The sequence below is a fragment of the Ruegeria sp. CK1 genome, assembly GCF_056536545.1.
Map to the genome: position 1 here is coordinate 55,890 of NZ_JBQFPX010000004.1, position 56,443 is coordinate 112,332.

The following is a 56,443-nucleotide window of genomic DNA, read 5'->3' on the forward strand; positions in this document are numbered from 1 at the left end:
GGAACAGCGGATGTAATCCCGGATTTAAAAGAAGTGCGCGAAGCGCAGCTCGATTAAGAACCGGCGAAGGGCGCGTCGCTGCCCCAGAGCTGCTTTACTCGGGCATCACGTCCGCAGGCCTTGCGATAAGCTTTGTATGCATTCGCCTGTTTCTTGGGGCCAAAACGGGTAAGAACCAGCTTGGTGCCTTTGTAGTAATCCTGATGGTATGCTTCAGCCGGATAGAATGCACCTTGCTGCAGGATCGGCGTGACAATCTGTTGACCCAAAGCGTTCTGGGCATTGGTTTTAGCGCGCTCTGCGACGGCCCGATCCCCAGCGTCAGAGACAAAAATAGCCGTCCTATAACTGTTGCCGCGATCACAGAACTGGCCGCCTGCATCCGTTGGGTCGACGGAACGGAAGAACATATTCAGCAAGGTTTCACGAGAAACACGCGTAGGGTCAAAGGTGATCTGCACGGCTTCATAGTGCCCGGTGCCGCCTTTGGTGACCTGACTGTATGTTGGGTTGGCGGCTTTGCCGCCAGTATACCCCGATACGGCCCCGATCACCCCTGGTACAGATTCGAAATCGGATTCGACGCACCAGAAACAGCCCCCGGCCACCGTCAAAGTCTCGGTCCCCGCAGCAGGTGCGGGCGCGGCGCGCAACAGGGCGGCGAGGGCAATCAGCATGAAAAGAAGAGTCGGTTTGACGAAATCGAGATAGGTCGTCCGGGTCATGGCAGGTCTCCTTTCAGGATCAGGCTGCCCTGACTTGGGTGTCGGCGCAATCCGCTGACATGATTTGTCACGCGGTGGTGAGACGAGTTTATCGTCTTAGCCGAGCAACTGACCCAGTTTCATTGCCACACCCATATTGCCCGAGATCTTAAGCTTGCCCATTGCCACCCCGGTCATCGGATTTAGTTTTCCCGTCAGCAATCTGGTCAGGTTCTCACGCGAGATACGGATGGTGCAGTCCGTCTCACGATCTTCGGTCGAGGCAGTGTTGTCAGCCAGAACAATCACGCCATCCGCGCCACAATCGAATTTCAGCGAACCGTCAAAGCCCTTGCCATTCAGACCCTTCTGAATTCCATCGGCGATGTCCTGAAGCATCTTTGTCCCCTTCACAATTTACGTATGCGTAAAGAAAATGGGGGTTCTTGTGCAAGGGTGACCCGACTGGACCCTACAGTCACGGTATCTGCAGGATTTGCAGAGTCCGCTCACAGGGTTGCCCGCCATAAAAGGCATCAAGAACAGCCTGAAATTCTTGTGGTGCTCCGGGAACGGATGAAAACAACGTCATCGAGGATCGCAGCTTCTTTGCGTCAATCCCGCCCAGAATATCGCTGGCATCGCGACCTTTGTGCCGCAACATCAACGCTGCAACCTTGGTCAGGCGCTGGCGGAGGTCTGGATGATTCAGATAGGCTGTGGCCTCATCCAAATCTTCGATCCCGTAAAGCTGTGCCATGTGGGACCGGCCAAGTTCGGCCAATTGCGGAAATACAAACCACATCCAGTGGCTGGTTTTCTGCCCTTGTTCCAATTCGCGCAGGACGTCGGACCAAACCGCGTCCTGCGCTTCGATGAACAGATCGAGTTCGTCGTTGATATCGTCGTCGTCGATCACTTGGACAGACGCTTGTCGCGCGCGGCCAGCAATTTCAGCCGCAGTGCGTTCAGCTGGATAAAGCCTGCCGCGTCGGTTTGATCGTAAGCGCCGGCGTCTTCCTCAAAGGTCACATGCGCCTCAGAGTAAAGCGAATGATCCGACCAGCGGCCTACGGTCGAGGCCAGACCCTTATAAAGCTTCACTCGGACGGTGCCGGTGACATGCTCTTGCGATTTGTCGATGGAGGCTTGCAGCATTTCCCGCTCGGGACTGTACCAGAAGCCGTTATAGATCATCTCAGCGTATTGCGGCATCAGCTGGTCTTTCAGGTGCATCGCACCACGGTCCATGGTGATAGACTCGATCCCACGATGTGCTTCCAGCATGATGGTACCGCCGGGCGTTTCATAGATGCCGCGCGATTTCATGCCCACGAACCGGCCTTCGACCAGGTCCAGACGGCCAATACCGTGCTTGCCGCCATATTCGTTTAGCTTGGTCAGGATTGTGGCCGGGCTCATCGCCTCGCCATTGATGCTGACTGGATCGCCTTTTTCGAAACCGATCTCGATGAATTCCGGCTCGTTCGGAGCGTCCTCGGGGTGGACGGTGCGCTGATAGACATAGTCGGGCGCCTCATCTGCGGGGTCTTCCAGTACCTTACCCTCGGACGAGGTGTGCAGCAGGTTGGCATCGACCGAGAAGGGTGCCTCGCCACGTTTGTCCTTGGCAATCGGGATTTGGTTCGCTTCGGCAAACTCCAGCAGCTTGGTACGGCTGGTCAGGTCCCACTCACGCCACGGTGCGATCACTTTGATGTCGGGGTTCAGCGCATAAGCCGCCAGTTCAAAGCGGACCTGATCATTGCCCTTGCCGGTCGCGCCGTGGGCCACGGCATCAGCGCCGGTTTCCTTGGCGATTTCAACCAGACGCTTCGAGATCAGCGGACGCGCGATAGAGGTGCCCAGCAGGTACAGCCCCTCATACTGTGCGTTGGCGCGGAACATCGGGAAGACGAAATCGCGGACGAACTCCTCGCGGATGTCCTCGATATAGATGTTCTCGGGCTTGATTCCCAGCAACTCAGCCTTCTTGCGGGCGGGTTCCAGTTCCTCACCCTGACCCAGGTCGGCGGTGAAGGTTACGACCTCACAACCATACTCGGTCTGCAACCATTTCAGAATGATCGAGGTATCAAGGCCACCGGAATAGGCCAGAACAACTTTCTTGGGCGCGGACATCTGACTTCCCCTTATGCGTAGAACGCTTGGCCCCTAACGGGTTTTGTGAACGGGGGCAAGTTATCCGCGTTGACGGAACACCAGAATTGGGGTGAAACGGTTAGATAGAAAACAAATTTTGGTTGAGAGGGCAGTTTTTGGATGTTGGGTTCGCTAATTTTTGGACATTCAGTTAGGATGGTTACGCGAAATCTGAAAGAAGCACTTCAGATTTCGTTGGTACCTGCTCTGATCGGAGGAGCGGTCGTTATTGCCCTAACTTATGTATTTGGTGTTTCGTTTGAGGACCTCATCAGCGAGACGAATGGGTTACCTGAAGGGGTTTCGCCTGTCTCTTTTCTTGGTTTTATCCTGTGTTTTGCAACCACTATTTTTGCAACCATGCTTTGGATCGTTGTGTCATGGCACCGGTTTGTGTTGCTTGAAGAATATCCAACAGGATTTATTCCTGCGTTCAGATCGGATCGAGTCCTGGCGTATTTTGGACGGCTGTTGTTGCTGATGCTTATAGGGTCAGTTGCAGCGATTCCAGGGGTAGTCGTAGTTGGCTTGATTGCGCAAGCCTCTCCCATCGTGGGGATTTTTGCTTGGCTTGTGTTGATTGTTTTTTTAACGGTCGCGTTCTATCGCGTTTCTCCAATTTTGCCGAGTGCAGCGGTTGGAAATTCACTCAAACTATCAGAGGCTTGGAAAGCCACCTCCGGTGCTAACGGAGCAATTTTAATGGTGGTTGTCCTGTTGATACTTCTTCAAGTCGTATTGCAGTTTTTAGCTATCTTATTGGTTTTCATACCCTTTATAGGCCCTTTGGTTGTTGTTTTTGCATCGATGTTAATCGTGCCATTGATCAACGTAAGTGTATTAACCACGATCTATGGTGTTTTCATTGAAAAGCGGGAACTCCCCTGACCCACGTACACATATGTATTCCTTGCCCTTGTCGCATTGATGCGGCAGTGAAACCAACATGACTGATTTCATGACCCGCGCCCGCGCTGCCGAACAGGCTATGCGCACTGTGTTTCCGCCTACGCCACTGCAGCGGAACGCACATCTGTCTGACCGTTTTGGCGCTGATATTTGGCTCAAGCGAGAAGACCTCAGCCCGGTTCGGTCGTATAAAATCCGTGGCGCGTTCAACGCCATGCGCAAACAGCAGGGGCAGGAGTTATTCGTCTGCGCCAGCGCAGGTAACCACGCGCAAGGCGTGGCTTATATGTGCAAGCATCTAGACGTGCGCGGTGTGATCTTCATGCCGGTGACGACGCCACAGCAGAAAATCCAGAAGACCCGCATCTTTGGTGGCGACAATATCGAGGTTCACCTGACCGGCGACTATTTCGACGACACACTTGCCGCTGCGCAGGCGTGGTGTGCGCAGCAGGGCGGTCACTTCTTGTCTCCGTTCGACGATGAAGATGTGATCGAAGGTCAGGCGTCCTTGGCGGTCGAGATTGAGGCACAGCTTGGCGGTCTACCTGATCACGTGATCCTGCCGGTGGGCGGTGGCGGCATGTCCTCGGGTGTAGCGACGTGGTTTGGGGACCGGACACATTGCCTGTTTGTTGAACCTAAAGGCGGGGCCTGCCTGCACGCTGCCATGGCGGCGGGGCACCCGGTGGCTTTGGATCATGTAGACAACTTTGTCGACGGCGCAGCGGTTGGGAAGATCGGCGCGAAACCTTTTGAACTGCTCAAGGACCGTCATTTGTCGGACGTGCTGGTTTTGCCCGAAGACCGCATCTGCACCACCATGATCGAAATGCTGAATGTCGAAGGCGTCGTGTTGGAACCGGCGGGTGCTTTGGCGATTGAGGCGGTTTCTGACGTCCAAAGTTTTATTCGTGGCAAGACCGTGGTCTGCGTCACGTCGGGCGGCAATTTCGATTTTGAACGCCTGCCTGAGGTCAAGGAACGTGCGCAGCGTTATTCAGGTGTAAAGAAATACTTTATCCTGCGCCTGCCGCAGCGCCCCGGCGCATTGAAGGAATTTTTGGGTATTCTCGGCCCCGAGGACGACATCGCCCGGTTTGAGTATATGAAGAAATCCGCGCGCAACTTCGGTTCGGTGTTGATCGGTATTGAGACACGCAAGCCCGAAAACTTTGCCCGCTTGTTCGCACATCTGGACGAGGCCGGGTTTACATATACTGACATCACCGAAGACGAAACGCTGGCGCAGTTCGTGATCTAGATCAGGTTCGCGTCTTTCTCGATTAAGAAAACCGCTTTGGAATCATCATAAACCTGCAGGATGGCTGGTAGATCGACTTCACCTGCCTTTCCTTCCGCCGCTATGCGTTCACCGTCCTGACAGAGCTTGGAGAACTGGTCGAACCCAAAGCTCAGAGCGCATCCCTTGAGGAAATGCATATTTTGCTCGAACTCGAGGCGGTTTGTGTCCTTATTCAACCGGTCGATGGTTTCCTGCACCTCGTCCAGAAAAATCAATATCACCTCGTCAAACTCGTTGGTTCCTACTTCGTCCCGCAGTTGCCTGACCCTTGACCAGTCGATCATGTTCGGAATCTCCACATTAATCGCGACCCATTCTGAGTAACCGGAAGTCGGTAAAGAGCAGGTTAAGTAATCAGAAAAGGTTGATTTCACGTGATGTTAAGCCAGCGCACGCTAAGGTCACCGCGTTCAGTAAAGAGCAGAGGGTTCAGGTGGCGGAAAGCAGTCGGGCAGAGATTAGAACGAAGCTGGATTTTGGAGCGATCCAAAAGGTACTGGTTGTCGATGACAGCCGCCTGCAACGGCGGATTTTGGTGGCCTCGCTGAAAAAGTGGGGGTTCAATGTGCTAGAGGCCGACAGCGGCGACATGGCTATCGAGCTGTGCTCGGATGGCCCGCCGGATCTGGTACTGAGTGACTGGATCATGCCGGGAATGAGTGGGCTGGAATTCTGCCGTGCCTTTCGTGCGTTAGAAAGTGACCAATACAGCTATTTTATTTTGCTGACTTCAAAAAGCGAAAAGCAGGAAGTTGCCCGAGGACTGGACGCAGGGGCTGATGATTTCCTGATCAAGCCGCTTGAAGCTGATGAGCTTCGCGCGCGCATTTCAGCCGGTGCCCGTATTCTGGATATGCAGCGTGAGTTGTCCGAGAAAAACCGAATGATCGAATCCGCGCTTAAGGACCTGCGCGTGGCGCATGATGCCATCGACAAGGATTTAATTCAGGCCCAAAAAATACAACAATCTCTGGTACCTGAATTGTCGCGTGAGTTCGGAAAATCCAAGGTCAGTATGTTATTGAAACCTTGTGGTCATATCGGTGGTGATCTGGTGGGGATGTTCTCGCCAGGCGTTAATCGCTTGGGGTTCTACAGCATTGATGTGTCGGGTCATGGAATTACTTCGGCGATGATGACAGCGCGTTTAGGTGGGTACCTGTCTAGCAACCACTTTGATCAAAACGTTGCGATGGACAAACGGTTCGACAAATTCTACGCGCTGTTGCCACCCGAACAGGTGGCCGAAGTACTCAATTCGCGTCTGATGGCGGATGCGGGAGTAGAAGAATATTTCACTATGGCTTACGCGATTGTCGACCTGCGCAATGGTCATCTGAAAATGGTGCAGGCCGGGCATCCGCACCCGCTAGTCTTGCGCCGCGACGGCAGCACCGAGTTTCTGGGTGAGGGCGGTTTGCCTATCGGGTTGTTGCCCGATGTCTCGTTCCATCAGATCGAAACGTACCTTAAGCCGGGGGATAAGTTGCTACTGTATTCGGACGGTTTTACCGAATGCGGGATGGCCGACGGCGGGTTGCTAGAAGAAGAGGGTTTACGCCAGATGGTCGTCGAGTGCGCGCCGGACCGTAGTGGGACTGAATTTCTTGACGACTTGTTTTGGCGCCTGACCCAAGCCATGACCCCCGGCAGTGGTATGGACGACGATGTGTCAGCAGTGTTCTTTGAGTTTAATGGAAACTAAAGACAGTTCAGGTGCCGATTGGCAAAGTGACGATCGCCGGCATTGCCCAACATCTGCACCGCGTCCGAGGTTTCCATCCACAAGGCCTCGTGAAAGGCTTCTCGGGGCGGTCCCATTCGGCGAACCGGGCGAGCACTGTAGATCATGCAGATCTTTTCGGCCCAAAGGTCATATTCGGGCATGTAGGTGAACCGCCGAAACGTGCCGATTCGACGGGGCGCGGCGATCAACCATCCAGTTTCCTCGAACACTTCACGGTGCAGAGCGGTGATCGGGGACTCTCCTGGGTCGATGCCACCGCCAGGCAACTGCAATTCCGGGTTCAATCCATCGTCATACCAGGTCACCAGCAGGTCTTTACCCTGTGGCAGTAGGGCATAAACACCCGGTCTGCGTGTATATGTACGTCCCGTTTCCGGGGTTTCACCAAACCGCCTGATCATGTATGGCCCCTTACAACCCAATCTGTACGACCTATATGGTGCCGGTATGCCAACCCGTGGCGTGTAAGGAAACCCCATGTCTCTTGGAACAAAAATCGCGTGGGACGATACCGTCCTACCCTTTCAACTTGATGTATCGGACATGCGAGGCCGCGTGGCCCGGCTGGACGGTGTGCTCGACGGCATCCTGAAACAGCATGACTATCCAGAAAAGGTCGAGGCTCTGGTAGCCGAGATGGCCCTTCTGACCGCGTTGATCGGCCAGACGGTGTCGCTGCGGTGGAAATTGTCTTTGCAAGTTCAGTCCAAAGGTCCGGTGCGCATGATTGCCACCGATTACTACGCCCCGACCGCAGAGGGTGAGCCTGCTCGCATACGCGCTTATGCCAGCTTTGACAGGGATCGTTTGACCGACGGCAGGCCGTTCGATCAGGTGGGTGAGGGCTATTTCGCCATCATGATCGACCAAGGCGAAGGCACGCAACCTTATCAGGGGATCACACCGTTGGCCGGTGAGTCGATCTCTGCCTGCGCCGAGGCGTATTTTGCGCAATCCGAGCAGTTGCCGACCCGGTTCTCACTCAGTTTTGGCAAATCCACTGAGCCAGGTGTTGGAGAGCACTGGCGTGCAGGTGGTATCATGTTGCAGCACATGCCCAAGGCCTCGTCATTTGTCGCAACCAGCGACGGTGAGGGCCAGATTCTGACTGCCGAGGATCTGGTTGACGGTGAAGAAGGCGAAAATTGGGGTCGCGTCAACATTCTGTTGGATACAGTTGATGATCTGGAACTGATCGGTCCGTCTTTGGCACCGACCGATCTGCTGGTCCGCTTGTTCCACGAGGAAAGCCCCCGAGTCTTTGACGCTCAGTCTGTGCAGTTCGGCTGTACTTGCTCGGAAGATCGGGTGCGGCAAAGCCTGTCGATCTACTCGGCCAAGGACATCGAAAAGATGACCACGCCCGAAGGTAAGGTCACCGCCGATTGCCAGTTCTGCGGCGCCCATTATGTGCTGGAACCGAGTTCGGTCGGTTTTGATGCGGACGACGCCTGATCCAACTGAACAGCTGCGGGCGGCGCTGCGCCGCCCCGGCCACGGGTCGAGCGATTTCGACCTGAATCCGGAAACTGTTCTGCCCCAGGGGCGAAAGCTGCGCCCAGCAGGGGTGTTGGTGGCAATCTCACTGGCGGGTGACACACCTCGATTGATCCTGACGAAACGGTCCTCGGCGCTAAAGCACCATCCGGGCCAGATTGCTTTTCCTGGCGGAAAGCAGGATGAAGGCGACATTGACGTGACCGCGACCGCCCTTCGTGAGGCGCAAGAGGAAATCGGTTTACCGCCCGAAATGCCCGAGGTTCTGGGGCATCTGGCCACCCACGAAACGGTGACCTCTTTTACAGTGACACCAGTCGTTGCAATTCTGCGAGAACCCTTCCAATTGATCCCTGAGCCGGGTGAAGTGGATGAAGTTTTCTCGGTGCCGCTTGCACATGTGCTCAATCCCGCAAATTATTTTGTTGAATCGCGCCGTTGGCGTGGTCAGAAACGGTATTATTTCACGGTGCCTTTCGGCCCCTACTATATTTGGGGGGCGACGGCCCGGATGTTGCGTGGACTGGCAGCGCAGGTGAATGAATGACGCGAATATCTGAGGCTTGGGTTTCCGACCCAGCCACACAAAAAGTCTGTGCGGCTCTGACGGACGCCGGTGCGCAGGCTCTCTTTGTCGGCGGATGTGTACGCAACGCGCTGCTGGGCGTATCGGTTTCGGATATCGACATAGCCACGGATGCCCGCCCCGAGCGAGTCATGGAATTGGCGCAGACAGCGGGGCTTAAGGCAATTCCCACAGGAATTGATCATGGCACGATTACTGTTGTCAGCGACGGTACCCCGCATGAGATTACTACTTTTCGCCGCGACGTTGAAACCGATGGCCGTCGCGCGATCGTAGCCTTCTCGGACAAGGTTGAAGAAGACGCAGCGCGTCGCGATTTTACAATGAACGCGATCTATGCGCAGCCCGACGGAACGGTTCTGGACCCGCTTAATGGGCTACCTGATCTTCAAGCGCGGCAGGTGCGATTCATCGGCACCGCAGAAAACCGTATTCGCGAAGATTACCTGCGCTCGTTGCGGTATTTCCGGTTCCACGCTTGGTATGGCGACCCCGAGGCTGGGTTTGACCCAGATGCTCTGGCGGCGATTTCGGCAAATCTGGAAGGGTTAGAGGGACTTTCCCGCGAAAGGGTTGGGGCAGAACTTCTGAAATTGCTGGCTGCGCCGGATCCCGCACCGTCAATTGCGGCGATGCGCCAGACGGGCGTACTTGCGCATCTGTTGCCGGGTGCCGAGGATCGCGCGCTTGCGCCTCTGGTTGCTTTGGAAGAACAAGCTGGCGCCGAGCCCGATTCGATCCGCCGCCTGGCTGCAATTGCAACGCCTGAAATCGCCAAAACTCTGCGTCTGAGCAAAGCGCAGTTGCAACGCCTGACCCGAATGCGCGACGAGGCCTTGGGCACGGCCAGCGTCCCCGAGCTGGGCTTTCGCTATGGGGAAGAGGGTGGAATGCATGAAACCCTATTGCGCTGCGCTTTCCTTGAACAACCCTGGAGCGAAACCCTGCGCAACGCTCTGCACACAGGTGCCGAGGCTGACTTTCCGATTCAAGCCACTGACCTTATCCCCGAATTCACAGGTCCGGCGCTGGGCAAAAAACTAGCCGAACTTGAGGCACGTTGGATTGCATCCGGTTTCACGCTGAACCGCGACGACCTGCTGGGCGGGTAATTCGAAGTCTCAAAAGGGGATGACAAATCATTTTCTTTATGGTTACTTGCGGCTGTCACATGAACGGAGGGATGCGAATGTATTACGGGATCTGGTTCGGCTAAAGCCGGAACACTCTGACCCGTAGGGGTGGTGTTCTGGCGCCATCTTTCTTCGCATGACCTGTTATCTGCTCAATCGGAGCACTCTCCATGTTTCGCTATTTCGAAAACCTTGTTGACCCTTTTGCTGACTATACCGAGACCGATACACCGCCAACGCGGCTGTGGCCTTTCATGCTGGATTACTCTCAGCCATTCCTTCGGGTGTTTTTCTGGGCTGGGTTGATTTCTGTCGTCGTCGCTGCGGTTGAGGTCGGCCTGATCTACTACATGGGTCGGGTTGTTGATCTGCTGTCCGGCCCCCCCGCAGAGGTCTGGCAGGCGCATGGCACTGAATTGATCCTGATGGCGGTCTTTGTGCTGCTTCTGCGCCCGATGTTGCATGTGGTCGACGTGTTGCTGTTGAACAATACGATCCTGCCAAATTTTGGCACCATCATTCGCTGGCGTGCGCATAAGCACGTGCTGCGGCAGTCGGTGGGTTGGTTCGAGAATGACTTTGCGGGCCGCATCGCCAACCGGATCATGCAGACGCCCCCAGCTGCTGGTGAGGCAGTGTTTCAGGTATTCGATGCGATTTCTTTTTCGCTGGCTTATCTGATCGGCGCGGCGATCTTGCTGATGGCAGCAGATCCACGACTGCTGCTGCCGTTGCTAATCTGGTTCGCGCTTTATGCACTACTGGTGCGCTGGACGGTGGCGCGGGTTGGTCCCGCGTCCAAAGCGGCGTCTGATGCGCGCTCGGCTGTGACGGGGCGGGTGGTGGATAGCTACACCAACATCCACTCAGTCAAGATGTTTGCCCATGACGAACAAGAGCTGGACTATGCCCGCGAAGCCATTCAGGAAACGCGCCGCACTTTTCAGACAGAGATGCGTATCTTCACCATCATGGATGCCGTTCTGGTCACGCTGAACGGTCTGCTGATTGTTGGTGTGGTTGGTTGGGCAATTGCCTTGTGGATGCAGGGCAGCGCTTCTGTCGGTGTGGTTGCGGCGGCAACTGCCTTGACCCTGCGGCTAAACGCTATGACCGGATGGATCATGTGGGCACTGACCAGTTTCTTCCGTCAGCTTGGTGTCGTGGCCGAGGGGATGGAGACGATTGCGCAACCGATCGACTTGCTGGATGCGCCGGATGCGAAGTTGTTGCAGTTGACCAATGGCCAGATCGAAATTCGGGACCTATCGCATCACTATGGCCGAAAAACTGGTGGGCTCGACCACATCAGCTTAACCATTCATCCCGGCGAAAAGATCGGTCTGATCGGGCGTTCCGGAGCGGGTAAATCGACCTTGGTTAAGCTACTTTTGCGGTTTTATGACGTGGAACAAGGTGCGATCCTGATTGATGACCAGAACATCGCGAAGGTCACCCAGGACAGTTTGCGAAGTCATATCGGCATGGTGCAGCAAGACAGCGCGCTTTTGCATCGGTCTGTACGCGACAACATCCTTTATGGTCGTCCTGAAGCAACCGAAGACCAGATGATCGCCGCCGCCAAACAGGCAGAGGCGCATGAGTTCATCCTTGATCTGCAAGATCCACAAGGGCGTACAGGATATGACGCGCATGTGGGGGAGCGGGGTGTAAAGCTCAGCGGTGGTCAACGGCAGCGGGTGACACTGGCACGGGTGATCCTCAAAGACGCACCGATCCTGCTGTTGGACGAAGCGACATCCGCCCTAGATTCCGAAGTCGAAGCGTCAATTCAGGAAACTCTTTACGGCATGATGCAAGGTAAAACCGTGATCGCCATTGCCCACAGGCTCAGTACAATTGCGCAGATGGACCGCATTCTGGTGATGGACGGCGGCCGGATCGTGGAACAGGGAGGGCATTCCGAACTTCTTGCGCAGGGTGGGCTCTACGCCAAGTTCTGGGCGCGGCAATCTGGTGGTTTCCTGAACCCAGAGGCTGCAGAATGAAGATTGCCGACCTGATCAATCCGTTCAAAAACACTGAAACGCCCCCGCCGCAAACGCTGGGGGCGTTTATTCGCTGGGCCCTTTCGGGCGCGTGGCCGATGATCTTTGTCGCGGCCTTTTTCTCGGCCTCGGCAGGCGCGATGGAGGCCGGGACAGCCTGGATGCTGGGCCTTGTGATTGATCTGGCAACGCAGGGCGGTCCCGAGGGGTTTCTGTCCGGCAACAATCTGTGGATGATCCTTGGTGTGGTGGCGTTTTTTATGCTGCTGCGGCCGGTATTGTTTGGCTTGTCGGCTTTTTCCAACAACTACGTTGTTATGCCCAATATCCCGCCTCTGGTTCTGGCCAAGTTGAACCGTTGGACGCTGGGCCAGTCGGTGACGTACTTCGACGATGATTTCGCCGGGCGGATTGCGCAGAAACAGATGCAAACTTCCAACGCGCTGGCTTCGGTCGTGTCCGAAACGATTAGCGCAATTGTCTTTGCATTGGCCTCACTTGTGGGCTCTTTGCTATTGTTAGGGTCTATTCACCCATTGGTGATGCTGCCCTTTGCAGCTTGGTTGGTGGTGTATTTCCTTCTGATCCGCTGGTACTTACCGCGAATTCGTGTGCGATCCGCAGCGCGGGCTGGCGCGCGGGCGATGGTGTCGGGTCAGGTGGTTGATACGATCACCAACATCAAAACCGTCAAACTATTCGCTCATTCCGCGTTCGAGGATCAAGCCGCGCGCAACTCGATGATCGACTTGCGTGAAAAGATGCTGGCCTTCGGTGCTCTTTCCGCCAGTTTCCGCTTTATCCTGATGGTGCTGGCCGGTGTGCTTCCGGTATTGCTGCTGGGCGCGACGCTGCTGCTGTGGCGAAATGGAACCGCGACAGCCGGGGATATCGTTGCGGCGGGTGCGATCTCGATCCGAATTGCGCAAATGACCGGTTGGGTGAGTTTCACTCTGATGGGGCTTTATGCCAATGTCGGCGAAGTTGAAAATGGCATGAATACTCTGGCCAAGCGCTACAGGGTCGAGGACGCGAAGGACGCCAAGGGTCTGACCGTGACTGAAGGGCAGATAGATTTTGACCGTGTCAGCTTTGCCTATGGTCGCGACGTGGGCGGTGTGTCTGACGTTACTATGACTGTGCACTCAGGTGAGAAACTGGGGATCGTAGGAGCCTCGGGTGCGGGAAAGTCAACCTTGGTTTCGCTGCTGCTCAGACTCTATGACGGCGAAAAAGGAACCATAGCCATTGACGGTCAGGATGTGGCGCGGGTGACGCAAGACAGTTTGCGAAGCCAGATTGGAATGGTTACTCAGGAAACTGCGATGTTCAACCGGTCGGCGCGCGAGAACATTCTGTATGGCCGCCCGGATGCCTCAGAAAAAGAGTTAGTCGCCGCCGCCAAAAAGGCCGAAGCGCACGATTTCATCCTTGGCCTGCAGGACGCCCATGGGCGCAAGGGTTACGATGCGCATCTTGGTGAAAGAGGTGTGAAGCTCAGCGGTGGACAGCGGCAGCGGATTGCCTTGGCACGCGCCATTCTGAAAGACGCACCGATTCTGGTTTTGGACGAGGCGACCTCGGCATTGGATTCTGAGGTTGAGGCATCGATCCAAACCGCGCTGCACCGCGTGATGCAGGGCAAAACCGTGCTTGCGATTGCGCATCGGCTGTCGACACTCAGCGAGATGGATCGGATCGTCGTACTGGACGAGGGGCGCATCGTCGAATCCGGTACCCACAGCACATTGCTGAAGGAAGGCGGGCTATATGCGCGGTTCTGGCATCGTCAATCGGGTGGGTTCATTCAGGCAGAAGCCGCCGAATAACGCGTAAAGCAAGCTAGGGGGTTTTGTTGTACGCAAAGCCTCGGTATCAGGCGGCTTATGACGCAACAGTTCACCATTAACCGATTAGGCCATCAGGGCGATGGCATTGCCGATGGCCCCGTTTATGCGCCACGCACCCTGCCAGGTGAGGTGGTCAGCGGTGTTCTGGATGGTCAGGTCCTGACCGATATTCGGGTTGAAACGCCCTCGGATCAGCGGGTTAAGCCACCGTGCCGTCATTACAAGGCATGCGGCGGCTGCCAATTGCAACATGCCGCAGACGCTTTTGTTGCTGACTGGAAGGTTGAGATCGTGCGCAGCGCACTTTCCGCGCAGGGATTAGAGGCGCACATGCGTCCGATCCACACCTCGCCAGAAAGGTCGCGCCGTCGTGCGACCATTGCTGTGCGTCGGACCAAAAAGGGCACGTTGGCTGGTTTCCATGGCCACGCGTCGGACACGATCACCGAAATCCCTGATTGTCATCTTCTGGACCCCGCTCTGATTGCCGCCATACCGGTGGCTCAAGCGCTGGCTGTACTGGGCGGCAGCCGGAAAGGAGTATTGGCCGCAACGCTGACCCTGTCCGAAGGTGGGCTGGATGTGGCTGTTAAAGGGGGTAAACCGCTGGACGGGCCGCTGGAGCTGGCTTTGGCTCAGGTGACCGAGAAACATGGCCTTGCCCGACTTAGTTGGGATGGAGAGGTGATTGCCATGCGCCAACCTCCGGTGCAGCACTTTGGCATGGCGGGTGTGGTTCCGCCTCCAGGTGCGTTCTTGCAGGCCACGAAAGATGGTGAGCAGGCTCTATTAAAGGCAGTTTTGCAAGCGATAGAGGGTTCAAAGAGGGTCATTGACCTATTTGCGGGCAGCGGAACATTCTCGCTACCAATCGCTCAAATGGCCGAGGTTCATGCCGTCGAAGGTGAGGCTGCGATGACCCAAGCGCTGGATCAGGGCTGGCGCAAATCACAGGGGCTTAAACGGGTGTCAGTTGAGGCTCGCGATCTGTTCCGCCGACCTTTGATGCCGGATGAGCTGAAATCCTATGACGCCGTTGTGTTGGACCCACCTCGTGCCGGCGCAGAGGCACAAGTGGCAGAACTTGCTCAGGTACAGCGCCCGGTGATCGCTTATGCCTCGTGCAACCCGGTCACATTCGCGCGGGACGCAAAAACACTAGTTAACGCAGGCTACACCCTTGAATGGGTACAGGTGGTGGACCAATTTCGATGGTCATCACATACAGAACTTGCCGCGCGGTTTGTAAAAGGGCTCGGAGCATGAGCACACAGGAGAATGTCCCGATGGGATTCAATCAGCGCCTTCTGGCCATCATTGAAAGCCCCGCGTTCGGCCGCTTCATCACGGCGGTCATCATTTTTAACGCGATATTGCTGGGGATGGAGACATCTCCGACCCTGATGGAAGCCGCAGGACCCCTAATTGTAACGCTGGATAGCATCTGTCTTGCCATTTTCGTGGCTGAGATCAGCATGAAGCTGGTGGCGACGGGGCGGCGCTTTTTTACAAGCGGCTGGAACATTTTCGATTTTGTCATCGTGGGCATTGCACTTGTCCCCAGTGCAGGCGGGCTGTCGGTGCTGCGGGCGCTGCGGATTTTGCGGGTACTGCGCGTCATCTCTGTTGCGCCGCGTCTGCGCCGGGTGGTCGAGGGTTTCATCTCGGCCCTGCCGGGAATGGCCAGCGTGTTCCTCCTGATGGCGATCCTGTTCTATATTGGAGCGGTGATCTCGACCAAACTGTTCTCTTACTCTTTCCCTGAGTGGTTCGGAGATCTGGGCCTTTCGGCCTATACGCTGTTCCAGATCATGACGCTGGAAAGCTGGTCCATGGGCATCGTGCGCCCAGTGATGGAGGTTTATCCCTATGCGTGGCTGTTCTTTGTACCTTTCATCATGGTTACCACCTTTGCGGTTGTGAACCTTTTGGTTGGTTTGATCGTTAACTCGATGCAGGATGCGCACCATGCCGAGGACGAGGTGAAGACTGATGCCTATCGTGATGAGGTATTGGAAAGGCTTGAGAACATTGAACGAAAACTGTCCGAACAGCAGCACAGCAAAAAGTGATTTCAGTTTTTGAGATTTTTGGCATAATGCTAAAAAAAAATGAGCAGTAGCAGGCAGTGAAACATGGATCGTCGAGCATTTGGATTGGGCGCTATGGCAACGCTGGGCCTTTCGGCTTGTGCGTCGGCAGGCCCGCGATTTCTAAGTTATGATGGACCCCAGGTGACCTCATTGGTTATCAATAAGGGCGCGCGGAAGATGTACCTTCTGCATCACGAAAGCATTCTAAAGGAATACAAGGTTGATCTTGGCTTTGCCCCCACCGGCACCAAGACCAAGCGTGGTGATGGCCGTACGCCCGAGGGCAGCTATTTGATCGACCGTCGCAACCCCAATAGCCGATATCACCTGTCTTTGGGTATTTCTTATCCGAACTCTCAGGACATCGCGCAGGCCGAGGCAGCTGGCGTTGATCCGGGTGGCGATATTTTCATTCACGGACAGCCGAAAAAACGGTCGGAACGGAAACGTGCCAAGAAAACGGCCGATTGGACCGCAGGTTGTATCGCTGTCAAGAATGAAGAGATGGAAGAAATCTACGCAATGGTAAACAAGGGAACGCTGATCACGCTGCGCCCTTAGGCGGTTTCCAATCTTCGAACCCGAATTGCATATAGTCGCGCTGGTAGACCTCGGTCGCCAGCGCTTCTAGTTTTGAATCATAGATGTCGCTTAGCTGGAATGGCATGTCAGGCGGGCATTGCTCCGGGTTAGGCGGGTTTTCATGTCCAAAACGGCGCGCCAGATCCGGCAGTGCCGTCGCAATTTCTGCTTCTCGCAGCAGAAGGTCAGGGACGGCGAATGTTGTGATACCGTCCAGAACCTGAGATTGGCTTGCCCATACTCCGTCGACCCGGGCTGGTGTTTGTCCGGCAAGGTTCTGACGCAGAAAGATCAGAAACGATGAAAACGCCTCATAGTGCTGTTCTACGGGGTAGTTGTCCTGGCGCAATTGACCGGGGATCGGAACCTTGAACCTGTTACGCAACATGTTTCGGATTTTCAGATATGCACCGGGTTCGGTGCTCAGGATATAGGAACAGAAGGCTGAGTGTGCTCGTGCCAAAGGATGCCGAAGTACTGAAAACTTGCGGTGTCCTTGATGGCTCTGAAGCCAGTGCCGCATTTGTTTCCGGTTCTGGTTGGCAACCAATTTTTCGGTGCTGACATTGTCCAGGTCAGCCAGCCATTGCAAAACTGTGCCTTCTATCCCGCCACGTATTGGCAGAAACATCAGCGGCGTATCGGGGCTTGCGACATAGTTTCCAACGGCCGGCCCGCGACGGGGTTCGAAATTGGGTGTCCGGTGCAAGTTGAAGCTATCGATCCCAGCCAAAGCTTGTTCGGTCTCTTCGCGATTTGTTACCTTGGCTAAAGTGGGTTCGGGATTTTGCGGTTTGATCGTGTCGTCGATCGCCGACAATCGCGACTCGACACCCAGCCATTTGGCCAACCCATTCAAAACGTCCAGGTTGTTGAGATCGTCATAAGCGACATAAAAACCGCTCTGGCCGGTTTTCTGCAATGTATTCAGTATCAGGAGTTGGAAGTCCTGTTGTTGATCCAAATACCGCTCGAATTCCAACGCGTCGAATTCGATCTGCGCTTCGCGGCGGCGTTTGACGTTCTTGAGCTGCCACTGCTTGGTTTCACGCGCGATTTTTAACGAAACATAGCTGTCCAGCGGGTTCCTGGTCAGAATGATTTTGGCGCAGCGTGGATCAGTCAAAGCAGGCTCTAACACACGCGGATCATGTCCTTGAAAGTATCGAAAGCCATTCAGCTGGCCCTCGGCCAGTTTGATCGCGTTCACCAGTTTCATCGGATTGTTGTCTCGTTCGTCCAACGTCACACCAAGTAGACTGTCGGATTTGAGCCGCCCGATGAAATGCGGGTTGAATGCTTCACCGTGACACGCGATGCCTTCCAACGCGTTCAAGTTGAATTCAAGAAGGTTCGACCCGGTGCGCATGGCGGCGAGAACAATGAAATAGTCAAATCTGGATGACATGTCGGGCTATTGAACCAGATAAGGTTTTTTGAATGGTCGAACCCGCGCGCCAAACACATCGTCCGTCGGAAAATCCCCCATTAGCAAAGGGTGCATGCCCTGATTTTTGAGGTTTTGCAGGAATTGCCCAAAACCCGTTAAATCCACCATCACCGGAGCTTTGGTCAGATGACTGGCGCGTTGGATGCCGATTTCCTCAATGACTGTCTGCAACGGCTCCATTGGAGATTCAACAAATTCCGCCAATGACCATGTTCGTACACGTGCCTTGGTCCAGACCGAATTCAGGATTTCAAGTTGTTTGGTTTCGATCTGCTGCAATCTGGCGGCCTCGTTGCGGATGTCGGCGAAATTCATGTTTGACCGAAAAAGCGGGATGGCCCAAGCCCCAGTAATGACTGAAATCTGAGCGTGCCTGTCGCGGGCCAGAAACCAGTTGATCTGTTGCGTGTCCGCGGGGCCAAATTGAAAACACTGTCTTTCGCCTCGGGTGTTCCAGATTAGGTTCGAAACAAAAGCAGTCGGATTATAATCCCGTAGAACAGCGCAATCGCTTAACGCACCATTGGTTATGGTCTCACCTTCTGAAAACTCGGCCCGCTCGGGTGCAAACAGATGCCCGTGTACGCGTGCGCCAGTAGCCATGTTCAGCCAGGGCGCGAAGTCCTCGAACAGCTCGGCGAAACCCTGAAACACCGAATAAGGGAATGAGGTGAGGCCATTTTCACTTCCGTGCCGCGGAAAACGGCTTTGCATATACAACCCATCACGACCCCGCGTCCGGCGTTCGACAGCCTTGGAGAATACCCTGTCGATTTTGCCCGGATTGGGTTCGGCTGGTCTCATGGCGATGTTCTGATCGGTCAGGAACGCTTGGTAAAGTCGGTCAGCTTGCGGCCAGATTTTACGTGCAACAAAGCAATCGGATCGACGCAACAACTGCAAGTGGTCATCATAAAAAATATGGGGCCGACCTTGATAGTCGAACTTCGACAAGGTTAGAGATCGGCTTTCTATATGCGTGGAATAGAGTCGCGCCAGCGTCTGAAAATAGCTTTCATCTGGAATCCAGACATGGCGAAAATAACGGTCGTAAACTTGGCGTTTTGGGTCCTGCAGGATGGCTGACAGTGTTTGACGGGTCAGGCACCACCATTGGCTGCCCATATGCGGGACCAGCCCATCTGGGATTTTGCGGCGCATACCGACGGCGCGCTGAAACTTAACATATGCGTCAAAGAGTTTCCGGTTTTTGCGCCAAGAAAATGGAAATCTTAAAGTAAACCGTTCCTGATCTAATCCGCCGATTGTCCAACTGACGTCGGCGGTTGTGGCGCTTTCGATGAAATCGACGCGGGGTCGATCAGAGATGTAGGCAATTAACTCATCCACCGGTCGCAAAGGCAGGCAAGCACCTGATGATAGATAGACGTGGCGCACATCTGGAAACGCTTCAAGCATAAGCTCTGCTGCGGATTGTGAAGCAGCGACAATGCCCCAGCTGCCCCAGTCGCAAGCATGGCGTTCTGAGAATCGGATCAGCGGATCATCTGCGCAGGCGGATACGAATTTGGAATAGACATGCGTCGGCACTTTGCGATCAACATGAATCACCACCGGGCAACCGGATGCAGTCCAGTGACGAGCAACTTGGTGAGCCCGGTGAAGTGCCGTGTGCACCAGCATGACAATTCCCAAGCGGTTCATGCCCAGTTTCCTTTTGACATGAGGCCGAGAATCTCAAGCTGTCGCCAGTTGATGTATTTTTCTGATTGTTCACTCCAGAACACCGGCTTGTCATCAAGACCTTCGGCGTAGGCACGGTATTCGCCCGAATGGCGATAGTGCTGTCTGCGCAGCATTTCCTCGGATGCTTTTTCACCGAGGGTACTGATCAGTTTGGCATGCAATAGCGCGCCACTGGTTTTTTCACCGCCCCATTCGTCATACACTTGGTTTAAGCCGCGTGGCAGCAACGAATGGGTTGAACTGACATACACATACCGCTTGTCCCATTTTACAAGAGGGATCTTGTTCAGTGCGGGTGCTTTCAAAGGGTTGTCGCGAAAGAACACACGCGCCCGTGGACCGCCTTGAATCCAAAGATTTTTATAGGCGGGATTCTTGGTGATCATATAGTTACCAGAATCGAACCAGCGGGCGATCTCAAAGGGATCCTGTCCCTCTTTATAGGGTTCCGCCTCTACTGAGCATCGTGGGTACATGTCGATAAGCATTGTGCCGAAACTGCGCACTGCGCAGCCGTCCAGCCAATCCGTCAGCGCACGAATGGGGCGGGTGTCGCAGAACGGATAGATGAAGAACTCATCCGGATCGACAGTCAGAACCCAATGACCGTTCGCGTATTTGCGCAGCAGGTAATTTGACCAATCCAGACCGAACGTAGCGCGTTTGTAGCTGGCACGCGCATGCCAGACCGAGGTGTCGGGTTGGCTGGACAGGTATTCACGGGTTCCGTCGTCGCTGTCGTTGTCGACAAACAGAAAATGGTCGACGCCTAGCTTTCGGTAGTAATCCAAGAAAAAGGGAAGTCGGATTTTCTCGTTCCGCAGAACACTCACCAGTAAGATATCATCGCGGCCTATATTGGCGCTGTTGTCAGAAACCGGTTTTAATTCCCGTTGTTTACGCAGGCAGCGCGCAAGACGACGCTTGCGCCGCAGTCTCATCCGGTATGAATCCAACAGGCTCACGCTGTAGCTCTGCCCTTTTTGTTACGCGAGCATGCCCGGGGCTGGACGATCCAGAGTGGTGCCGGGCAATTGCCGATTTATGCCATTTTTGCATCTTTCAAGGCAACGACTTTAGATTTCGTTAGTCACATCTGGCGCGATTCAGGCAATTTTCCCCATCAACCGCAGACGCTGCAGTTGGGCCCAACCTTCAAAGCGAACAGAATCTGAAGTCCACATAACGAGGCAATTTCCAATCGCATCATAGTAGGTTCCAAACAGGTCGGGATCGTGAAAATGCTGGCGCCGCACCTTTTCAGTTTTCGACTTGCGCACGACTTCGGGCAGGAATTTTGTATGCAGAAGCACGCCCGAGGGTGCCTCTCCATCTGGTCCGTCATAGGCCCCGTTCAGATGCCGAGGCAGGGCCGAGTGGCATGAGTTCACATAGGCGTAGCGCCGGGACCAACGCACCAGGGGTATTTTATTTAATGTAGGTGACCGGTGCGGTTGGTCGGCAAAGAACATGCGCTCGCGCGCGCCACCTTGTACCCAGAGGTTGCCCATCGGGCTTTGCCGCTGCGCCCTGTAAGGGCCAGGATCGAACCAGTTTAGAAGAACGGTCGGGTCTGTCGTGGGATCATAGACCTGTGAGCCCAACGGGTCCTTGGGATAAAGATCCAGCATCAATGCGCCAAAGGCGCTGAGACCTTGTTGTTCAAGTTTGGCAGTTAGTTCATGCAGTGATGTGCTGTCATGTTCAGGATAGATCAACAGTTCATCCGCATCGACCATCAGTGTCCAATGGCCGTGCCCATAGCGCATTTGAAGCCACGTCACCCAATCTAGCCCGTAGCGCGAAGCGCGATAGCTGGCATGGGTTTGCCACAGGGAAACGTCAGGTTGTCCGCGCAAGAATTCCACGGATCCATCATCGCTGCCGTTATCGACGATAAGGAAATGATCCACGCCCAAATCGCGATAGTGCCGGAAGAACCATGGTAACCGGTTGATTTCGTTGCGCAGCGTAGTGAACGCCAGAACATTACCCGGCCTGATTTGTTTGGTCCGATTGTTGATGCAGGACAATTGGCGACGGCTTCGGAATGACCGCCACAGCAGACGTTTTCGCTTAAGGCGCAACCGGTACTTCTGTGCCCATCCAATGGGCGGAAGGCTATCGGTTGGCAAGTTGGTCATCTGCCGCTCATTTGTTATAGGAGCCGCATTGGTGCCAGCGCCAAGCATCACCAATCATCGTCTCTAACGTTGATCTTTTGGGTGTCCAACCCAGCTCTTCTTCGGCGCGAACTGATCCTGAAACAAGTTTGGTGCAATCCCCGGCCCGGCGGGGACCTAAGGAGAACGGCACTTCGCGATTGGTAACGGTTTTGGAATGGCTGATCACTTCCATCACCGAAAAACCTGATCCGGTGCCCAAGTTGAACACGCGGCTGCCTTTGCCCTGTTCCAGCCAGTTCAATCCCAGCATATGCGCATCAACCAAATCGCACACGTGCACATAGTCGCGGATGCAGGTTCCGTCGGGCGTGTCGTAGTTCGTACCGAATACAGTCAGCCCTTCGCGTTTGCCGTCAATCGCATCCAACATCAGCGGGATCAGGTGGGTCTCGGGGCGGTGGAATTCGCCCACTTCACCGTCCGGATCGGCACCAGCCACGTTGAAATAACGGAAGATCACGTGATTCAGTCCATGCGCAGCTTCGAAATCGTGAAGAATGTCTTCGATTGCTCGTTTCGAAGCGCCATAGGCGTTCATCGGGTTCTGCGGTGTATTTTCATCCAGTACTACATTGTCATGGTCGCCGTAGGTGGCGCAGGTTGATGAAAATACAAAGTTTAAGCATCCCGCTTTAGTGGCGGCTTCGATCAGGTTCAGGGAACCGGTAACGTTATTGGTCCAGTATCTTCCGGGTTGTGACATAGCCTCGCCCACCTGGCTCAGGGAAGCGAAGTGCATAACTGCAGCGGGTTGGTACTTGGCAAAGACTTCATCCAGCCTGTCACGGTCCAGTAGGTCGCCGTGTTCGAAGGGCCCAAATTTCACTGCATCTTGCCAACCGGTGACCAAGTTGTCGTAGGTCAAGGGTGTGTACCCCGCTTGCGCCAGCGATTTGCAGGCGTGGGATCCAACATATCCTGCGCCGCCAGTTACAAGAATGTTTGTCATCTCTCGTCCAAATCAAAAATCGCGTTGATCAGGTTGGGCAATTGTGGGCGATCCCTAAACGGATTACTCTAGCCCCATCGCAGCCATCATTTCCTCAAGCTTGGGAACGTCTTGCGGGTTGTTCAATTCCCAGAACTGGCGGCCCTTGGCTTCGACTTCGACGCACAGGACCTTGCGACCGTTTTCCATAAAGCGCAGTTGCTCCAGCCCCTCTAGTTGTTCCAGCGGACCAACTGGCCACGTGGGATAAGCGGCCAACGCGTCGGGGCGGTATGCATAGACACCAACATGGTGGAAAACCGGCGTTGCGTCACTATCGGCATAAGACTGCGAGGTGAACGGCACGACCTCTTTCGAGAAATACATTGCGCTATGATCGGCGGCGAAAACAGCAGTTGTGCCGCCGACGCGCCCATGCTTACGGTCATTCAGCAGGCTGTTCAGCGCGTCACCGTCGCAGCGCAGCACTGGCGTTGCGACCCCAGCTTCGGGCGCAGCACGCAGGCCATCCACCAAATCTTCGACAAACCAATGCGGCGTCAGCGGTGCGTCGCCCTGTAAGTTTACAACGATCTCGAAACCTGCGCCGAGGTTTGCATGGGTCTCTGCGCAGCGTTCGGTACCGTTTAGGCAGTTTTCGGATGTCATGACCACGTCGGCCCCAAAACCCTCAGCCGCTTCGCGGATACGGTCGTCATCGGTGGCTACTACCACTTTGTCGACGCCAGAAACGGAACGGGCCGCGCGCCATGACCGTTCGATCAGCGTCATCGCCTTACCACTGGCGCCAGTCAATGGCACCAGCGGCTTGCCCGGATAACGGGTTGAGGCATAACGGGCGGGAATCGCGATCAGAACGGACATTAGGCTTCCTTTAGGTCAACACCCGGAGCGTAGGCGATGAAGAACGGGTTTGCATAGCCGTCCTTTCCGTAGGTCAACGGCGAATGATCGTCAAAACGGACCACCTTACCGCCTGCACCGGTCAATACCGCATGGCCAGCTGCCGTGTCCCACTCCATTGTACGACCTACGCGGGGGTAGAGGTCCGCGTCACCCGTCGCAACCAGACAGAATTTCAAAGACGAGCCTGCGCTTTTGCTATCCTTGACCTGATATTTGTTGATGTAATCTTCGGTCGCCTGATCGCGATGAGACTTCGATGCGACGATCATAAGTGCGGAATTGTCCGGTTTAGAGACTGAAATCGGCGCAGTTTCTCCGGCCTGTTCTTTGTTCAGCGCTCCGGTTTCCTCGACTGATTGACCATCTGCCTGAGTGTAGAACATCCGCCCCTTGGCTGGTGCGTAAACCACACCGCGTGTCGGAACACCGTTTTCCACCAGTGCGATATTGACGGTGAAATCACCGCGGCGGTTGATGAATTCCTTGGTTCCGTCCAGCGGGTCGACGATCAGGAAGGTATCGCCTTTCTCGGAATGCGATGCAGCCTGTTCTTCGGTCACCAGCAGAATGTCGGGAAAAGCAGCGCGCAGCCCATCCGAGATCAACGCATCTGCGGCCTCGTCCGCTTCGGTCACGGGGCTAGAGTCGGATTTGACCTTAACGTCGAAATCGTCGGAGTTGTAGATTTCCATGATCTTGTCGCCAGCTTCCAGGGCCAGTCGTCGGATAACGGGAATGAGGGCGTCGTAGGTCACAAAATTGCTCCGTTCCTGTGTTTTGTTGATCGAATGTCCTAACGGCCTTATGCTGTGCCGGTTACGGAACGGCAAGAAATTCGTGGCAGATTGCAGGCGAAAAAACGGGAAAGACGCTTCGGGTGTATTATTTCAAGCGAAACCGGACAATGCTGGGCGGTGCCTTCACGACGGCCGAGCTTATCTTCCACGCCGTTGTGCGCAGCGTAAGATCACAGCATCACAACGCGGTTCTGGCGATTATCGTCAACATCGTTCAAGTCCTGGCAATGGTGGCCGTATTTTACGTCATACTGTCGTTCCTAGGTCCGCGTGTCGCCAAAATCCGAGGAGAATTCATCCTTTTCCTTCTGTCTGGCGTGTTTTTATTCATCACGCATATCAAGTCTGCTAACGCGATTGCAGGCGTTAGTACTGGCAATAATCCAATGATGCTGCATTCACCGATGAATATGATGGTGGTGTTATTGGCGACGGCCTTTGGGATGCTTTACACGCAGGTAATGACGATCATCATCATCCTGTTTCTCTATAGCGTTGCAGTATCACCGATTGAAATTCAGGATCCCGGTGGAGCATTTGCGATGTTCATGTTGGCCTGGTTCACGGGGTGTGCGATCGGGGTGGTGTTTATGGCGCTGAGCCCGTGGTTTCCAGGGACGGTTACAATTTTAAAGAACCTTTTCAGGCGCTTGAATATGATCTTCTCGGGCAAGATGTTCGTGGGCAATGCGCTGGGGGGCGCTACTCTAGCCATGTTTGCCTGGAACCCACTGTTTCATGTCATCGACCAGTGTCGCGGTTTTATTTTTCGCAATTATTTTCCGCGCAACTCAAGCTGGGAATACGCGCTTTGGGTTGGTTTGGCTTTGCTGATGATCGGCCTGCTTGGAATCTTCTTCACGCGACAGCATGTGTCCCAAAGCTGGAGCGCGCGTCGCTAACTGGCCACGCGCAGTGTCAGGTTGATCCGGCCGCCCTTGGGCAGCAGTTTTGAAGACCCGAACCGGATGCGATCAATCCCATGGTAGGCCAACCGAGCGGGTCCGCCCATGATCACCACGTCGCCAGAGTTTAGCCAGATTGACTCGGTCTTTCCCCCGCGTGTTGGATTTCCAATGCGAAACAACGCGTCATCGCCCAATGAAATTGACAGCACCGGCCACGAAAAATCCACCTCGTCCTTGTCTTGATGCAGCCCCAATCGGGCGCCTTCCCCGTAGTAGTTTACAAGACAACAATCGGGATCGCGGTCGGGGCTCGCCAGCGCGCGCCAGATGTTCAGGATCGGAGCAGGAATGGCAGGCCATTCCGCGCCTTTCGGGTGTTGCGCCTGATATCTATAGCCCGCTTTATCGGTGACCCAGCCTAGCGATCCGGCCGAAGTCATGCGAACCGACATTTCCTTGCCCGACGGTGTCATCGGCCGAAACAATGGGGCCGCTTTCAGAATCGGGCGCAGTGCCTCAACCAACTGGGCCTGCGCTGTGCCATCCAGCCAAGCTTTTCTGATATCAAATCCGCGCACAAGCAGCCGTGCCATCCGAGATTCCCCGATCCTTGCCAAAACCTTGACGAAAAAGGCTACAGATTCCCGAAAACCTGCGTTTTACAACGCTTGCAGGCCTCTGATCCCGCCCTTATATACGCCGGGACGCGCGATGGTGTAGAGCTGTTCGCGCATATCAGATCGGGGCTGGGTGCCATAACGGGTTCGGACCTCGGACATCGCCTTGAAGAGAAAGGGATTGAACATATGGGAAAAGTAATCGGAATTGACCTTGGAACCACCAACTCGTGTGTGGCTATCATGGACGGCTCGCAGCCGAAGGTCATCGAAAACGCCGAAGGGGCGCGGACCACGCCCTCGATCGTCGCGTTCACCGAAGATGAGCGACTGGTCGGTCAGCCTGCAAAACGTCAGGCGGTCACCAACCCCGACAACACGATCTTTGGCGTTAAGCGTCTGATCGGTCGTCGTGTGGATGATGCCGAAGTCGAAAAAGATAAGAAAATGGTGCCATACGCCATCGTCGATGGCGGCAATGGCGACGCGTGGGTTGAAGCCCGCGGTGAAAAGTACTCCCCAAGCCAGATCTCGGCCTTCACTCTGGGCAAGATGAAGGAAACCGCAGAAAGCTATCTGGGTGAGGAAGTCACACAGGCAGTTATCACCGTTCCGGCATACTTCAACGACGCTCAGCGTCAGGCCACCAAAGACGCCGGTAAAATTGCCGGTCTGGAAGTGCTGCGGATCATCAACGAGCCGACAGCTGCCGCTCTGGCCTATGGTCTGGACAAGGAAGAAACCCAAACCATCGCGGTTTATGACCTTGGTGGTGGTACCTTCGACGTGACCATTCTGGAAATCGACGACGGCCTGTTCGAGGTGAAGTCGACCAACGGCGACACCTTCCTGGGTGGTGAAGACTTTGACATGCGCATCGTCAACTACCTGGCGGATGAGTTCAAAAAGGAACACGGTGTTGATCTGTCTGCCGACAAGATGGCCCTGCAGCGTCTGAAAGAAGCTGCTGAAAAAGCCAAGATCGAGCTGTCCTCGACCTCGCAAACCGAAATCAACCAGCCGTTCATCTCGATGGGTTCGAACGGTCAGCCGCTGCACATGGTCATGAAACTGACCCGTGCCAAGTTGGAGTCGCTGGTCAGCGACCTGATCAAGAAGTCGATGAAACCTTGCCAGGCCGCTCTGAAAGACGCAGGCCTGTCGGCTGGCGACGTGGACGAGGTGGTTCTGGTTGGTGGTATGACCCGGATGCCGAAAGTGATCGAAGAGGTCACCAAGTTCTTCGGCAAAGAGCCACACAAAGGTGTGAACCCGGACGAAGTTGTTGCCATGGGCGCTGCCATTCAGGCCGGTGTTCTGCAGGGCGACGTCAAAGACGTGGTTCTGCTGGACGTAACCCCGCTGTCGCTGGGCATCGAAACGCTGGGTGGCGTGTTCACCCGTCTGATCGACCGCAACACAACGATCCCGACCAAGAAGTCTCAGGTCTTCTCGACTGCCGAAGACAACCAGAACGCCGTGACCATCCGCGTGTTCCAGGGTGAGCGTGAAATGGCCTCGGACAACAAGATCCTGGGTCAGTTCAACCTCGAAGATATCCCGCCCGCACCGCGCGGCATGCCTCAGATCGAGGTGACCTTCGACATCGACGCCAACGGCATTGTCTCGGTTTCGGCCAAGGACAAAGGCACCGGCAAAGAGCAGAAGATCACCATCCAGGCCTCCGGCGGTTTGTCCGACGAGGACATCGAAAAGATGGTCAAGGACGCCGAAGAGAACGCAGAAGCCGACAAGGAACGCCGCGAGCTGGTCGACGCCAAGAACCAGGCGGAAAGCCTCATCCACTCGACCGAAAAGTCGATGGAAGAGCATGCCGACAAGGTCGATCCGACCACCATCGAAGCCATCGAGCTGGCGATTGCCGCGCTGAAAGACGAGCTGGAAACTGAAAATGCCGACAAGATCAAGTCTGGCATCCAGAACGTCACCGAAGCGGCCATGAAGCTGGGTGAGGCGATCTATAAGGCGCAGTCCGAAGAGGCTGAGGATGAACCAGCAGCAGCGGATGCAGCGCCAGGCGATGATGACATCGTCGACGCCGAATTCGAAGATCTGGATAACGACAAGCGTAACTAACGGGTAACCGGGCCAATGCGGGCCGGTCCGGTTGCCGGGCCGGCCCGATTACGTTGAGGCAGAAGGAAACACTGATGTCAAAACGCGACTACTACGATGTGCTCGGCGTGTCCAAGGGCGCATCGGCGGACGAGATCAAGAAGGGCTTTCGCAGGAAAGCCAAGGAATTGCATCCCGACCGCAACAAGGACAACCCGGACGCTGAGGCGCAGTTCAAAGAAGCGAACGAAGCCTACGACGTTCTGAAAGACGCCGATCGCAAGGCCGCTTACGACCGGTTTGGCCATGCCGCATTTGAAAACGGCATGGGCGGCGGCCGTCCCGGCGGCGGTTTTGGTCAGGGCGATTTCTCAAGCGCGTTTTCGGACGTTTTCGACGACTTGTTCGGCGATTTCATGGGGGGTCAACGCGGTGGCGGCGGCGGTCGTCGTGCGGCGCGCGGGTCTGACCTGCGTTACAACCTGCGCGTGACATTGGAAGAGGCCTATGCAGGTCTGCAGAAAACAATCAATGTGCCTGCAGCCGTGGCCTGTTCGGCCTGCGACGGATCGGGCGCAGAGGGCGGTGCGGAACCGACCACTTGCCCGACTTGTTCGGGCATGGGCAAAGTGCGTGCTCAGCAGGGTTTCTTTACCGTTGAACGTTCCTGCCCAACCTGCTCCGGCCTGGGTCAGATCATCAAGAACCCCTGTAAAGCCTGTGGTGGCGCTGGACGTGTGGAAAAAGAACGCGCTCTTTCCGTCAACATCCCTGCTGGCGTTGAAACCGGCACTCGTATCCGTTTGGCGGGCGAGGGTGAGGCTGGTATGCGCGGTGGTCCTCCGGGTGATCTTTATATCTTCGTCGAAGTGTCGGATCACAAGTTGTTCGAACGGGACAGTGTGAACCTCTACTGTCGGGTCCCTGTTAGCATGGCCAAGGCGGCGCTGGGTGGATCAATCGAGGTGCCAACCATAGATGGCGGTCGCGGGCGCGTACAAATTCCGGCTGGTAGTCAATCGGGTCGCCAGATGCGTCTGCGCGGCAAAGGCATGCCTGCGCTGCGCGGTGGCGGTGTTGGTGACATGTTCATTGAGTTAGCGGTCGAAACCCCGGTCAACCTGACCAGCCGCCAAAAAGAACTGCTGCGCGAGTTTGAAGATCTGGGTGAAGATAACCACCCGGAATCAAATAGCTTTTTCTCGTCGGTCAAATCTTTTTGGGACGGAATGAAGGGTTAATCCCTCGTCCTATAAGTGCCAAGACAGAGCCGGTCCATTAGGGCCGGCTTTTTCATTTTATAGGTCCAGTTTGCCTGTCATCCGCGCCAAAATTGGCCCTTGAATCCTCTGCCAACCCCTGAGATGTTCCGCCCAACCGTTGGGGTGCCCTATCAAAGGGCTGAGAGGCGTGAATGCGCTAACCCATCGAACCTGATCCGGGCAATACCGGCGTAGGGAACGGTCTAATACAAACAGACGTTTTCCATGCTGCGTTGCCCCTAGAAGATGGAGCAACGATATGGCGCATATTGCCCTGACAATTGCCGGCTCGGACAGTGGCGGCGGGGCTGGAATTCAGGCGGATCTCAAGGCGATGTCCGCTTTGGGTGTGTACGGCGCCAGCGTCGTAACTGCAGTGACCGCGCAGAATACCCAAGCAGTTACGGCGGTTCATGGGATACCTTTGAATGTAGTTTCTGCCCAGATTGACGCGGTTCTGACCGATCTGGATGTGAGTGCAATCAAGATCGGCATGCTGGCGACCCCGGACATTATTCAAACTGTCGCGGAAAGTGTCGCGGGATTCGAAGGTCCTATTGTGCTGGACCCGGTGATGATCGCCAAGTCGGGCGATGCACTGTTGGCGTCGGATGCGGTACAGGTTTTGCGCGACGTCTTGTTGCCCAGCGCAACTGTGCTGACACCCAATCTGCCTGAAGCGGCATGTTTGCTTGGCATTTCCGAAGCCGGCACCCCGGATCAAATGATCGAACAGGGACAGGCGCTTTGTGAGTTGGGCGCGAAAGCCGTGCTTATGAAGGGGGGGCACGGGCGTGGCGACATCTGCCACGACCTTTTGGTCGATGGCTCGGGACAAATTGCCGAGTACACAGCCCCACGACGCAGCACGCGCAACACGCACGGTACTGGTTGCACATTGTCCTCTTCAATAGCGGCAGGGTTGGCGCGGGGATTAGAATTGTCCGACGCAGTCTCGCATGCACATGACTACCTGCAAGGCGCTATTGCGTTGGCAGATGGATTAGGGATCGGGCGAGGGCATGGGCCAGTACATCATTTCCACCGGGTTTGGCCCGCATGACGGTCTGGTCGGTGATAGGTTCCGGCGTCGCCGGATTGGCCGTAGCCAGTGAGCTTGTTTCGCGTGGTGCTAAGGTTGAGGTGTTCGATCCAGGTGGTCCTCCGGGTCCACACGGATGTTCGTGGTGGGCAGGCGGTATGTTGGCCCCGTGGTGCGAGTTTGAAAATGCTGAAGAACCGGTGTTGCGACTGGGGCAGCAGGCGTTGGACTGGTGGGCTGCCAGGACCCACGTTGACCGGCGCGGAACATTGGTTGTTGCCAACCCCAGAGACCTTCCTGATTTGCGGTGGTTTTCACGTCGAACCTGTGGCTTCAGCGAAGTAGACCAAGCAAAAATCCACGATTTAGAGCCTGAACTAAATGGATTTACCAAAGGCTTGCTTTTTGCCGATGAGGCCCATTTGAACCCACGTCAGGCGCTGAGCGATCTTCATCGTAATCTAACGGCGCAGGGCGTTGTCTTTCATCGTAAACTCGCCCCAACGCGGCTGGACAATGCGATTGACTGCCGGGGTTTGCATGCGTGTGAAGTGTTACATGACCTGCGCGGGGTGAAGGGTGAAATGCTGGTGATCCGTTGCCCGGACGTGGTGTTAACCCGGCCCGTTCGCCTGCTGCACCCCCGGATGCCGCTCTACATCGTGCCGCGCGGGGATGGCGTCTACATGCTGGGTGCGACGATGATAGAAAGCGAAGACAGCAGCCGCATCACCGCGCGCTCAATGTTAGAGCTGCTCAGCGCCGCTTACGCACTGAACCCGGCGTTTGGTGAAGCCGAGGTGTTGGAGATCGGCGTCGACCTGCGTCCGGCTTTTCCCGACAACCTTCCGCGCATTCGGCGGTTAGGGCGGACAATCTACGCAAACGGCCTGTTTCGCCACGGATATCTCTTGGCGCCCGCTTTGGCGCAAGGTGTGGCTGACTTGGCGCTGGACAACAAACATTCGGAGTTAGTTGATGAAGATCGTGCTTAATGGCGCGCCTTGCGAGGCGCGTTCCGAGGTTCTTTCGGACCTGTTGGAGGAATTCGGGTTCTCTGGCCGTGTTGCGACGGCTGTAAACGAAGACTTCATACCGTCGAGCCTTCGTATCAGCCACGCATTGAACGATGGCGACCGAGTTGAGGTCCTGTCGCCGATGCAGGGGGGCTGATCGTGAGGACCTTCTACGGCACAGAACTGCCCAACCCGTTGATGTTGGGCACTGCGCAATATCCCAGCCCCGTCATTCTGGAACAGGCCTTTCGTGAAAGCAGGGCTGGCGTGGCCACTGTGTCCCTGCGGCGTGAATCGGGCGCTGGCCAGACATTTTGGCAGATGATCCGGGATCTGGGTGTGCTGGTTCTGCCCAACACCGCCGGTTGTCATACGGTGAAAGAGGCTGTTACGACCGCTCATATGGCGCGAGAGGTGTTTGGCACAAAATGGATCAAGTTGGAACTGATCGGCCACACCGACAGCCTGCAACCGGATGTGTTTCAACTGGTCGAAGCTGCGCGTATCCTAATCGAGGATGGGTTCCAAGTTTTCCCCTACACCACCGATGATCTGATTGTAGCGGAGCGGTTACTAGCGGCTGGCTGCGAGGTATTGATGCCTTGGGGCGCGCCCATAGGCTCAGGCCGTGGGCTGAACAATGAATACGCCTTGCGTTCCATGCGGGCAGAGTTCCCCGATGTGCCTTTGGTGATTGATGCGGGTATCGGCCTGCCCAGCCATGCGTCGCGGGCGATGGAGTTGGGGTTTGACGGCGTACTTCTCAACACGGCTGTGTCGCGCGCGGGCGACCCCGTGGCTATGGCGAAGGCCATGGCACTGGCCGTTGAAGCGGGGCAGTTGGGCCATCAGGCGGACCCAATCGAAGCCCGCGATATGGCCGAACCATCCACCCCGGTGATCGGAAAGGCGTTTTTGTCATGATCCTCGACAAATTCTACCCGATCTTCGATCACTCGGACTGGTTGCGCCGGATGCTGCCCTTGGGGGTAAAGCTGGTGCAGTTGCGCATCAAGGATCAGCCCGACACAGCGGTGCGTGAACAGATTATCCATTCTCAAGCGATGTGCCGCGAACACGACGCCGTATTGGTCGTGAATGACCACTGGCAGGCAGCCATCGATGCGGGCTGCGACTGGGTCCATCTAGGGCAGGAGGATTTGGATACCGCCGACCTGAAGGCAATTCGAAAAGCCGGATTAAAGTTAGGTGTCTCAACCCATGACGACGACGAACTTGAAAGGGTTCTTGCAATGAAACCGGACTATGTTGCCTTGGGTCCTGTTTATCCGACCATCCTGAAAAAGATGAAATGGGAACAGCAAGGCCTGCCGAAGGTTTCCGAATGGAAAGAACGGATTGGGGACATCCCTTTAGTCGCTATCGGTGGGATGAGCGTCGAACGCGCCCCCGGTGTGCTGCAAGCCGGCGCGGATATCGTTTCGGTTGTCACTGATATTACGCTGAACGCAAGGCCAGAAGCCCGGGTGCGTGAATGGATCGAGGTCACGCGATGACCCGCTATGCTCGCCAGACAATCTTGCCAGAAGTGGGTGCAGGTGGCCAGGCGCGCCTAGCCGCAGCCCGGGTTTTGGTAGTGGGGGCAGGGGGGTTAGCCGCGCCGGTGTTGCCGTTATTGGCAGGGGCCGGTGTGGGGTACCTGACAATTGTCGATCGGGACGTAGTCGCCCTGTCTAACCTGCATCGACAGACCTTGTTCGCAGAAGCCGACTGCGGTCGACCCAAAGCTGACGTTGCGGCTGAGCGCTGCCAAGCGTTAAACCCTGAAGTGAAGATAACCGCCCTAAAGCAGGCTGTAACAAGCGTAAATGCAGCCGATCTTGTCGCCAATTCCGATGTCATTCTTGATTGCGCCGACAGCTATGCAGCAAGCTATACACTTTCTGATACTTGCAGGGCGTTAGGTAAACCACTGATCAGCGCATCGGCATTGGGCATGTCTGGCTACGTCGGAGGGTTTTGCGGCGGTGCACCTTCGCTGCGCGCAGTGTTCCCGGATGCACCGGACAGCGGAGCAAGTTGCGACACAGCCGGCGTTTTAGGTCCGATTGTTGGAATGATCGGTGCGATGCAGGCACAGATGGCGCTTGCGCTGATAATGGGTCTTGGGCCTTCGCCTCTGGGTCAGATGGTGCGGTTTGATGGACGAACCCTTTGCAGCTCTAGCTTTCGCTTTGATGGCGCCCCTGAACCTGAGAGCTTTTTTTCTTTTGCTACCGCATCTCAGTTGGATTCCAACGATGTGATTGTTGAGTTGCGGGGCAAGGATGAGGCACAAGAACCGCTTCACCCGCACGCGCGCAGAATGTCCGTAGAGCAACTAAAAACAGAGCCTAACAAAGATAAAAAGTTGGCTCTTTGCTGCGCAACTGGCCTGCGCGCTTGGCGTGCTGCCGAACAGATTGAACCGTATTGGTCAGGCGAGATTGTTCTCGTCGCGGCCTCAACTTCGTGATTGAAAAGGAAACGCGAGATATGAGAAAGCTGATGACAGCCATCGCCCTGCTGGCCGCCGCGCCAGCCTGGGCCGAAGACAAGATGACAGTTCTGCTGGACTGGTTCATCAACCCCGACCACGGCCCGATCATTGTGGCGCAGGAAAACGGCTACTTCGCAGACGAGGGGTTGGAGGTTGAAATCATCCCGCCAGCTGACCCTTCGGCCCCGCCGCGTCTGGTTGCCGCCGGTCAGGCCGATTTGGCCGTGTCCTATCAACCGCAACTGCACCTGCAAATCCATGAAGGGTTGCCGCTCAAACGGGTTGGAACTTTGGTCGCGACGCCGCTGAACTGTCTTTTGGTGCTTGAGGATGGCCCGATCGAAACGCTGGCCGACCTCAAGGACAAGAAGGTTGGATTCTCAGTTGCAGGTGTAGAAGAGGCTGTTCTTTCAGCAATGCTGAACACGCATGACGTTGCGCTGGACGATATCGAGATGATCAACGTGAACTTTTCGCTGTCGCCGTCGTTGATGAGCGGACAGGTGGACGCCGTCATTGGCGCTTTCCGCAATTTCGAACTGAACCAGATGGATATCGAGGGTGTCGCGGGCCGTTGCTTTTATATCGAGGAAGAGGGCGTTCCGCCCTATGACGAACTGATCTATGTCGCCAATCCCGAAACCATGGATGCTGAAAAGGTTGCACGCTTTCTGGCAGCAACAGAGAAGGCGACCCAGTTCATTGTGAACAACCCCAAGAAAAGTTGGGAGATTTTTGCTGCTACTTCGCCCGAGTTGCAGGATGAATTGAATGCCCGTGCCTGGGTCGACACATTGCCCCGTTTTGCGCTGCGACCCGCAGGGTTTGACGCCGGCCGCTATGCCCGGTTTGAAGCGTTCCTGAAAGACAGCGGCATGATCGACAGCATCAATCCTGTCAGCGACATCGCAATAGACGTGACCGTGCAATGAGCGACTATGGCAATGCGTTCGCGCTGATGCGCGATGCCGCGCAGGGACCGTGGCGGGATTACACCCGCCACGCCTTTGTCGAAGGGATGAAGGACGGAACACTGCCGCGAGAGGCGTTCCTGCATTATCTGCGGCAGGACTACGTGTTCCTCATTCACTTTTCACGCGCCTGGGCTCTGGCGGTGGTGAAATCGGAAACGCATTCGGAAATGCTTACGGCCGTGGCAACAGTCAACGCTTTGGTCGCAGAAGAGATGCAGTTGCATATCGGGATCTGCGAGGCTGAAGGCATCACCGGAGAAGAGCTGTATGCAACCGAAGAGCGGGCCGAAAACTTGGCTTACACCCGCTTTGTGCTGGAAGCTGGTTATAGCGGCGATCTGCTGGACCTGCTGGTCGCGCTTGCGCCCTGCGTTATGGGCTATGGTGAGATCGGTAAACGTCTGGCTGCCGAAGCGACTTCGGAGACCTACCGCGATTGGATCAACACCTATGCGAGCCCAGATTACCAAGGCGCATGCACAGCTGTTGGAGAATTGCTGGATTCGGCTCTAACACGACGGATTGGGAGGGGTTTTACGGTCTCTCCTCGTTGGGATCGCCTGTGTCGCACATTCCGTACTGCCACCGAGCTTGAAGTCAATTTCTGGCAAATGGGCTTGACCCCATGACACCCGCGCCGGATCTGACCATCAGCGGTCAGGCGAACATCGGTGATACGCCTTTATTCGCGCAACTGACCCTGACCCTTGAGGCGGGGCAGTGGACCTGTCTGCTGGGCGGATCGGGGGTTGGTAAAACTACAGTTCTGCGCCTGATCGCCGGGCTGGAAACCGGCGCAAATTTTACAGGGAAAATCACCGCGAGCGATGGTCAGTCTGTCCCGGACCGCGTGGCATATATGGCGCAGAACGACTTACTGCTGCCTTGGGCCACTGTCGCACAGAATGTCTCGCTTGGTGCCCGACTACGTAGCGAGAAGCCCGACCTGAGCCGCCGCGATCGCCTGATCCAGCGGATGCGCTTGCAGGATCACATGACCAAAAAGCCAACCGAGCTTTCAGGTGGTCAGCGCCAACGCGTTGCGCTGGCGCGTACATTAATGGAGGACCGTCCAATTGTGCTGTTGGATGAGCCTTTCTCGGCCCTCGACGCCCGAACGCGGGCAGATATGCAGGATTTGGCGGCAGAAGCTTTGCAGGGTCGTACGGTTTTGTTGGTGACTCATGATCCGGGTGAAGCTGCGAGGTTGGGTCAGTCGATTGTCGTGATGACGCAGCGGGGTTTGACACGGTGCGAACCCCCTCATGCTGCCGCCCCACGCCATGTGGACGATCTTGAGACCTTGGAGACACAGGGCGCACTCCTGCGTTTGTTGCGGGAAGAGGCGGCATGAAATACCTTTCGGCTTTTGTTGCAACCTTATTTGCCTTGGCGGTTTGGCAAGGGATCGTTTGGATCACTGGCTTGCCAAAGTTCATTCTGCCCGGGCCTGCCCTTGTGGCCGAGACGTGGTGGCAAAACCGTTGGCTGATCGCCGAGCACACATGGATCACCGCGGTCGAAGTGGTGATAGGTCTGGCTTGCGGCACTTTGTTGGGCGTTATTACGGCGTTGCAACTTGCCAATTCGCGTGTTGCGCGGGTGTTGGTGCAGCCGATGCTGGTTTTCACGCAGGCTCTGCCCGTCTTTGCGTTGGCACCGCTTCTGACGCTTTGGCTTGGCTATGGATTGTGGTCCAAAGTCGCTATGGCGGTTCTGATCATCTACTTTCCGATCACATCCTCGTTTTTTGACGGTTTGATGCGGACACCGTCTGGCTATCTGGATCTGGCGCGTACGATGCAGGCCAACCGGCACGCGGTACTGTGGCGAATCCGGATACCGGCGGCGCTGCCTTCATTGGCGTCCGGAATGCGTTTGGCGGCAGTGTATGCGCCCATCGGGGCGGTTATCGGCGAATGGGTGGGGTCTTCGCAGGGGCTTGGATACTTGATGCTGCTGGCCAATGGCAGGGCCAAGACGGATCTGATGTTTGCCGCGATGCTGACATTGGGAGTGTTTTCGATCCTACTGCATATGGTCGTCCGTCGTGCCACTGCCCGTATGGCGGGTGAGGCGCATTAACCTTTCAGAAACTGATTCTGCGCCAGTCTTTGCGCATGACACAGGACGCCTTTGCCGAAGCCCCAATGTTGTTTGAAAGTGACGAAGCCCCGGTGACTCCGTTACCCTCTGGGCGTTTGCCGTCTTACATCAAGGATCATCGTAAACGGTTGCGAGAACGGTTCATGTCTGGCGGGTCTGCAGCGATGCCGGATTATGAGCTGCTGGAACTGGTCCTATTCCGCTCCATTCCCAGACAGGATGTAAAACCGCTGGCGCGGGCGTTGATGGATACATTTGGTGATTTCAACCGGGTCCTGACCGCGCCCGAGGACCGGCTGCGCCAGATTAAGGGCGTTGGGGATACGGTGATAACCGACTTGAAAATCCTCGAAGCCTGCGCCCATCGTATGGCGCGCGCACGGGTGTTGCAGCGGCACGTGATTTCTGGTTGGGACGCGCTGCTGGACTATTGCCACACCACGATGGCCCATCGCGAGACCGAGCAGTTCCGGGTTTTCTATCTGGATCGCAAGAACGTGCTGATTGCGGATGAAGAACAAGCCAAAGGCACGGTGGATCATGTCCCTGTGTACCCGCGCGAGGTGGCGAAACGCGCACTTGAGCTGAATGCATCAGCGCTGATTTTGGTGCATAATCACCCTTCGGGCGACCCAACCCCGTCACAATCGGATATCGAAATGACCAACCGCATTCAGGATGCCTGCTTGGCATTAGGCCTGACACTGCATGATCACCTGATCATTGGAAAATCGACTGAGGTGAGCTTTCGGTCTCAGGGATATCTCTGAAGGATCACTTCACCCAGACCTCAACGCGACGGTTAACTTTGCGTCCCCATTCGGAGTCGTCACAGGCCATGGGCATTGCTTCACCAAAGGCGTCAACTTCAAGTTCGATACTATCCGGAATTGCAGTTTCCACCGCTGCAAGCACAGCATTGCGCACCGTTTTGGCGCGCAGAAGGGCGATCTGTTTGTTGGATGCAGCAGCCCCGTCTCCGTCGCTGAAGCCGATGAACACCAGTTTGCGCGCGTCCAACGTGCCCGCTTCCAGTTGTTGGGCCAATTGTTGGATATTTGACCGGGATTGCGCATCTGGTCGAGAGGACCCAGTCTCAAATCGGACGGACACGGACAACCGGGTTAGTGGTCTTAGCGTCGCAATAAGGCGCTGAAGCTCATCCAGGCCAACTTCTGAGCCGCCTGATGCGACCGCATTTGCCAGCCGGTTCCCTTGCAGCGCGATGGGGATTGTTTCTGGTTCCTGATCGACAAACCCCGCAGCACGGATTGCCAATTGGGCATCGGCGCTTTGCGTATATGCAAGAAATTGGCGAGCAATGCGCGACAACCGATGCTCTGGCAGATAGAGGAACATCGGCGAGGTCAGAGGGTAATCTTCGGTTTTGATAGACTGCCGTGATGCCATCAGCGTGTGACCGCAGCCTCCTGTAAGGGGCAAAGCGCGCGCCGTATTGGCCTCGGCTTGGCTGGCGATGCCGATAGCGAAGGGATCATTGGCCACATTTTGTACCAGATCGCTGCTGCGGCTGTGTCGAATAGCAGTTTCGGCTATGGAGGCATCGGTAGGCACCAATAATTGCCCCTCAATCGCTTGCGCAAGACCAGACCCGGTTTCGGGCAGATACAGCGTGATCGGCGCGTCCGGCCCGCCCAATGCTGACCAATTGTCAATTTTGCCGGACAGCACCATCGCCAGATCAGCCAATGAGATATGTGGAATCGAATTATCCGATGCCACGATGGGTACCAGAGCGTCCAAGGCAACAACTCTTGATCGGCGCGCGTGGGTTAGATCGCCCAATCCGGCGGCTTGAGCGATCTCTTGTTCCTGTGGGAAGACTTCACGCAACGCCATGACGACGTCAGCTTGTCCTTCGATCAGATCTTTAAATCCGCTGCTTGTATTGCCAGCATTGACAAAGAACCGGCCCAACGGCGCATCGCGTCCCGATTGGTGCAATTCGTAGACTGCGGCCACCCCATCCGACCTGATGGCCCTGGCGGTCAGACCTTCCTTTTCAGCGAAGCCCATCAACAGGGCAGGCAGGACCCTTTCTCCCATGGCCGAGGATCCCGAAAACCGCACTTCGGCCACGAAATCGGTCAGGTTCGGGCAGGCAGGGCCATCGCAAGTGACACCTGAGCCGTCCACTGTAAGCTCGCCAAATTGTGTGTCGATGCGATAGAATTCGCCGTCATAGCCCAGCAATATGCCGGTTACCTCAACGCGGCCGTCATGAGACGTCAGTGTGATGTCTTGCGCCTGAACAGTCGAAGACAAAGTCACAAAGATGAGTGCAGCAGCCGCCGCACGGAAAAATGTCATAGGAACGTCAAGCCTGCCTGCGGTTTAGTTTGCCGCGATTGTCAGGTTTTGGAACAGATTATTCAACACCAGAAACTCACCTGTTCTGGAACAGTCCGGAAAGCTGAGTGCCAATTCGCGTGAGCGCAGTTTCTGATTGCTGTTCAACTCAAGGGACTGCACGTTTAAGTCCTGACCGCAATTTTCCGCTGTCACTTCAGCCTCGACCGTCAGCTCGATCGAACCCGATTGCTGTGATTGCTCCAATGGGAAAGAATAGACCTCGATGTTGCGTGCATCACTGAATGCGGGCTGCGCAAGGTGTACGACGTTGCCTGCGCCCTGTGCGTCAGATGTTGCTGAAACATGGCCTGTGTCGCCATAACTTGCGCCAAATTCCAAGGCGTGTATTTGAAGGTCCGTTTCACCCTGCCATTGCAGGGCGAAACGGGAATACTGGCCGATATCGGGGATGTGAGTGGTGGCAACGGTCCCCTTCTGATCTTCAAGTGAGATCAGAAAGATCGCGTATTCCGATAAGGCCGGTATGGTCAGATCCAAAACGCCATTCGCGTCTGTTATCTGCGTCACAGTCAAGCCACTGTGATGCACTTCGACGCGTTCATTGCCATGACAGGGGGCTTTGACAATCAAGCGTGCGGCAGCGCCGGGGACAGCGTGGGCTCGTGCGCCAAGGCTACAATCGCCGTGGTCCGAGGGGGTGGACTGGTCAGATTTCACTTGGCGTTGAGTTATTGGTTCTTGTTCTGTTGCACGGGCGGGGGTCGAGGAGGTCAGAACAATACTCTCCAGCCCGGGAATGGTTGAGGCTGCAGTAGCCACGCGTTCAGAACCCTGCGTGCTTTCGGGCACAGCCGGATTTTCATTCTGCATCAGGTAACCAATTGCCAGCGCGCAAGCGACAGTGCCGCCGGTGGTCACATAGTTCTTAATTACAAACAAGACACCCTCCCCAGTTGAAGGAGCGAGTCGCATATTGAATTTGAATCACGGCCAATATGTGGCCGTGAAGTGGACTCAATGTGCCTCAATTCGGGTGATGTTAGGTCAGGCGCCCGTGGCAATGTTTGAATTTCTTGCCTGACCCGCAGGGGCAGGGGTCATTTCGGGACGGGTTACCCCAGGTACTTGGGTCGTCCTCGACAAAGCCGGGGCGGGCGTCGCCTGATGCTTTGGCTTCGGCCACCGCTTCGGCTTGTCCGGCTGCTTGATCGACAGCTTTCTGCGCTTGCGCCTGTTGCGCTTGCATCTGTGCCAGCATTTCGCGCTGTTCTTCTTCGGTCAGTGGGCGAACCCGCGACAATTGCTGCGTAACGGTTTCACGCAGGCTGTCCAGCATGCCTTCGAACAGCTGGAAGCTCTCGTTTTTGTATTCGTTCAGCGGATCGCGCTGGGCGTAACCGCGGAAGCCAACGACCGAACGCAGATGCTCCAGCGTCAGAAGATGCTCGCGCCATTTGCTGTCAATGGTTTGCAGCAGCACCTGCTTTTCGATGTTTCGCATGTTTTCTGGGCCAAAGGCTGCTGCTTTCTGCGCCATCATCTCGTCAGCCGCGTTTACCAGACGTTCGCGTACCTGTTCGTCATCGACGCCTTCCTCGGCGGCCCAGTCCTGAACGGGTGCGTCGATTGTCAGCTTGTCCTTGACGGCTGCATGCAGCCCATCTGTGTCCCACTGATCGGCATAGGATTTCGGTGGCATGTGTTCGTCGATCAGATCGTCGATCACCTGTTCGCGCATATCCGAGACAATCTCGGACAGGTCATTCGCCGACATGATCTCGCGCCGTTGGCTGAACACCACTTTCCGTTGGTCGTTCATAACGTCGTCGAATTTCAGAACGTTTTTGCGCATGTCGAAGTTGCGGCCTTCGACTTTAGACTGCGCCCGTTCCAGCGACTTGTTCACCCAAGGGTGGATGATCGCCTCACCTTCTTTCATGCCCAATGTGGTCAGGACTTTGTCTAGTCGTTCCGAGCCAAAGATACGCATCAAGTCGTCTTCGAGGCTAAGGTAGAACACAGTGCGCCCCGGGTCGCCTTGACGGCCCGAACGGCCCCGCAGCTGGTTGTCGATGCGACGGCTTTCGTGGCGTTCGGATGCCATCACATAAAGTCCACCGGCGGATAGAACCTTTTCTTTCTCTTCCGCGTGACGTGCCTCTTCCGCGGCGCGCAGCTGCGCCGGGTCGGCCTCGGGGTTCTCAGCCAGCGCTTGCAGAACTTTCATTTCCACATTGCCGCCAAGTTGAATGTCGGTGCCTCGACCGGCCATGTTGGTGGCGATGGTCACCGCACCCAAACGCCCTGCGTCGGCGACGATCTGGGCTTCTTGCTCGTGCTGGCGGGCGTTCAGAACGTTGTGCTCAATGCCTTCCTTTTGCAGCATCTGACTCAGAAGTTCGGACTTTTCGATCGAGGTGGTACCCAGCAGGACCGGTTGGCCTTTGGCTTGTGCTTCTTTGGTTTCCGCGATCATCGCGCCGTATTTCTCACCGGCGGTACGATAGACCTGATCGTCTTCGTCCAGACGGGCAATCGGCTTGTTGGTCGGAACTTCGACCACACCCAGACCGTAGATTTCCTGAAACTCTTCAGCCTCGGTCAGGGCCGTACCTGTCATACCGCCCAGCTTGTCATACAAGCGGAAGTAGTTCTGGAACGTCACACTGGCCAGCGTCACGTTCTCGGGCTGAATCGCGACGCCTTCCTTGGCTTCGATAGCCTGATGCAGACCTTCGGACAAACGGCGCCCCGGCATCATCCGGCCAGTGAATTCGTCGATCAGAACCACGTTGCCGTCACGGACAATATAGTCTTTGTCGCGAGTAAACAGCTTGTGCGCGCGCAGACCTTGGTTGACGTGGTGTACAACAGTTGTGCTTTCGGGATCGTACAGCGAATGGCCTTCGGGGATAAGGCCAGCGGCGATCAGTTGCTCTTCCAGAAACTCGTTACCCTCATCAGTGAAGGTCACGTTGCGGGACTTTTCGTCCAACGTGTAGTGATCGTCCTGCAACGAGGGGATCAGCGCATCAATCGCGGTATAAAGGTCCGAGCGGTCCTGCGAGGGGCCTGAAATGATTAGAGGTGTCCGCGCCTCGTCGATCAGGATCGAGTCGACCTCATCCACAATCGCGAAATTGTGGTATTTCTGGTAAATCTGATCCAGTTCGGCCTTCATGTTGTCGCGCAGATAGTCGAACCCAAGCTCATTGTTGGTGGCATATGTCACGTCGCAGGCATAGGCAGCTTTTTTCTCGGCGTCGGGTTGGCCGGACCAGATTACACCGGTGGTCATGCCAACGGCGGCGAACACCTTGCCCATCCACTCCGAGTCACGCTTGGCCAGGTATTCGTTCACCGTGACCACATGCACGCCCTTACCGGTCAACGCGTTCAAGTAAGCGGGGAAGGTGGCGACAAGCGTCTTGCCCTCACCCGTTTTCATTTCCGAGATATTGCCTTGATGCAGGAAGGCCCCACCCATCAACTGCACGTCAAACGCACGCAAACCCAGCGCGCGCTTGGCACCTTCGCGGACGTTGGCAAAGGCTTCGGGCAGCAGGTCATCCAGGCTTTCACCATCCAGCGCGCGTTTGCGCAGTTCGGCAGTCTTCTCGATCAGGCCGTCATCGGACAGTTTCTCGAACTCGGGCTCAAGCGCGTTGATCTTTTCGATCAGGGGGCGGGTCGCCTTGATCTTGCGGTCGTTCGGTGTTCCGAACACCTTTTTGGCGAGCGTTCCGAGTCCCAGCATGTTCACTCCAGCGGATCTGTTCTTGTCTTGGTTGCGACAGGCTTGCCCACCTTGCGCGCAACCCATAGATACGGGGGGTGAAAGGCGGCCCTGTCCAAGGCTTCAAAGCGATGTAAGCGGCAGGTTCCAGAGTGTCAACGCTGCGCCCGGTCGCGGCAAAGAAATAGGATGATTCCATGCCCAAAGGCCTCACTTTTCTGCCATCACTGGCATTTGCTGCCGTGATGGCCCTGCCACTGGCCGCCGAAACCAAACCTGATGCTGATACCGTGATCGCTCGCGTGAACGGAGACGAGATCACATTGGGTCACGTTATTGCCACTGCAGCCACTTTGCCCGACCAATACCAGCAGATCGAAGACGACGTCCTTTACGAACTGATTGTCGACCAGATGATCCAGCAGCAATTGCTCGGACAACAGCAGGAAGACCTGACCAGACTGAACACATTGGCATTGGAAAACGAGAGTCGTTCCTTGCGGGCGGTGCAGACAGTGAATGCACTTATCGAGGAAGAGCTGACCGATGAAGCGATTCAGGAAGCATACGACGCCAAGTATGCCGATTTCCAAGGCACGGACGAATTCAACGCCAGCCACATCCTGGTTGAAACCGAAGAAGAAGCCAAAGAGATAAAAGCCCAACTGGACGACGGCGCCGATTTTGCTGAATTGGCTAAGGAACATTCTACCGGCCCATCGGGCCCCAATGGTGGTGAACTGGGTTGGTTTGGACCCGGCCAAATGGTTCCGGCTTTCGAGGCGGCAGTGATTGGGTTGGAAAAAGAGCAAGTATCTGAGCCTGTGAAAACCCAGTTCGGTTGGCACGTGGTCAAGCTGAACGACAAACGCAAGTCCGAGGCGCCTGATCTAGAGCAAGTTCGCGCCGAATTGACCCAAACTCTGCAGCAGGATGTGATTCAAGCCCGCATCGACGAATTGACACAAGGTGCCGATATTGAACGTCCTGCACTAGAAGGCGCTGGTCCCGAAGTGCTGCGCCAGATCGAGCTGATTCAGGAGTAACCCCCGTGGCCACGATCACCAAGGTTTCTCCGCTGGCCCCAGCGGCCTTTCCCGATCTGCCTGCGATTGAAGGTGTGCGCTTTGCCACCGTCGAAGCTGGCGTGCGCTACAAAGGCCGTACCGACGTTATGCTGGCAGTTCTGGACCCCGGCACATCCGTGGCTGGGGTGTTCACTCGTTCGGCCACTCGCGCAGCACCGGTTTTAGACTGTCAGGACAAGATCGGCGGGCCCAGTGACGGACCCGCGGCGATCCTTGTGAACTCGGGAAATGCGAACGCATTCACCGGCCACTATGGCCAAACCTCGGTGGCCGAGGTGACGCAAGCCGTGTCCAAAGCCACCGGCGTTCCGATTGAGAGGGTGTTCACCTCTTCGACAGGTGTCATAGGTGAACCGTTGCCCCATGATCGCATCGTTGCGCAGCTTGAGGCGCTGAAGGTGGGCCTCAGCCGTCACGCCATTGAAGATGCAGCGCGGGCGATCATGACCACCGATACCTTCCCGAAAGGCGCCTCGGCGCAGGTAGAAATTGATGGAAAAACAGTCTCTATTGCAGGGATCGCGAAGGGCTCTGGCATGATCGCACCCGATATGGCGACGATGCTGGTTTACATCTTCACTGACGCATTGGTCGATCAATCGGCGCTGCAAGAGATGCTGGGCGCGCAGACGGACCGGACCTTCAACTGCATCACTGTGGACAGCGACACCTCGACCTCAGACAGCCTGTTGCTGTGTGCGACCGGGGCTTCGGGCGTTGATGTTACTGGCAACGCCGCGTTTGCCGAGGCGCTGGAGGACGTGATGCTGAATCTGGCGCAGCAAGTGGTGCGTGACGGAGAAGGGGCAACGAAATTCGTGGAAATCCGCGTGACCGGAGCGGCTTCGGACGCGGATGCCAAGGTGCACGGTCTGGCAATCGCAAATTCTCCGTTGGTGAAAACCGCCATCGCGGGTGAGGACCCCAACTGGGGACGCGTCGTTATGGCCATCGGTAAATCCGGAGCCGCAGCCGACCGCGATCTGCTTAGCATTTCTTTCGGTGACATTCTGGTGGCCGAGAAAGGTTGGGTCAGTCCGGATTACCGCGAAGAAGACGCCGCTGCATATATGAAAGGTCAAGACCTTGTGATTGCCGTCGATCTGGGGCTAGGCGCGGGCACATCCACTGTTTGGACTTGCGATCTGACCCATGGCTATATCGAGATCAACGCGGACTATCGCTCGTGAAAACAGTATTAGTCTCTGCTGTCGCGCTGATCGACATCGAAGGCCGGGTGCTGCTGGCGCAGCGCCCGGAAGGCAAATCCATGGCCGGTCTCTGGGAATTCCCGGGCGGTAAAATCGAACCCGGAGAAACCCCCGAGGCAGCCCTGATCCGTGAGCTGCATGAGGAACTGGGCATCGACACCTGGGCCTCGTGCCTTGCCCCGCTCACCTTCGCCAGCCACATTTATGACGATTTCCACCTGTTGATGCCGCTGTTTGCCTGTCGAAAATGGGAGGGAATTCCGCAGTCGAAAGAGGGTCAGGCGCTTAAGTGGGTGCGGGCTAACGACTTGCGGAACTATCCGATGCCTGCAGCGGATGTGCCGTTGATCCCGATTTTGCGGGACTGGTTGTGAGAAAAAACTTCACATAAAGAAATGAATTTACTGACTCATCGACAGAATTTCCGACGAAAGTATTTCACATAAACGCGTCTTGCTGAGGCGTTAGGTGAATCGTAAAGTCAGCCCGAAAATGCTTCGGAGATCGCTATGACGACACGTTTCAACCCACCAACGGGCTGGCCACAATTTGGTCGCGCCTTCAATCATGGTATCGTTGAACCTGAGGGGAAAACCCTTCGGATGACAGGGCAGGTTGCTTGGGACGGTGACGGTAACCTAGTTGGGGAAAACGACTGTGAAGCCCAGATCCGGCAATGCTTTGATAATGTAGAATACATTCTCAGGGCCGTCGGTGGCCGCTTCGAGGATTTGGTCTCACTCACAATTTACTTTCTTAATTCCGAAGACATGCCCGTTATTCAAAAAGTTCGTGCTGAGAAACTTGCGCCCGAAATAGCGCCGGCGAGCATCCTCATCCAAACACCAGGGCTGGTCACGCCAGAGCTTTTGGTAGAACTCGTTCCGATTGCAGTTATTCCGCATGATCGCTTCCGAGAACCAGAGTGGTAGTGTCAGTTTTTGCGCGTGTGAACTATGCTCACAATTCCTAGGTATCCCTAACCAATGCCACTGATCTTCTAGGTTCGTGAGTTAAAAATTGCAGCTGCAATGAGCCACGTGCCGTCCGGTTGCTTACGCAACTTCAACATTTGCCGGCCAAGTTGCCTGTCTTCTTTGCCGTCATCTAATTCCAAAGCCCTTACGAAGTCACACTCGGCCACGGCCAAATTATGAGCGCCCTCTACTGTAATGGATTCCACATCAAAACGCTTTATCGGGGGCCAATCCTTGATCTATTCTGCAAGCGCATCCCGCCCAACCACAGTTTTCATACCAGGCGGCATCAAAACAGCGTCGTGCGTCCAATGCTGTAACCACGCTTCAGGTTCTTTGCTGGTGATATTGTTGAGCGTTTCCTTGACGATGTTTTCAATTTTTTCGGCTTCGATCCTGCCCAGAGAACTTGTTTCCATTCCAAAATCCTAGTCAGCTGAGAATACAGTGTCACAATAACAATCAACCTTGAAACTGTACCCAAAACTTAAGGTGTGAATAGGGCTGATTGGACGTCCAATCATATCCCCTATACCGCGTGTTACAATTCGTAAGAATTGAGCAAACATCAGGCAAAACTTGACGCTGATCCTCCTCGCGTCCCTTATTGGGGCGATGGCGTTCGGGCAATGTCCTGAAGCCGCCGTTTTCGGCCCCGGGGAGGGGCCGGATGGGGAGGAGAGAAAGATTGGCTCAGATGCAGTCGGGCGCTGAAGGGATGACATCTCTTCCGGCGCTGCTACACCGCAATGTGACCCAGTTCGGGGATGCCCCGGCCTATCGGGAAAAGGAATTTGGGATCTGGCAATGCTGGACCTGGGCGCAAACCGCCAAGGAAATCCGTGCTATCGCGCTTGGGTTTCTGGAGTTGGGTGTTGAGAAAGGCGACCATATTGCTGTGATCGGTCGCAACCGCCCGGCGCATTACTGGTCGATGGTCGCGGCGCAAATGGTGGGCGCAGTTCCGGTGCCTTTGTATCAGGATTCCGTCGCTGAAGAGATGGCCTATGTGCTGGAGCATTGCGGTGCGCAATACGTCGTCTGCGGCGATCAAGAGCAGGTCGACAAAGTCATCGAGATTCAGGAGAACCTGCATCAGGTCAAACACATCCTCTATACCGATAAGCGTGGGATGCGGAAATATGACCATTCCCAGATGAACGCGCTCGAAGACATCATGGCCGAAGGCATTGCTGGTCATGCGCGGTTCGATGCCGAGTTGAACAAACGCATCGCCGCGATCACGTATGACGATACCTGCGTGATGCTCTATACCTCGGGCACTACGGGCAAGCCCAAGGGTGTGGTGCTGTCGAACCGGAATGTCATTGAAAGTGCAAAGAATTCAGCGGAGTTCGATCATCTTACTCGGAATGAGGATATTCTATCCTATCTGCCGATGGCATGGGTGGGTGATTTCATCTTTTCAATCGGTCAGGCTTATTGGTGCGGCTTTTGTGTGAATTGCCCCGAAAGTGCCGACACGATGATGACCGACCTGCGTGAGATCGGTCCGACCTATTTCTTCGCACCGCCCCGTGTATTCGAGACTCAGCTGACCAATGTGATGATCCGGATGGAGGATGCGGGAAAGCTGAAGCAGCGAATGTTCTATCATTTCATGGCCCACGCCAAAAAGGTCGGCGGGCGACTGCTGGACGGAAAACCGGTCGGCGCAATGGACAGGCTGAAATACGCGCTGGGCAATATGCTGGTGTATGGGCCACTGAAAGACACGTTGGGCTATGGCCGTTTCCGCGTTGGCTATACAGCGGGTGAGGCGATCGGGCCTGAGATTTTCGATTTCTACCGGTCGTTAGGCATCAACCTGAAGCAACTTTACGGCCAGACCGAAGCAACTGTTTTTATCACGCAACAGCCAGATGGCGAGGTGCGTGCTGACACAGTTGGCGTACCTGCACCAGCGGTCGAGTTGAAGATCGATGACAATGGTGAGATCCACTATCGCTCGCCCGGTGTGTTTGTCGAATATTTTAAGAACCCGGAATCCACCACCTCGACCAAGGACGCCGAGGGTTGGGTGGCAACTGGCGATGCTGGGTTCATCGAGGAAAACACCGGCCATCTGCGCATCATCGACCGCGCCAAGGATGTTGGCAAAATGGCCGACGGTTCGATGTTCGCGCCGAAATATGTCGAGAACAAGCTTAAGTTTTACCCTGATATTCTTGAGGTCGTCTTGTTCGGCAACGGTCGGGATCACTGCGTAGCATTCATCAATATCGACCTGACAGCGGTGGGGAACTGGGCCGAGCGCAACAATGTCGCCTACGCGTCTTATCAAGAACTGGCGGGACATCCCCGTGTATTAGAGACGATACGCGGTCATGTGGAAGAAGTGAACAAGTCTGTAGCGGCTGATGATATGCTGTCAGGCTGCCAGGTGCATCGCTTTGTGGTTTTGCACAAGGAATTGGATGCGGATGATGGTGAGATGACCCGGACCCGCAAGGTGCGTCGAGGATTCGTCGAGGAGAAATTCCAAGACATAATCGACGCGTTGTATGCCGGCGCTGACAAGGTCTCGACCACAACAGAAGTAACCTATGAAGACGGTCGCAAGGGGTCGATCAGTGCAACGCTAGAAATTGTAGATGCGCCCGTCGTAGCTGCGGCGCAGCACAAGGTAGCAGCGGAATGAGGGTCGTCCGAGCGCCGCTCGACCTGCGGTCATCGCCCCGCCCTCCGTCCCGCTGTCTGCGCAAGATTTGGAGTGACTGATGCTGGATAGTTCCGAAGGATATGTCACCGAAGACGGTCGCAAGATCGGTGGTGTGGTGATGGAGATGAAAAACATCACCCTTCGTTTCGGAGGTGTGGTGGCGATCAAGGATATCTCGTTCGATATCCGTGAGGGTGAGATCCGCGCGATTATTGGGCCGAACGGCGCGGGTAAATCCTCGATGCTGAACGTGATTTCGGGCTTCTATGTTCCGCAAGAAGGCGAGGTTTGGTTTCACGGGGCCAAGCGTCCTCAGATGCGCCCTTACGAAGTGGCGCGGCAGGGCATCGCCCGGACGTTCCAGAACATCGCTTTGTTCGAAGGCATGAGTGTGCTCGACAATGTCATGACCGGACGTTTGAGTTTCATGAAAACGAATATGTTCCAGCAGGCATGGTGGAAGGGCAAAGCGGAAGCGGAAGAGACAGAAAACCGTGAGGCCGTGGAAAAGATCATCGATTTTCTGGAAATCCAACACATCCGCAAAACGCCCGTGTCGCGCTTGCCTTATGGCTTGAAAAAGCGCGTCGAACTGGCCCGTGCGCTGGCGGCGGAACCCAAGTTGTTGCTGCTGGACGAACCGATGGCTGGCATGAACGTCGAAGAGAAAGAGGACATGAGCCGTTTTATCCTGGACGTGAATGACGAGTTCGGCACCACGATTGCCCTGATCGAACACGACATGGGTGTCGTTATGGATCTAAGTGACCGTGTTGTGGTGATGGATTACGGCAAAAAGATTGGGGACGGCACGCCCGATGAGGTGCGCAACAACCAGGAAGTCATCGACGCTTACCTGGGGGTGAGCCATGACTGACATCCGGGCAGGGAAATTGGGGGGCACAGATGCCTGAACAACTCGTATTCGCGATGGAGGTCATCCTCAACGGTCTGATGGCCGGGGTTCTCTATGCGTTGGTCGCGCTGGGCTTTGTGCTGATCTACAAGGCATCGGGGATTTTCAATTATTCCCAAGGGGTTATGGCCTTGTTCGCCGCTATGACGCTTGTGGGTATCATGAACGGGCAGGTGCCGTTTGCCCATCTGATCAACGCGATCCTTGGGACCCATATCCACTATTTCGGCTGGAACGTCCCGGCACTGGTCGCGATCCTGCTGACCATGGTTGTAATGGTCTTTCTGGCATGGGCCGTGCAGCGCTTTGTAATGCGGCACCTGGTCGGGCAAGAGCCGATCATTCTTTTCATGGCGACCATTGGCCTGGCGTATTTCCTCGAGGGCGTCGCTGACCTGATGTGGGGGTCCGAGATTAAGACCTTAGACGTTGGCCTGCCACAGGGCATCAACCTGTGGATTGATGAGAGCACCTATAACATCTTCGGCTACGGCTTCTTCATCGACAATCTGGATATTGTGGCAACAATTATTGCGGCGTTGCTTGTGGCGGCTCTGGTCGCGTTCAGCCAATACACCAAACAAGGACGAGCGATGCGCGCGGTTGCGGATGACCATCAGGCGGCGCTGTCAGTTGGCATTTCGCTGAACTTCATCTGGATCATGGTGTGGTCGGTGGCCGGATTTGTCGCACTGGTTGCCGGCATCATGTGGGGCACCAAATCGGGCGTTCAGTTCTCTTTGTCACTGATTGCGCTCAAGGCGCTGCCAGTGTTGATGCTGGGCGGATTTACCTCGATCCCAGGCGCGATTGTTGGCGGCTTGATCATCGGCGTGGGGGAAAAGCTGTTCGAGTTTGCCATCGGTCCGCTGGTTGGCGGCGCGACCGAAAACTGGTTTGCCTATGTGCTGGCGTTGATCTTTCTGGTTTTCCGGCCTCAAGGTCTCTTCGGTGAAAAAATTATCGAGAGGGTTTAGCCGTGCAGAAACTGATCGCCATCATCAATGTCATCGCGTGGGCCGGGTTCTGGGCTTTTGGTTATATTGCCATCACCTCGGACGATCTTTCGTCCAGCCAGTTGGTCGTGGCCGCAGTTCTTGCCTTTGCCGGATTGGTCACAGGCGTTCTTGCCTACATGAAACTGGTGCGAAATTCCGAAGCGAGCGGATACGCCAAGGGATCTAACCAACTGGATGCTGATGCTCGTAACCGGGCGCAGGAAGAATGGGGAAAGTAAGTCATGTTTTACCGTGAGGCCGGAGACTTCAAGACCTCCTACGTGGACGACAGCCAGACTTTTCCGATCAAGTTTGACCGGTACCGGTACTATGTGGTGCTGGCCGTGGCCTTTGGGATCATCCCATTCCTCATCAATGATTACTGGGCCAACGCGCTGTTATTGCCGTTCTTGATATATGCGATAGCGGCGATCGGTCTGAACATCCTAGTCGGTTATTGTGGGCAGGTCTCGTTGGGCACCGGGGGTTTCATGGCTGTCGGGGCTTATGCTTGCTATAAGCTGATGACCGCTTTCCCGGATGTCAGCATGTTCATACACGTGATTTTGGCAGGCGGGATCACAGCCATCGTCGGTGTGCTGTTCGGATTGCCGAGCTTGCGGATCAAGGGCTTCTATCTGGCGGTGGCAACGCTGGCGGCGCAGTTCTTCCTCGTCTGGTTGTTTAACCGTGTGCCATGGTTCTACAACTACTCGGCTTCGGGTCAGATCAATGCGCCCGAGCGCGACGTGTTCGGTATCATTGTAACCGGTCCGAATGCACCAGCGTGGGCGACCTATCTGTTCTGCCTGATTTTTCTGACCGTCTGCGCGATTATCGCCCGTAACCTGACACGCGGCACAACGGGTCGCACATGGATGGCGATCCGCGACATGGATATCGCGGCTGAGATCATCGGAGTTAACCCGCTCAAGGCGAAACTGACTGCCTTTGCCGTCAGCTCATTCTTTGTGGGTATCGCGGGCGCGCTGTTTTTCGCGGTCTATCTGGGCGCGGTTGAAGTGGGTGAAGTATTTGGCATCCAGAAATCGTTCTTGGTGCTGTTCATGATCATTATTGGCGGTTTAGGGTCTATTTTCGGCTCATTCGCCGGTGCTGCATTCCTTGTTCTGCTACCGGTGGTCTTGAAAGTGGTCGGTGTCGACGTGCTGGGATGGCCAACCGACATCGTCGCGCATTTGCAATTGGTCGTCGTGGGCGCGCTGATCATCCTATTCCTGATCTTGGAACCACACGGACTGGCACAGCTATGGCGCGTCGCGAAAGAGAAACTCAGACTCTGGCCGTTCCCGCACTAAAGGGGCCGGCCCAATCAGATAACGGGTGCAAAGCCCGACGACACTATCGGTTTAATCAAGGGAGGATACACCCGATGAAGTTGAAACTGGCAACCGCGGCGCTGAGCGCCCTGATGGCCGCAGGGCCTGCTCTGGCGGATCTGGTGATCCCCGATCTGAGCTATCGTACCGGCCCATATGCGGCGGGCGGCATTCCGTTCTCGGATGGCTATAACGATTATTTCACTCTGCTCAATGAACGTGACGGGGGTATCGGTGGTGTTCCGATCCGAGTGGTCGAGTGTGAGACCGGCTATAACACCGAAAAAGGCGTCGAGTGCTATGAGTCCACCAAAGGCGAAGGCGCACTGGTTTATCAGCCTCTTTCGACCGGTATTACCTATCAGTTGATCCCCAAGGTGACGGCGGACAACATCCCGTTGCACACGATGGGATATGGTCGAACTTCGGCGGCGAATGGCACCGTGTTCAGCCATGTGTTTAACTATCCGGCGAACTACTGGAATGGCGCGTCGGGCGCGATCAATTATCTGTTGGACGAGAACGGCGGTGACCTGAGCGGTAAGAAGATCGCGCTGGTTTACCATAATTCGGCCTATGGCAAGGAACCAATCCGCACGCTGGAAACCCTGGCGGAAAAGCATGGGTATGAATTGGCTTTACTACCTGTCGACCACCCGGGGCAGGAGCAAAAATCGCAATGGCTCCAAATTCGTCGTGACAAGCCCGACTATGTGATCATGTGGGGCTGGGGTGTGATGAACCAGGTTGCAGTTCAAGAGGCCGCCAATATCCGCTTCCCGATGGAGAATTTCATCGGTGTGTGGTGGTCGGGTGCCGAATTTGACGTTGAGCCAGCTGGTGAGAAAGCCAACGGATACAAGGCGCTGACCTTCACCGGCCTGGGCATGGACTATCCTGTGTATGGCGATCTGCAGAAGTACGTTGTTGACGCAGGCAAAGCCGCAGGCGCGGGCGATCAACTGGGTGCGGTGCAGTACAACCGCGGTCTCTATGCGGCGATGCTGGCGTCTGAGGCAATAAAGACGGCGCAGGAAATGCACGGCACGGCCGAAATTACTCCTGCCATGATGCGTGACGGTATGGAGGCGCTGGAAATGACCAATGCCAAGATGGACGCGCTGGGCATGGCCGGGTTCGGGCCTGAGTTCACGGTCACCTGTGAAAACCATGGCGGCCCTGGACTTGTCGGCGTTGTCCAGTGGGATGCGTCTGCCAAGACATGGAATACCGTGCAGGACTTCAAGCCGACGGATGCCGAAGTGATCGGCGCGTTGATCGACGAAGACTCTGCAGCCTATGCGGCGGAAAACAACATCGAACCGCGTTGTAACTAAACCAAACACAGGGCGGCGGTGCGCCGCCGTCCTGATCCACACACTCGAATGAGGACACGCGCTGATGCTCGACGCGGCCCAAACCACCGAAGTGCAGGCAGAAACCCTGCTTGAGGTCAACAATATCGAGGTGATCTACAATCACGTGATCCTTGTGCTGAAAGGCGTCAGCCTAACTGTACCCAAGGGCGGCATAACCGCATTGCTTGGTGGCAACGGTGCGGGCAAGACGACGACGCTCAAAGCGGTGTCGAACCTCCTGCATTCCGAACGCGGCGAGGTCACCAAAGGCTCGATCAAGTATCGCGGGATCAGTGTGCACGAAAGCGACCCGGCTGATTTGGTCGAAAAAGGCGTTATTCAGGTGATGGAAGGTCGTCACTGCTTTGAACACCTGACAGTTGAAGAAAATCTGCTGACCGGTGCTTACACCCGCAAGGATGGTAAGGGGGCGATCCAGCAGGATCTGGAGCTTGTCTATACTTACTTCCCTCGACTTAAAGAGCGTCGGCGATCACAGGCGGGTTATACTTCGGGCGGCGAGCAGCAAATGGTAGCGATGGGACGGGCGCTGATGTCGCGGCCCGAGACGATCCTGTTGGATGAGCCGTCGATGGGGCTGGCCCCGCAGCTGGTCGAAGAGATTTTCGGAATTGTGAAAGACCTGAATGAGAAAGAGGGCGTCTCATTCCTGTTGGCCGAACAGAACACCAATGTGGCTCTAAGATTTGCGCATTACGGCTATATTCTGGAATCTGGTCGCGTCGTGATGGATGGCCCGGCGGCCGATCTGCGCGAAAATCCGGATGTGAAAGAGTTCTACTTGGGCATGTCCGACGAAGGCCGGAAAAGTTTCCGCGAAGTGCGCTCATATCGTCGCCGCAAGAGGTGGCTGTAAGCGAATGGAGGATCAAGTCATGACGAGATATTACGACGCGCTTGAGACCCGTTCAGCCGATCAACGCGCAGCTGACCAAGGGCTCGCGCTGAAGATTCAATTGCAGCGCGCGCATTCTGCGCCTGGGTTTGATGCGCATTTGGCCGGGGTTGAAATTGACGCTGTTGCTTCGATCGACGATTTGGCGAAATTGCCGGTTTTGCGAAAATCAGATTTGGCTCAGGCTCAGGCCGCGCGGCCCCCGTTCGGCGGATTTACGGTCAAACCAGCGGGGCATTTTCATCACGTTTTTCAATCGCCCGGCCCAATATACGAACCCGGCAGCACTGATCCTGATTGGTGGCGCATGGGACGGTTCCTGCACGCGGCAGGCGTTGGCCCCGGTGACATTGTTCATAACTGTTTCGGCTATCACCTAACCCCCGCGGGAATGATCTTTGAAAGCGGCGCGCGGGCTGTTGGGGCAGCGGTTCTGCCTGCTGGTACTGGTCAAACGGAATTGCAGGTGACGGCAGCACGCGATGTTGGGTGCACCTCATATGCAGGTACTCCGGATTACCTGAAGGTTATTCTGGACAAAGCCGATGAGATGAGCGTGTCGCTGAATTTCGCCACAGCCGTCGTGGGTGGTGGGGCGCTTTTCCCGTCTTTGCGTCAAGAATATGCGGATCGTGGAATCTCTTGCCTGCAGTGTTATGCAACTGCCGATCTGGGAAATATCGCCTACGAAAGCCCCGCGATGGAGGGGATGATCATTGATGAGCATGTGATTGTCGAGATCGTCACCCCGGGCACTGGTACTTTGGTCGCGCCGGGCGAAGTGGGTGAGGTCGTGGTAACCTCGCTAAACCCTGACTATCCCTTGATCCGCTTCGCAACAGGTGATCTTTCGGCCATCATGCCAGGGCAGTCGCCTTGTGGACGCACCAACTTGCGGATCAAGGGTTGGATGGGCCGAGCCGACCAGACAACCAAGATCAAAGGCATGTTTGTGCGACCCGAACAGGTGGCCGCCTTGGTCGAAAAGCATGAAGAGATCGTCAAAGCGCGGGTTATCGCTGCCCGACAGGGTGAGATGGACACCATGACGGTGCAGATTGAAAGCCCGGTCGAAGACGATATGGCCTATGCCAAATCCGTGGCTGAGGTACTGAAACTGAAGGGAGCGATTGAGGTCGTGGCCCCTGGATCGTTGCCGAAAGACGGGTTGGTGATCGAGGATCAGCGCGTCTACGAATGACCCAAATCCACGGTTCTGCGGCGCGATCTGTCGCAGAATTGTTTCCTTGCCCACTGGTGTTTCTTACCATTTTGGTCGATTAAAGGCTGCAACTGCGCCTTAGCCTGTCACACACCGGAAAAATGGCTGAAATCGAATACTCAGAACATGGAACGCGCAATCGGGGCGTATTTGGCTCACGGTTGGTGGCTGCGGTGGCCTATCTGGTGGCAGCCGCTTGCCTGCTACCGATGGCGGCGGTTGTCCTGGCGGCGATGACAGGTGGGACAGACACGATCTCACATCTGTTGAATACGGTTCTGCCCAGCTATGCGCTAACTACTCTCATTCTGGTGGTTCTCGTTGCCATCGGCACGTTTTGTATCGGAGTCGGTGCGGCATGGCTGGTAACAATGACCCGCTTTCCAGGTGTACGCTTTCTTGAAATCGCTCTGGTCCTGCCACTGGCCTTTCCGGCGTATGTTTTGGCATATGCCTATACCTTTATTCTGGATCACCCCGGCATAGTCCAGACCACGCTGCGTGATGTGACCGGCTGGGGACCGCGCGACTATTGGTTCCCCGAGATCCGCTCGACCGAGGGGGCTGCGGTGATGTTGATCCTGGTGCT

The 56,443-nt window shown here is 55.7% G+C and carries 57 protein-coding genes and 1 riboswitch (2 of these 58 only partly in view); of the genes, 39 read left to right on the plus strand and 18 right to left on the minus strand.

The window, feature by feature from the left end:
* Positions 1-57 carry the 3' portion of a ribokinase gene (locus tag ACR0L3_RS11325; RefSeq protein ID WP_480745829.1) on the plus strand. Its footprint begins 813 nt before the window's first position, so 57 of the gene's 870 nt are visible here — the last part of the coding sequence; its start codon lies off the left edge, out of view; it ends in the stop codon at positions 55-57.
* Here ACR0L3_RS11325 and msrA read toward each other — a convergent pair.
* From msrA to ACR0L3_RS11345, 4 genes are all read right to left on the minus strand, one after another.
* Complete coding sequence (msrA, locus tag ACR0L3_RS11330; protein ID WP_480745830.1) at positions 54-725, minus strand: peptide-methionine (S)-S-oxide reductase MsrA; 672 nt, start codon at positions 723-725, stop codon at positions 54-56. The two genes, ACR0L3_RS11325 and msrA, sit on opposite strands and share 4 nt — an antisense overlap.
* Positions 726-821: 96 nt before the next feature.
* Positions 822-1,103 (minus strand): SCP2 sterol-binding domain-containing protein, encoded by a 282-nt coding sequence (locus ACR0L3_RS11335; RefSeq protein WP_480745831.1) that lies wholly within the window; start codon positions 1,101-1,103, stop codon positions 822-824.
* A 79-nt stretch (positions 1,104-1,182) separates the two neighbouring features.
* A complete protein-coding gene (locus ACR0L3_RS11340; RefSeq protein ID WP_480745832.1) occupies positions 1,183-1,623 on the minus strand; it encodes a DUF1810 domain-containing protein in 441 nt (146 codons plus the stop codon).
* Entirely contained in the window at positions 1,620-2,846 is a 1,227-nt protein-coding gene (locus ACR0L3_RS11345; protein WP_480745833.1) for an argininosuccinate synthase, read from the minus strand. The genes ACR0L3_RS11340 and ACR0L3_RS11345 overlap by 4 nt, the downstream gene beginning before the upstream one ends.
* 177 nt (positions 2,847-3,023) lie before the next feature.
* Between ACR0L3_RS11345 and ACR0L3_RS11350 the strand changes: the two genes are divergently transcribed.
* Together ACR0L3_RS11350 and ilvA are read left to right on the plus strand one after the other, a co-directional pair.
* Positions 3,024-3,755 carry a hypothetical protein gene (locus ACR0L3_RS11350; RefSeq protein ID WP_480745834.1) on the plus strand — a complete coding sequence of 244 codons (732 nt, stop codon included), beginning with the start codon at positions 3,024-3,026 and terminating at the stop codon, positions 3,753-3,755.
* A gap of 58 nt (positions 3,756-3,813) precedes the next feature.
* Positions 3,814-5,040, plus strand: a complete 1,227-nt coding sequence (gene ilvA / locus ACR0L3_RS11355; protein ID WP_480745835.1) for a threonine ammonia-lyase IlvA — start codon at positions 3,814-3,816, stop codon at positions 5,038-5,040.
* On the opposite strand, the gene ACR0L3_RS11360 is transcribed toward ilvA, so the two are convergent.
* Positions 5,037-5,366 (minus strand): Hpt domain-containing protein, encoded by a 330-nt coding sequence (locus ACR0L3_RS11360; protein WP_480745837.1) that lies wholly within the window; start codon positions 5,364-5,366, stop codon positions 5,037-5,039. The two genes, ilvA and ACR0L3_RS11360, sit on opposite strands and share 4 nt — an antisense overlap.
* A gap of 149 nt (positions 5,367-5,515) precedes the next feature.
* Between ACR0L3_RS11360 and ACR0L3_RS11365 the strand changes: the two genes are divergently transcribed.
* Positions 5,516-6,787 carry a PP2C family protein-serine/threonine phosphatase gene (locus ACR0L3_RS11365; RefSeq protein WP_480745838.1) on the plus strand — a complete coding sequence of 424 codons (1,272 nt, stop codon included), beginning with the start codon at positions 5,516-5,518 and terminating at the stop codon, positions 6,785-6,787.
* Here ACR0L3_RS11365 and ACR0L3_RS11370 read toward each other — a convergent pair.
* Complete coding sequence (locus ACR0L3_RS11370; RefSeq protein ID WP_480745839.1) at positions 6,784-7,230, minus strand: NUDIX hydrolase; 447 nt, start codon at positions 7,228-7,230, stop codon at positions 6,784-6,786. The two genes, ACR0L3_RS11365 and ACR0L3_RS11370, sit on opposite strands and share 4 nt — an antisense overlap.
* A 76-nt stretch (positions 7,231-7,306) precedes the next feature.
* Between ACR0L3_RS11370 and hslO the strand changes: the two genes are divergently transcribed.
* The 8 genes from hslO (at position 7,307) to ACR0L3_RS11410 (ending at position 16,558) form a co-directional block, all read left to right on the plus strand.
* Positions 7,307-8,284, plus strand: a complete 978-nt coding sequence (hslO, locus tag ACR0L3_RS11375) for an Hsp33 family molecular chaperone HslO (protein WP_480745840.1) — start codon at positions 7,307-7,309, stop codon at positions 8,282-8,284.
* Positions 8,268-8,873 carry a CoA pyrophosphatase gene (locus ACR0L3_RS11380; protein ID WP_480745841.1) on the plus strand — a complete coding sequence of 202 codons (606 nt, stop codon included), beginning with the start codon at positions 8,268-8,270 and terminating at the stop codon, positions 8,871-8,873. Before hslO ends, ACR0L3_RS11380 begins: the two co-directional genes overlap by 17 nt.
* A complete protein-coding gene (locus ACR0L3_RS11385; protein WP_480745842.1) occupies positions 8,870-10,024 on the plus strand; it encodes a CCA tRNA nucleotidyltransferase in 1,155 nt (384 codons plus the stop codon). Before ACR0L3_RS11380 ends, ACR0L3_RS11385 begins: the two co-directional genes overlap by 4 nt.
* Before the next feature lie 191 nt (positions 10,025-10,215).
* On the plus strand, positions 10,216-12,054 hold the full coding sequence (locus ACR0L3_RS11390; RefSeq protein ID WP_480745843.1) for an ABC transporter ATP-binding protein: 1,839 nt from the start codon (positions 10,216-10,218) through the stop codon (positions 12,052-12,054).
* On the plus strand, positions 12,051-13,883 hold the full coding sequence (locus ACR0L3_RS11395; protein ID WP_480745844.1) for an ABC transporter ATP-binding protein: 1,833 nt from the start codon (positions 12,051-12,053) through the stop codon (positions 13,881-13,883). The genes ACR0L3_RS11390 and ACR0L3_RS11395 overlap by 4 nt, the downstream gene beginning before the upstream one ends.
* Before the next feature lie 57 nt (positions 13,884-13,940).
* Positions 13,941-15,170: a class I SAM-dependent RNA methyltransferase gene (locus tag ACR0L3_RS11400; RefSeq protein ID WP_480745846.1), complete on the plus strand. Its 1,230-nt coding sequence runs from the start codon at positions 13,941-13,943 to the stop codon at positions 15,168-15,170.
* A 20-nt stretch (positions 15,171-15,190) separates the two neighbouring features.
* Positions 15,191-15,976, plus strand: a complete 786-nt coding sequence (locus ACR0L3_RS11405; RefSeq protein WP_480746103.1) for an ion transporter — start codon at positions 15,191-15,193, stop codon at positions 15,974-15,976.
* A gap of 63 nt (positions 15,977-16,039) precedes the next feature.
* On the plus strand, positions 16,040-16,558 hold the full coding sequence (locus ACR0L3_RS11410; RefSeq protein WP_480745847.1) for a L,D-transpeptidase family protein: 519 nt from the start codon (positions 16,040-16,042) through the stop codon (positions 16,556-16,558).
* On the opposite strand, the gene ACR0L3_RS11415 is transcribed toward ACR0L3_RS11410, so the two are convergent.
* The 7 genes from ACR0L3_RS11415 to cysQ form a co-directional block, all read right to left on the minus strand.
* Positions 16,542-17,987 (minus strand): nodulation protein NodH, encoded by a 1,446-nt coding sequence (locus tag ACR0L3_RS11415; RefSeq protein WP_480745848.1) that lies wholly within the window; start codon positions 17,985-17,987, stop codon positions 16,542-16,544. The two genes, ACR0L3_RS11410 and ACR0L3_RS11415, sit on opposite strands and share 17 nt — an antisense overlap.
* Before the next feature lie 6 nt (positions 17,988-17,993).
* Positions 17,994-19,694 (minus strand): DUF5927 domain-containing protein, encoded by a 1,701-nt coding sequence (locus ACR0L3_RS11420; protein WP_480745849.1) that lies wholly within the window; start codon positions 19,692-19,694, stop codon positions 17,994-17,996.
* The gene (locus tag ACR0L3_RS11425) at positions 19,691-20,677 is read right to left on the minus strand and encodes a glycosyltransferase family 2 protein (protein WP_480746104.1); all 987 of its coding nucleotides are present in this window, start codon (positions 20,675-20,677) and stop codon (positions 19,691-19,693) included. The genes ACR0L3_RS11420 and ACR0L3_RS11425 overlap by 4 nt, the downstream gene beginning before the upstream one ends.
* A gap of 165 nt (positions 20,678-20,842) precedes the next feature.
* Positions 20,843-21,880, minus strand: a complete 1,038-nt coding sequence (locus ACR0L3_RS11430) for a glycosyltransferase family 2 protein (RefSeq protein ID WP_480745850.1) — start codon at positions 21,878-21,880, stop codon at positions 20,843-20,845.
* A gap of 7 nt (positions 21,881-21,887) precedes the next feature.
* Complete coding sequence (galE, locus tag ACR0L3_RS11435; RefSeq protein WP_480745851.1) at positions 21,888-22,871, minus strand: UDP-glucose 4-epimerase GalE; 984 nt, start codon at positions 22,869-22,871, stop codon at positions 21,888-21,890.
* 63 nt (positions 22,872-22,934) lie between these two features.
* Positions 22,935-23,735: a 3-deoxy-manno-octulosonate cytidylyltransferase family protein gene (locus ACR0L3_RS11440; RefSeq protein WP_480745852.1), complete on the minus strand. Its 801-nt coding sequence runs from the start codon at positions 23,733-23,735 to the stop codon at positions 22,935-22,937.
* Positions 23,735-24,532 carry a 3'(2'),5'-bisphosphate nucleotidase CysQ gene (gene cysQ / locus ACR0L3_RS11445; protein WP_480745853.1) on the minus strand — a complete coding sequence of 266 codons (798 nt, stop codon included), beginning with the start codon at positions 24,530-24,532 and terminating at the stop codon, positions 23,735-23,737. Before cysQ ends, ACR0L3_RS11440 begins: the two co-directional genes overlap by 1 nt.
* Positions 24,533-24,654: 122 nt before the next feature.
* On the opposite strand from cysQ, the gene ACR0L3_RS11450 reads away from it, so the two are divergent.
* Positions 24,655-25,476 (plus strand): ABC transporter permease, encoded by an 822-nt coding sequence (locus ACR0L3_RS11450; protein ID WP_480745854.1) that lies wholly within the window; start codon positions 24,655-24,657, stop codon positions 25,474-25,476.
* On the opposite strand, the gene ACR0L3_RS11455 is transcribed toward ACR0L3_RS11450, so the two are convergent.
* Positions 25,473-26,075, minus strand: coding sequence for an alpha-ketoglutarate-dependent dioxygenase AlkB family protein (locus ACR0L3_RS11455; RefSeq protein ID WP_480745855.1), 603 nt, complete (start codon positions 26,073-26,075; stop codon positions 25,473-25,475). The genes ACR0L3_RS11450 and ACR0L3_RS11455 overlap by 4 nt on opposite strands.
* A 213-nt stretch (positions 26,076-26,288) precedes the next feature.
* Here ACR0L3_RS11455 and dnaK point away from each other — a divergent pair, with 213 nt between their 5' ends.
* The 13 genes from dnaK to radC all read left to right on the plus strand — a co-directional run bounded on the left by dnaK (position 26,289) and on the right by radC (position 37,845).
* Positions 26,289-28,196 carry a molecular chaperone DnaK gene (gene dnaK, locus ACR0L3_RS11460; protein WP_480745856.1) on the plus strand — a complete coding sequence of 636 codons (1,908 nt, stop codon included), beginning with the start codon at positions 26,289-26,291 and terminating at the stop codon, positions 28,194-28,196.
* A gap of 74 nt (positions 28,197-28,270) precedes the next feature.
* Positions 28,271-29,416 (plus strand): molecular chaperone DnaJ, encoded by a 1,146-nt coding sequence (gene dnaJ / locus ACR0L3_RS11465; RefSeq protein ID WP_480745857.1) that lies wholly within the window; start codon positions 28,271-28,273, stop codon positions 29,414-29,416.
* A gap of 130 nt (positions 29,417-29,546) precedes the next feature.
* Positions 29,547-29,652: riboswitch (TPP riboswitch) on the plus strand.
* A gap of 44 nt (positions 29,653-29,696) precedes the next feature.
* Positions 29,697-30,500 carry a bifunctional hydroxymethylpyrimidine kinase/phosphomethylpyrimidine kinase gene (thiD, locus tag ACR0L3_RS11470; protein ID WP_480745858.1) on the plus strand — a complete coding sequence of 268 codons (804 nt, stop codon included), beginning with the start codon at positions 29,697-29,699 and terminating at the stop codon, positions 30,498-30,500.
* Positions 30,497-31,474, plus strand: a complete 978-nt coding sequence (locus ACR0L3_RS11475) for an FAD-dependent oxidoreductase (RefSeq protein ID WP_480745859.1) — start codon at positions 30,497-30,499, stop codon at positions 31,472-31,474. The genes thiD and ACR0L3_RS11475 overlap by 4 nt, the downstream gene beginning before the upstream one ends.
* On the plus strand, positions 31,458-31,652 hold the full coding sequence (gene thiS, locus ACR0L3_RS11480) for a sulfur carrier protein ThiS (RefSeq protein ID WP_480745860.1): 195 nt from the start codon (positions 31,458-31,460) through the stop codon (positions 31,650-31,652). Before ACR0L3_RS11475 ends, thiS begins: the two co-directional genes overlap by 17 nt.
* 2 nt (positions 31,653-31,654) lie before the next feature.
* Positions 31,655-32,419: a thiazole synthase gene (locus ACR0L3_RS11485; RefSeq protein ID WP_480745861.1), complete on the plus strand. Its 765-nt coding sequence runs from the start codon at positions 31,655-31,657 to the stop codon at positions 32,417-32,419.
* A complete protein-coding gene (locus ACR0L3_RS11490; protein WP_480745862.1) occupies positions 32,416-33,012 on the plus strand; it encodes a thiamine phosphate synthase in 597 nt (198 codons plus the stop codon). The genes ACR0L3_RS11485 and ACR0L3_RS11490 overlap by 4 nt, the downstream gene beginning before the upstream one ends.
* Positions 33,009-33,971, plus strand: a complete 963-nt coding sequence (locus ACR0L3_RS11495; protein ID WP_480746105.1) for a ThiF family adenylyltransferase — start codon at positions 33,009-33,011, stop codon at positions 33,969-33,971. Before ACR0L3_RS11490 ends, ACR0L3_RS11495 begins: the two co-directional genes overlap by 4 nt.
* A 20-nt stretch (positions 33,972-33,991) precedes the next feature.
* The gene (locus ACR0L3_RS11500; protein ID WP_480745863.1) at positions 33,992-34,927 is read left to right on the plus strand and encodes an ABC transporter substrate-binding protein; all 936 of its coding nucleotides are present in this window, start codon (positions 33,992-33,994) and stop codon (positions 34,925-34,927) included.
* Positions 34,924-35,598, plus strand: coding sequence for a thiaminase II (gene tenA, locus ACR0L3_RS11505; protein ID WP_480745864.1), 675 nt, complete (start codon positions 34,924-34,926; stop codon positions 35,596-35,598). The genes ACR0L3_RS11500 and tenA overlap by 4 nt, the downstream gene beginning before the upstream one ends.
* On the plus strand, positions 35,595-36,323 hold the full coding sequence (locus ACR0L3_RS11510; protein ID WP_480745865.1) for an ABC transporter ATP-binding protein: 729 nt from the start codon (positions 35,595-35,597) through the stop codon (positions 36,321-36,323). Before tenA ends, ACR0L3_RS11510 begins: the two co-directional genes overlap by 4 nt.
* Positions 36,320-37,054 carry an ABC transporter permease gene (locus tag ACR0L3_RS11515; protein ID WP_480745866.1) on the plus strand — a complete coding sequence of 245 codons (735 nt, stop codon included), beginning with the start codon at positions 36,320-36,322 and terminating at the stop codon, positions 37,052-37,054. The genes ACR0L3_RS11510 and ACR0L3_RS11515 overlap by 4 nt, the downstream gene beginning before the upstream one ends.
* A 35-nt stretch (positions 37,055-37,089) precedes the next feature.
* A complete protein-coding gene (gene radC / locus ACR0L3_RS11520; protein ID WP_480745867.1) occupies positions 37,090-37,845 on the plus strand; it encodes a RadC family protein in 756 nt (251 codons plus the stop codon).
* Positions 37,846-37,849: 4 nt separating this feature from the next.
* Here the strand turns inward: radC and ACR0L3_RS11525 are convergent, their stop codons facing one another.
* The 3 genes from ACR0L3_RS11525 to secA form a co-directional block, all read right to left on the minus strand.
* Positions 37,850-39,406 (minus strand): phosphate ABC transporter substrate-binding/OmpA family protein, encoded by a 1,557-nt coding sequence (locus ACR0L3_RS11525; RefSeq protein WP_480745869.1) that lies wholly within the window; start codon positions 39,404-39,406, stop codon positions 37,850-37,852.
* Between the two features lie 24 nt (positions 39,407-39,430).
* Positions 39,431-40,348 (minus strand): hypothetical protein, encoded by a 918-nt coding sequence (locus ACR0L3_RS11530; protein WP_480745870.1) that lies wholly within the window; start codon positions 40,346-40,348, stop codon positions 39,431-39,433.
* Positions 40,349-40,448: 100 nt separating this feature from the next.
* Positions 40,449-43,166 (minus strand): preprotein translocase subunit SecA, encoded by a 2,718-nt coding sequence (gene secA / locus ACR0L3_RS11535; protein ID WP_480745871.1) that lies wholly within the window; start codon positions 43,164-43,166, stop codon positions 40,449-40,451.
* Positions 43,167-43,342: 176 nt separating this feature from the next.
* Between secA and ACR0L3_RS11540 the strand changes: the two genes are divergently transcribed.
* From ACR0L3_RS11540 to ACR0L3_RS11555, 4 genes are all read left to right on the plus strand, one after another.
* The gene (locus ACR0L3_RS11540; RefSeq protein WP_480745872.1) at positions 43,343-44,191 is read left to right on the plus strand and encodes a peptidylprolyl isomerase; all 849 of its coding nucleotides are present in this window, start codon (positions 43,343-43,345) and stop codon (positions 44,189-44,191) included.
* 5 nt (positions 44,192-44,196) lie between these two features.
* On the plus strand, positions 44,197-45,423 hold the full coding sequence (gene argJ / locus ACR0L3_RS11545) for a bifunctional glutamate N-acetyltransferase/amino-acid acetyltransferase ArgJ (protein ID WP_480745873.1): 1,227 nt from the start codon (positions 44,197-44,199) through the stop codon (positions 45,421-45,423).
* Complete coding sequence (locus tag ACR0L3_RS11550) at positions 45,420-45,818, plus strand: (deoxy)nucleoside triphosphate pyrophosphohydrolase (RefSeq protein ID WP_480745874.1); 399 nt, start codon at positions 45,420-45,422, stop codon at positions 45,816-45,818. The genes argJ and ACR0L3_RS11550 overlap by 4 nt, the downstream gene beginning before the upstream one ends.
* 135 nt (positions 45,819-45,953) lie before the next feature.
* Positions 45,954-46,376: a RidA family protein gene (locus ACR0L3_RS11555; RefSeq protein WP_480745875.1), complete on the plus strand. Its 423-nt coding sequence runs from the start codon at positions 45,954-45,956 to the stop codon at positions 46,374-46,376.
* Between the two features lie 284 nt (positions 46,377-46,660).
* Here ACR0L3_RS11555 and ACR0L3_RS11560 read toward each other — a convergent pair whose 3' ends face one another.
* Entirely contained in the window at positions 46,661-46,840 is a 180-nt protein-coding gene (locus ACR0L3_RS11560) for a Cif family virulence factor (protein WP_480745876.1), read from the minus strand.
* A gap of 299 nt (positions 46,841-47,139) precedes the next feature.
* On the opposite strand from ACR0L3_RS11560, the gene ACR0L3_RS11565 reads away from it, so the two are divergent.
* The 9 genes from ACR0L3_RS11565 to ACR0L3_RS11605 all read left to right on the plus strand — a co-directional run.
* Positions 47,140-49,083, plus strand: a complete 1,944-nt coding sequence (locus ACR0L3_RS11565; RefSeq protein WP_480746106.1) for an AMP-binding protein — start codon at positions 47,140-47,142, stop codon at positions 49,081-49,083.
* 79 nt (positions 49,084-49,162) lie between these two features.
* A complete protein-coding gene (locus ACR0L3_RS11570; RefSeq protein ID WP_480745877.1) occupies positions 49,163-49,981 on the plus strand; it encodes an ABC transporter ATP-binding protein in 819 nt (272 codons plus the stop codon).
* Between the two features lie 29 nt (positions 49,982-50,010).
* Positions 50,011-50,997 (plus strand): branched-chain amino acid ABC transporter permease, encoded by a 987-nt coding sequence (locus tag ACR0L3_RS11575; RefSeq protein ID WP_480745878.1) that lies wholly within the window; start codon positions 50,011-50,013, stop codon positions 50,995-50,997.
* Positions 50,998-50,999: 2 nt separating this feature from the next.
* Positions 51,000-51,257, plus strand: coding sequence for a hypothetical protein (locus ACR0L3_RS11580; RefSeq protein ID WP_480745879.1), 258 nt, complete (start codon positions 51,000-51,002; stop codon positions 51,255-51,257).
* Positions 51,258-51,260: 3 nt separating this feature from the next.
* Positions 51,261-52,337: a branched-chain amino acid ABC transporter permease gene (locus ACR0L3_RS11585; RefSeq protein ID WP_480745880.1), complete on the plus strand. Its 1,077-nt coding sequence runs from the start codon at positions 51,261-51,263 to the stop codon at positions 52,335-52,337.
* Between the two features lie 74 nt (positions 52,338-52,411).
* Entirely contained in the window at positions 52,412-53,695 is a 1,284-nt protein-coding gene (locus tag ACR0L3_RS11590; RefSeq protein WP_480745881.1) for an ABC transporter substrate-binding protein, read from the plus strand.
* A gap of 64 nt (positions 53,696-53,759) precedes the next feature.
* Entirely contained in the window at positions 53,760-54,593 is an 834-nt protein-coding gene (locus ACR0L3_RS11595; protein ID WP_480745882.1) for an ABC transporter ATP-binding protein, read from the plus strand.
* 19 nt (positions 54,594-54,612) lie between these two features.
* Positions 54,613-55,833: a phenylacetate--CoA ligase family protein gene (locus ACR0L3_RS11600; RefSeq protein WP_480745883.1), complete on the plus strand. Its 1,221-nt coding sequence runs from the start codon at positions 54,613-54,615 to the stop codon at positions 55,831-55,833.
* Positions 55,834-55,955: 122 nt separating this feature from the next.
* Positions 55,956-56,443 carry the 5' portion of an ABC transporter permease gene (locus tag ACR0L3_RS11605; protein ID WP_480745884.1) on the plus strand. The gene runs 1,177 nt beyond the window's last position, so only the first 488 of its 1,665 coding nucleotides appear in the window; the start codon lies at positions 55,956-55,958; the stop codon falls past the right edge of the window.

Excerpts from the sequence above, each read along its gene's own strand:
- ACR0L3_RS11500 (WP_480745863.1), top strand. The coding sequence starts at position 33,992 with ATGAGAAAGCTGATGACAGCCATCGCCCTGCTGGCCGCCGCGCCAGCC.
- ACR0L3_RS11405 (WP_480746103.1), top strand. The coding sequence starts at position 15,191 with ATGGGATTCAATCAGCGCCTTCTGGCCATCATTGAAAGCCCCGCGTTC.
- ACR0L3_RS11410 (WP_480745847.1), top strand. The coding sequence starts at position 16,040 with ATGGATCGTCGAGCATTTGGATTGGGCGCTATGGCAACGCTGGGCCTT.
- ACR0L3_RS11585 (WP_480745880.1), top strand. The coding sequence starts at position 51,261 with ATGTTTTACCGTGAGGCCGGAGACTTCAAGACCTCCTACGTGGACGAC.
- ACR0L3_RS11440 (WP_480745852.1), bottom strand. The coding sequence starts at position 23,735 with ATGTCCGTTCTGATCGCGATTCCCGCCCGTTATGCCTCAACCCGTTAT.
- ACR0L3_RS11540 (WP_480745872.1), top strand. The coding sequence starts at position 43,343 with ATGCCCAAAGGCCTCACTTTTCTGCCATCACTGGCATTTGCTGCCGTG.
- ACR0L3_RS11565 (WP_480746106.1), top strand. The coding sequence starts at position 47,140 with ATGACATCTCTTCCGGCGCTGCTACACCGCAATGTGACCCAGTTCGGG.
- ACR0L3_RS11360 (WP_480745837.1), bottom strand. The coding sequence starts at position 5,366 with ATGATCGACTGGTCAAGGGTCAGGCAACTGCGGGACGAAGTAGGAACC.
- ACR0L3_RS11420 (WP_480745849.1), bottom strand. The coding sequence starts at position 19,694 with ATGAACCGCTTGGGAATTGTCATGCTGGTGCACACGGCACTTCACCGG.
- thiS (WP_480745860.1), top strand. The coding sequence starts at position 31,458 with ATGAAGATCGTGCTTAATGGCGCGCCTTGCGAGGCGCGTTCCGAGGTT.
- dnaK (WP_480745856.1), top strand. The coding sequence starts at position 26,289 with ATGGGAAAAGTAATCGGAATTGACCTTGGAACCACCAACTCGTGTGTG.
- ACR0L3_RS11415 (WP_480745848.1), bottom strand. The coding sequence starts at position 17,987 with ATGTCATCCAGATTTGACTATTTCATTGTTCTCGCCGCCATGCGCACC.
- ACR0L3_RS11490 (WP_480745862.1), top strand. The coding sequence starts at position 32,416 with ATGATCCTCGACAAATTCTACCCGATCTTCGATCACTCGGACTGGTTG.
- ACR0L3_RS11475 (WP_480745859.1), top strand. The coding sequence starts at position 30,497 with ATGACGGTCTGGTCGGTGATAGGTTCCGGCGTCGCCGGATTGGCCGTA.
- ACR0L3_RS11430 (WP_480745850.1), bottom strand. The coding sequence starts at position 21,880 with ATGACCAACTTGCCAACCGATAGCCTTCCGCCCATTGGATGGGCACAG.
- thiD (WP_480745858.1), top strand. The coding sequence starts at position 29,697 with ATGGCGCATATTGCCCTGACAATTGCCGGCTCGGACAGTGGCGGCGGG.
- ACR0L3_RS11335 (WP_480745831.1), bottom strand. The coding sequence starts at position 1,103 with ATGCTTCAGGACATCGCCGATGGAATTCAGAAGGGTCTGAATGGCAAG.
- ACR0L3_RS11570 (WP_480745877.1), top strand. The coding sequence starts at position 49,163 with ATGCTGGATAGTTCCGAAGGATATGTCACCGAAGACGGTCGCAAGATC.
- ACR0L3_RS11455 (WP_480745855.1), bottom strand. The coding sequence starts at position 26,075 with ATGGCACGGCTGCTTGTGCGCGGATTTGATATCAGAAAAGCTTGGCTG.
- ACR0L3_RS11555 (WP_480745875.1), top strand. The coding sequence starts at position 45,954 with ATGACGACACGTTTCAACCCACCAACGGGCTGGCCACAATTTGGTCGC.
- ACR0L3_RS11600 (WP_480745883.1), top strand. The coding sequence starts at position 54,613 with ATGACGAGATATTACGACGCGCTTGAGACCCGTTCAGCCGATCAACGC.
- ACR0L3_RS11595 (WP_480745882.1), top strand. The coding sequence starts at position 53,760 with ATGCTCGACGCGGCCCAAACCACCGAAGTGCAGGCAGAAACCCTGCTT.
- ACR0L3_RS11495 (WP_480746105.1), top strand. The coding sequence starts at position 33,009 with ATGACCCGCTATGCTCGCCAGACAATCTTGCCAGAAGTGGGTGCAGGT.
- ACR0L3_RS11425 (WP_480746104.1), bottom strand. The coding sequence starts at position 20,677 with ATGAGACTGCGGCGCAAGCGTCGTCTTGCGCGCTGCCTGCGTAAACAA.
- ACR0L3_RS11395 (WP_480745844.1), top strand. The coding sequence starts at position 12,051 with ATGAAGATTGCCGACCTGATCAATCCGTTCAAAAACACTGAAACGCCC.
- ilvA (WP_480745835.1), top strand. The coding sequence starts at position 3,814 with ATGACTGATTTCATGACCCGCGCCCGCGCTGCCGAACAGGCTATGCGC.
- ACR0L3_RS11345 (WP_480745833.1), bottom strand. The coding sequence starts at position 2,846 with ATGTCCGCGCCCAAGAAAGTTGTTCTGGCCTATTCCGGTGGCCTTGAT.
- ACR0L3_RS11400 (WP_480745846.1), top strand. The coding sequence starts at position 13,941 with ATGACGCAACAGTTCACCATTAACCGATTAGGCCATCAGGGCGATGGC.
- ACR0L3_RS11575 (WP_480745878.1), top strand. The coding sequence starts at position 50,011 with ATGCCTGAACAACTCGTATTCGCGATGGAGGTCATCCTCAACGGTCTG.
- ACR0L3_RS11350 (WP_480745834.1), top strand. The coding sequence starts at position 3,024 with ATGGTTACGCGAAATCTGAAAGAAGCACTTCAGATTTCGTTGGTACCT.
- ACR0L3_RS11525 (WP_480745869.1), bottom strand. The coding sequence starts at position 39,406 with ATGACATTTTTCCGTGCGGCGGCTGCTGCACTCATCTTTGTGACTTTG.
- ACR0L3_RS11390 (WP_480745843.1), top strand. The coding sequence starts at position 10,216 with ATGTTTCGCTATTTCGAAAACCTTGTTGACCCTTTTGCTGACTATACC.
- ACR0L3_RS11515 (WP_480745866.1), top strand. The coding sequence starts at position 36,320 with ATGAAATACCTTTCGGCTTTTGTTGCAACCTTATTTGCCTTGGCGGTT.
- msrA (WP_480745830.1), bottom strand. The coding sequence starts at position 725 with ATGACCCGGACGACCTATCTCGATTTCGTCAAACCGACTCTTCTTTTC.
- ACR0L3_RS11510 (WP_480745865.1), top strand. The coding sequence starts at position 35,595 with ATGACACCCGCGCCGGATCTGACCATCAGCGGTCAGGCGAACATCGGT.
- hslO (WP_480745840.1), top strand. The coding sequence starts at position 7,307 with ATGTCTCTTGGAACAAAAATCGCGTGGGACGATACCGTCCTACCCTTT.
- secA (WP_480745871.1), bottom strand. The coding sequence starts at position 43,166 with ATGCTGGGACTCGGAACGCTCGCCAAAAAGGTGTTCGGAACACCGAAC.
- ACR0L3_RS11380 (WP_480745841.1), top strand. The coding sequence starts at position 8,268 with ATGCGGACGACGCCTGATCCAACTGAACAGCTGCGGGCGGCGCTGCGC.
- galE (WP_480745851.1), bottom strand. The coding sequence starts at position 22,871 with ATGACAAACATTCTTGTAACTGGCGGCGCAGGATATGTTGGATCCCAC.
- ACR0L3_RS11370 (WP_480745839.1), bottom strand. The coding sequence starts at position 7,230 with ATGATCAGGCGGTTTGGTGAAACCCCGGAAACGGGACGTACATATACA.
- ACR0L3_RS11385 (WP_480745842.1), top strand. The coding sequence starts at position 8,870 with ATGACGCGAATATCTGAGGCTTGGGTTTCCGACCCAGCCACACAAAAA.
- ACR0L3_RS11560 (WP_480745876.1), bottom strand. The coding sequence starts at position 46,840 with ATGGAAACAAGTTCTCTGGGCAGGATCGAAGCCGAAAAAATTGAAAAC.
- dnaJ (WP_480745857.1), top strand. The coding sequence starts at position 28,271 with ATGTCAAAACGCGACTACTACGATGTGCTCGGCGTGTCCAAGGGCGCA.
- tenA (WP_480745864.1), top strand. The coding sequence starts at position 34,924 with ATGAGCGACTATGGCAATGCGTTCGCGCTGATGCGCGATGCCGCGCAG.
- radC (WP_480745867.1), top strand. The coding sequence starts at position 37,090 with ATGACACAGGACGCCTTTGCCGAAGCCCCAATGTTGTTTGAAAGTGAC.
- ACR0L3_RS11590 (WP_480745881.1), top strand. The coding sequence starts at position 52,412 with ATGAAGTTGAAACTGGCAACCGCGGCGCTGAGCGCCCTGATGGCCGCA.